Source organism: Glycomyces luteolus (assembly GCF_027622875.1).
GTDB lineage: Bacteria > Actinomycetota > Actinomycetes > Mycobacteriales > Micromonosporaceae > Glycomyces > Glycomyces luteolus.
This window is the reverse complement of record NZ_JAPZVP010000004.1, coordinates 198,778-256,448: the sequence shown is the minus strand read 5'-3', so window position 1 is coordinate 256,448 and position 57,671 is coordinate 198,778. Positions and strand designations below refer to the sequence as shown.

General features: G+C 68.7%; 48 protein-coding genes and 1 pseudogene (2 of these 49 only partly in view). 21 read left to right on the top strand and 28 right to left on the bottom strand.

Going from position 1 to position 57,671, the window contains the following annotated elements:
* Positions 1 to 205 carry the 3' portion of a 30S ribosomal protein S14 gene (rpsN, locus tag O1R50_RS06820; RefSeq protein WP_270109157.1) on the top strand. Its footprint begins 101 nt before the window's first position, so 205 of the gene's 306 nt are visible here — the last part of the coding sequence; its start codon lies beyond the left edge, outside the window; the stop codon is at positions 203 to 205.
* A 228-nt stretch (positions 206 to 433) separates the two neighbouring features.
* Entirely contained in the window at positions 434 to 625 is a 192-nt protein-coding gene (locus O1R50_RS06815; protein ID WP_270109156.1) for a hypothetical protein, read from the top strand.
* Positions 626 to 637: 12 nt separating this feature from the next.
* Here the strand turns inward: O1R50_RS06815 and O1R50_RS06810 are convergent, their stop codons facing one another.
* Positions 638 to 1,795 (bottom strand): hypothetical protein, encoded by a 1,158-nt coding sequence (locus tag O1R50_RS06810; RefSeq protein ID WP_270109154.1) that lies wholly within the window; start codon positions 1,793 to 1,795, stop codon positions 638 to 640.
* A gap of 66 nt (positions 1,796 to 1,861) precedes the next feature.
* On the opposite strand from O1R50_RS06810, the gene O1R50_RS06805 reads away from it, so the two are divergent.
* Positions 1,862 to 2,740 (top strand): hypothetical protein, encoded by an 879-nt coding sequence (locus O1R50_RS06805; RefSeq protein WP_270109152.1) that lies wholly within the window; start codon positions 1,862 to 1,864, stop codon positions 2,738 to 2,740.
* A gap of 22 nt (positions 2,741 to 2,762) precedes the next feature.
* Here O1R50_RS06805 and O1R50_RS06800 read toward each other — a convergent pair whose 3' ends face one another.
* The 3 genes from O1R50_RS06800 to O1R50_RS06790 form a co-directional block, all read right to left on the bottom strand.
* Positions 2,763 to 4,139, bottom strand: a complete 1,377-nt coding sequence (locus O1R50_RS06800) for a glycine--tRNA ligase (RefSeq protein WP_270109151.1) — start codon at positions 4,137 to 4,139, stop codon at positions 2,763 to 2,765.
* 253 nt (positions 4,140 to 4,392) lie between these two features.
* Complete coding sequence (locus tag O1R50_RS06795; protein ID WP_270109150.1) at positions 4,393 to 7,296, bottom strand: tetratricopeptide repeat protein; 2,904 nt, start codon at positions 7,294 to 7,296, stop codon at positions 4,393 to 4,395.
* A gap of 54 nt (positions 7,297 to 7,350) precedes the next feature.
* Positions 7,351 to 9,162: an HSP90 family protein gene (locus O1R50_RS06790; RefSeq protein WP_270109149.1), complete on the bottom strand. Its 1,812-nt coding sequence runs from the start codon at positions 9,160 to 9,162 to the stop codon at positions 7,351 to 7,353.
* 242 nt (positions 9,163 to 9,404) lie between these two features.
* Between O1R50_RS06790 and O1R50_RS06785 the strand changes: the two genes are divergently transcribed.
* Together O1R50_RS06785 and O1R50_RS06780 are read left to right on the top strand one after the other, a co-directional pair.
* Complete coding sequence (locus O1R50_RS06785) at positions 9,405 to 10,682, top strand: hypothetical protein (protein WP_270109148.1); 1,278 nt, start codon at positions 9,405 to 9,407, stop codon at positions 10,680 to 10,682.
* Between the two features lie 20 nt (positions 10,683 to 10,702).
* Positions 10,703 to 11,449 (top strand): G protein-coupled receptor family protein, encoded by a 747-nt coding sequence (locus tag O1R50_RS06780; protein WP_270109147.1) that lies wholly within the window; start codon positions 10,703 to 10,705, stop codon positions 11,447 to 11,449.
* Here O1R50_RS06780 and O1R50_RS06775 read toward each other — a convergent pair.
* From O1R50_RS06775 to O1R50_RS06735, 9 genes are all read right to left on the bottom strand, one after another.
* Complete coding sequence (locus O1R50_RS06775) at positions 11,446 to 12,222, bottom strand: hypothetical protein (RefSeq protein ID WP_270109146.1); 777 nt, start codon at positions 12,220 to 12,222, stop codon at positions 11,446 to 11,448. The genes O1R50_RS06780 and O1R50_RS06775 overlap by 4 nt on opposite strands.
* A gap of 161 nt (positions 12,223 to 12,383) precedes the next feature.
* Complete coding sequence (locus tag O1R50_RS06770) at positions 12,384 to 12,758, bottom strand: antibiotic biosynthesis monooxygenase (protein ID WP_270109145.1); 375 nt, start codon at positions 12,756 to 12,758, stop codon at positions 12,384 to 12,386.
* 9 nt (positions 12,759 to 12,767) lie between these two features.
* Positions 12,768 to 13,166: a Fur family transcriptional regulator gene (locus tag O1R50_RS06765; protein WP_408612627.1), complete on the bottom strand. Its 399-nt coding sequence runs from the start codon at positions 13,164 to 13,166 to the stop codon at positions 12,768 to 12,770.
* Between the two features lie 26 nt (positions 13,167 to 13,192).
* Positions 13,193 to 13,510: an ArsR/SmtB family transcription factor gene (locus O1R50_RS06760; RefSeq protein ID WP_270109143.1), complete on the bottom strand. Its 318-nt coding sequence runs from the start codon at positions 13,508 to 13,510 to the stop codon at positions 13,193 to 13,195.
* A gap of 62 nt (positions 13,511 to 13,572) precedes the next feature.
* Positions 13,573 to 14,475 carry a metal ABC transporter permease gene (locus O1R50_RS06755; protein WP_270109142.1) on the bottom strand — a complete coding sequence of 301 codons (903 nt, stop codon included), beginning with the start codon at positions 14,473 to 14,475 and terminating at the stop codon, positions 13,573 to 13,575.
* The gene (locus O1R50_RS06750) at positions 14,472 to 15,236 is read right to left on the bottom strand and encodes a metal ABC transporter ATP-binding protein (RefSeq protein WP_270109141.1); all 765 of its coding nucleotides are present in this window, start codon (positions 15,234 to 15,236) and stop codon (positions 14,472 to 14,474) included. Before O1R50_RS06750 ends, O1R50_RS06755 begins: the two co-directional genes overlap by 4 nt.
* Positions 15,237 to 15,251: 15 nt before the next feature.
* Positions 15,252 to 16,298, bottom strand: a complete 1,047-nt coding sequence (locus O1R50_RS06745; protein ID WP_270109139.1) for a metal ABC transporter solute-binding protein, Zn/Mn family — start codon at positions 16,296 to 16,298, stop codon at positions 15,252 to 15,254.
* A 131-nt stretch (positions 16,299 to 16,429) separates the two neighbouring features.
* Positions 16,430 to 17,137, bottom strand: coding sequence for a TIGR03943 family putative permease subunit (locus O1R50_RS06740; protein ID WP_270109138.1), 708 nt, complete (start codon positions 17,135 to 17,137; stop codon positions 16,430 to 16,432).
* Positions 17,134 to 18,165: a permease gene (locus O1R50_RS06735; RefSeq protein ID WP_408612620.1), complete on the bottom strand. Its 1,032-nt coding sequence runs from the start codon at positions 18,163 to 18,165 to the stop codon at positions 17,134 to 17,136. The genes O1R50_RS06740 and O1R50_RS06735 overlap by 4 nt, the downstream gene beginning before the upstream one ends.
* A gap of 74 nt (positions 18,166 to 18,239) precedes the next feature.
* Here O1R50_RS06735 and O1R50_RS06730 point away from each other — a divergent pair, with 74 nt between their 5' ends.
* Entirely contained in the window at positions 18,240 to 19,091 is an 852-nt protein-coding gene (locus O1R50_RS06730; protein ID WP_270109136.1) for an ion transporter, read from the top strand.
* A gap of 14 nt (positions 19,092 to 19,105) precedes the next feature.
* Here the strand turns inward: O1R50_RS06730 and O1R50_RS06725 are convergent, their stop codons facing one another.
* Positions 19,106 to 19,891, bottom strand: coding sequence for an isoprenyl transferase (locus O1R50_RS06725; RefSeq protein ID WP_270109135.1), 786 nt, complete (start codon positions 19,889 to 19,891; stop codon positions 19,106 to 19,108).
* A 327-nt stretch (positions 19,892 to 20,218) separates the two neighbouring features.
* Here O1R50_RS06725 and O1R50_RS06720 point away from each other — a divergent pair, with 327 nt between their 5' ends.
* A complete protein-coding gene (locus tag O1R50_RS06720; RefSeq protein ID WP_270109134.1) occupies positions 20,219 to 20,974 on the top strand; it encodes an alpha/beta hydrolase in 756 nt (251 codons plus the stop codon).
* A gap of 5 nt (positions 20,975 to 20,979) precedes the next feature.
* On the opposite strand, the gene recO is transcribed toward O1R50_RS06720, so the two are convergent.
* Positions 20,980 to 21,732, bottom strand: coding sequence for a DNA repair protein RecO (recO, locus tag O1R50_RS06715; RefSeq protein WP_270109133.1), 753 nt, complete (start codon positions 21,730 to 21,732; stop codon positions 20,980 to 20,982).
* A gap of 118 nt (positions 21,733 to 21,850) precedes the next feature.
* Between recO and O1R50_RS06710 the strand changes: the two genes are divergently transcribed.
* On the top strand, positions 21,851 to 22,492 hold the full coding sequence (locus tag O1R50_RS06710; RefSeq protein ID WP_270109132.1) for an MOSC domain-containing protein: 642 nt from the start codon (positions 21,851 to 21,853) through the stop codon (positions 22,490 to 22,492).
* Positions 22,493 to 22,528: 36 nt separating this feature from the next.
* Here the strand turns inward: O1R50_RS06710 and O1R50_RS06705 are convergent, their stop codons facing one another.
* The 3 genes from O1R50_RS06705 to O1R50_RS06695 all read right to left on the bottom strand — a co-directional run bounded on the left by O1R50_RS06705 (position 22,529) and on the right by O1R50_RS06695 (position 24,080).
* Positions 22,529 to 22,978 carry a hypothetical protein gene (locus O1R50_RS06705; protein WP_270109131.1) on the bottom strand — a complete coding sequence of 150 codons (450 nt, stop codon included), beginning with the start codon at positions 22,976 to 22,978 and terminating at the stop codon, positions 22,529 to 22,531.
* Positions 22,979 to 23,060: 82 nt separating this feature from the next.
* Positions 23,061 to 23,750 (bottom strand): endonuclease V, encoded by a 690-nt coding sequence (locus O1R50_RS06700; protein WP_270109130.1) that lies wholly within the window; start codon positions 23,748 to 23,750, stop codon positions 23,061 to 23,063.
* Positions 23,751 to 23,837: 87 nt separating this feature from the next.
* Entirely contained in the window at positions 23,838 to 24,080 is a 243-nt protein-coding gene (locus O1R50_RS06695; protein ID WP_270109129.1) for a hypothetical protein, read from the bottom strand.
* 136 nt (positions 24,081 to 24,216) lie between these two features.
* Between O1R50_RS06695 and O1R50_RS06690 the strand changes: the two genes are divergently transcribed.
* Positions 24,217 to 25,299, top strand: a complete 1,083-nt coding sequence (locus O1R50_RS06690) for an NAD-dependent epimerase/dehydratase family protein (RefSeq protein WP_270109128.1) — start codon at positions 24,217 to 24,219, stop codon at positions 25,297 to 25,299.
* Between the two features lie 49 nt (positions 25,300 to 25,348).
* Here O1R50_RS06690 and O1R50_RS06685 read toward each other — a convergent pair whose 3' ends face one another.
* The 5 genes from O1R50_RS06685 to O1R50_RS06665 form a co-directional block, all read right to left on the bottom strand.
* Positions 25,349 to 26,083: a DUF2127 domain-containing protein gene (locus tag O1R50_RS06685; RefSeq protein WP_270109126.1), complete on the bottom strand. Its 735-nt coding sequence runs from the start codon at positions 26,081 to 26,083 to the stop codon at positions 25,349 to 25,351.
* Between the two features lie 163 nt (positions 26,084 to 26,246).
* Positions 26,247 to 27,401, bottom strand: a complete 1,155-nt coding sequence (locus tag O1R50_RS06680; RefSeq protein WP_270109125.1) for a uroporphyrinogen-III synthase — start codon at positions 27,399 to 27,401, stop codon at positions 26,247 to 26,249.
* Positions 27,401 to 27,742, bottom strand: a complete 342-nt coding sequence (gene nirD, locus O1R50_RS06675; protein ID WP_270109124.1) for a nitrite reductase small subunit NirD — start codon at positions 27,740 to 27,742, stop codon at positions 27,401 to 27,403. The genes O1R50_RS06680 and nirD overlap by 1 nt, the downstream gene beginning before the upstream one ends.
* 5 nt (positions 27,743 to 27,747) lie before the next feature.
* Positions 27,748 to 30,240: a nitrite reductase large subunit NirB gene (gene nirB, locus O1R50_RS06670; protein ID WP_270109123.1), complete on the bottom strand. Its 2,493-nt coding sequence runs from the start codon at positions 30,238 to 30,240 to the stop codon at positions 27,748 to 27,750.
* The gene (locus O1R50_RS06665) at positions 30,237 to 31,658 is read right to left on the bottom strand and encodes an FAD-dependent oxidoreductase (protein WP_270109121.1); all 1,422 of its coding nucleotides are present in this window, start codon (positions 31,656 to 31,658) and stop codon (positions 30,237 to 30,239) included. The genes nirB and O1R50_RS06665 overlap by 4 nt, the downstream gene beginning before the upstream one ends.
* Before the next feature lie 384 nt (positions 31,659 to 32,042).
* Here O1R50_RS06665 and O1R50_RS06660 point away from each other — a divergent pair, with 384 nt between their 5' ends.
* The 5 genes from O1R50_RS06660 to O1R50_RS06640 are packed head-to-tail and all read left to right on the top strand — an operon-like array spanning position 32,043 to position 34,327.
* Positions 32,043 to 32,423: a YbaB/EbfC family nucleoid-associated protein gene (locus O1R50_RS06660; protein ID WP_270109120.1), complete on the top strand. Its 381-nt coding sequence runs from the start codon at positions 32,043 to 32,045 to the stop codon at positions 32,421 to 32,423.
* Positions 32,420 to 32,734, top strand: a complete 315-nt coding sequence (locus tag O1R50_RS06655; protein ID WP_270109119.1) for a type VII secretion target — start codon at positions 32,420 to 32,422, stop codon at positions 32,732 to 32,734. The genes O1R50_RS06660 and O1R50_RS06655 overlap by 4 nt, the downstream gene beginning before the upstream one ends.
* A complete protein-coding gene (locus tag O1R50_RS06650; RefSeq protein WP_270109118.1) occupies positions 32,735 to 33,445 on the top strand; it encodes a WXG100 family type VII secretion target in 711 nt (236 codons plus the stop codon).
* A 6-nt stretch (positions 33,446 to 33,451) separates the two neighbouring features.
* Positions 33,452 to 34,048, top strand: coding sequence for an EndoU domain-containing protein (locus O1R50_RS06645; protein WP_270109117.1), 597 nt, complete (start codon positions 33,452 to 33,454; stop codon positions 34,046 to 34,048).
* A 15-nt stretch (positions 34,049 to 34,063) separates the two neighbouring features.
* A complete protein-coding gene (locus tag O1R50_RS06640; RefSeq protein ID WP_270109116.1) occupies positions 34,064 to 34,327 on the top strand; it encodes a hypothetical protein in 264 nt (87 codons plus the stop codon).
* A gap of 488 nt (positions 34,328 to 34,815) precedes the next feature.
* On the opposite strand, the gene O1R50_RS06635 is transcribed toward O1R50_RS06640, so the two are convergent.
* The 3 genes from O1R50_RS06635 to O1R50_RS06625 all read right to left on the bottom strand — a co-directional run bounded on the left by O1R50_RS06635 (position 34,816) and on the right by O1R50_RS06625 (position 45,646).
* Positions 34,816 to 35,289: a hypothetical protein gene (locus O1R50_RS06635; RefSeq protein WP_270109115.1), complete on the bottom strand. Its 474-nt coding sequence runs from the start codon at positions 35,287 to 35,289 to the stop codon at positions 34,816 to 34,818.
* 86 nt (positions 35,290 to 35,375) lie between these two features.
* A complete protein-coding gene (locus O1R50_RS06630; RefSeq protein ID WP_270109114.1) occupies positions 35,376 to 40,871 on the bottom strand; it encodes an RHS repeat-associated core domain-containing protein in 5,496 nt (1,831 codons plus the stop codon).
* Between the two features lie 272 nt (positions 40,872 to 41,143).
* On the bottom strand, positions 41,144 to 45,646 hold the full coding sequence (locus O1R50_RS06625; protein WP_270109248.1) for a LamG domain-containing protein: 4,503 nt from the start codon (positions 45,644 to 45,646) through the stop codon (positions 41,144 to 41,146).
* 255 nt (positions 45,647 to 45,901) lie between these two features.
* Between O1R50_RS06625 and O1R50_RS26165 the strand changes: the two are divergent.
* From O1R50_RS26165 to O1R50_RS06590, 7 genes and pseudogenes are all read left to right on the top strand, one after another.
* Positions 45,902 to 47,848: pseudogene (locus tag O1R50_RS26165) on the top strand (terpene synthase family protein); the annotation flags it as partial.
* A 1,024-nt stretch (positions 47,849 to 48,872) separates the two neighbouring features.
* Positions 48,873 to 49,691 (top strand): bestrophin-like domain, encoded by an 819-nt coding sequence (locus tag O1R50_RS26605; RefSeq protein ID WP_270109113.1) that lies wholly within the window; start codon positions 48,873 to 48,875, stop codon positions 49,689 to 49,691.
* Positions 49,692 to 49,746: 55 nt separating this feature from the next.
* Complete coding sequence (locus tag O1R50_RS06610; RefSeq protein ID WP_270109112.1) at positions 49,747 to 51,174, top strand: family 2B encapsulin nanocompartment shell protein; 1,428 nt, start codon at positions 49,747 to 49,749, stop codon at positions 51,172 to 51,174.
* 124 nt (positions 51,175 to 51,298) lie between these two features.
* Entirely contained in the window at positions 51,299 to 52,315 is a 1,017-nt protein-coding gene (locus tag O1R50_RS06605; RefSeq protein WP_270109111.1) for a polyprenyl synthetase family protein, read from the top strand.
* A 22-nt stretch (positions 52,316 to 52,337) separates the two neighbouring features.
* The gene (ispH, locus tag O1R50_RS06600; RefSeq protein ID WP_408612619.1) at positions 52,338 to 53,372 is read left to right on the top strand and encodes a 4-hydroxy-3-methylbut-2-enyl diphosphate reductase; all 1,035 of its coding nucleotides are present in this window, start codon (positions 52,338 to 52,340) and stop codon (positions 53,370 to 53,372) included.
* A 119-nt stretch (positions 53,373 to 53,491) separates the two neighbouring features.
* The gene (locus tag O1R50_RS06595; RefSeq protein ID WP_270109109.1) at positions 53,492 to 54,103 is read left to right on the top strand and encodes a DUF1349 domain-containing protein; all 612 of its coding nucleotides are present in this window, start codon (positions 53,492 to 53,494) and stop codon (positions 54,101 to 54,103) included.
* A gap of 35 nt (positions 54,104 to 54,138) precedes the next feature.
* Complete coding sequence (locus O1R50_RS06590; RefSeq protein WP_270109247.1) at positions 54,139 to 54,549, top strand: type II toxin-antitoxin system VapC family toxin; 411 nt, start codon at positions 54,139 to 54,141, stop codon at positions 54,547 to 54,549.
* 48 nt (positions 54,550 to 54,597) lie between these two features.
* On the opposite strand, the gene O1R50_RS06585 is transcribed toward O1R50_RS06590, so the two are convergent.
* Positions 54,598 to 55,749, bottom strand: coding sequence for an alpha/beta hydrolase family protein (locus O1R50_RS06585; RefSeq protein WP_270109108.1), 1,152 nt, complete (start codon positions 55,747 to 55,749; stop codon positions 54,598 to 54,600).
* Positions 55,750 to 55,913: 164 nt separating this feature from the next.
* On the bottom strand, positions 55,914 to 57,671 hold the 3' portion of the coding sequence (locus tag O1R50_RS06580; RefSeq protein ID WP_270109107.1) for a molybdopterin oxidoreductase family protein. The gene runs 291 nt beyond the window's last position; the window shows 1,758 of its 2,049 coding nt (coding positions 292-2,049); the start codon falls outside the window, past its right edge — the gene reads right to left on this strand; it ends in the stop codon at positions 55,914 to 55,916.

Genomic DNA, 57,671 nt, shown 5'->3' with positions numbered 1-57,671 from the left:
CGACACCGATGTCGAGGCGCGGGCGGCGGCCGTGGTGAAGCTCCAGAAGCTCCCCCGCGACTCCTCGGCCACCCGGCTGCGCAACCGGGACGCCGTGGACGGGCGCCCGCGCGGGTTCAACCGCAAGTTCGGACTGTCGCGTGTCCGACTCAGGGAGATGGCACATCGGGGTGAATTGCCCGGATTGCGTAAAGCCTCCTGGTAGTAATTCACCACACATCGGTCAAATGCCGCGCCTGGTCGGCGCCCTCTTGCGACTGCATGGAATGAAAGCGTTATACGCCTGTCGCAAGGGGGCGCTATCGTGGGCGTTGCGAGTCCGTTGTGAGACTGCTCTCAAGCCCGGAACCATGTGAGCTCCTCCTGCGTTTTGACTCGAAGAACGAAGGAGCGGCTCGGCGATGCCTGCGAGCCGCACATGAGTGGAGAAGCGATGGCCCAGCAATTGGAGACCGCCCCCGCCGAGACCGGTGAGCCCAGCCCGCTCGCCGAGACCGCCGCCGACGTGCCCGCCAGCCCCGCCGCCCTGTGGGCGTCGGAGAGCCGTGCGAACTACTCCATCACGCACACCGAGAAGGTCGAGCACGACTGGATCGACTGCGGCTGCGTCATCCACAGCGATTGACCCGCTCCGCCGCTACGCGTCGACCTCGATGACGGCGCGGCAGCTGTCCTCGTAGGTCTCATCGCCGGTTTCGATCGAGAAGCCGGCGTCGAAGTCGAAGGCAGCGTAGAGCCCGTCCACCAGGACAGGGCAGCTCACCAGCGCCGTGCGCGTCTCGCCGTCCTCGGTGATCACCGCCTGCGCCCGCGCCTCCCCCGGCAGCGAGGACTCCAGGCGGAAACCCCGGCTGTGCTCGTACCAGAGCCGCTCCGCGCGCACCTCGGGATAGACCGTGACCTCCCATTGGGCGCCGGGCAGGAGCGCGAGGTCGCGGTCCGGGTCGCGAGGGAACTTGAACGGGCACGCTTCCGCCGAAGGATTGACCGCGCAGTCGTCGAGGAACGCCCGCAGGACCGCGTTCACCTCGTCCTCGCCCTCCTGGGAGACCAGCAGCCAGGGCGAGGGCATCCAGTTGTCGACGACGCCGGACGCGGGTGAGAGGAACTTGTCCCCGAGCACCAGCATCGACCCCTCGGTCTCGAACTCCATCGTGGACGGCATGCCGGGATAGAACTCGTAGTAGCCCGGCAGGAGCATGATGTACTTCGGCCCGCCCTGCAGGTCGATGGGCATCTGGACGCCGTTGAGGTCGAGGTGGTCGAAGGAGCCCCAGGCCTCGGTCTCGGCCATCGCGCCGATGATCTCCGCCTCGCCCCGGTCGACGGCCACTTGGTACCGGTGCCCGATCCGCGAGCCGTCGGGACCCTCGATCTCGGCGTACACCTCGGCCGTGGCTTTGCCGTCGCCGTTGTCGGTGTGCTCGACCTGGGCGACCTCGGTTATCTCCCAACGCGAGTCGAGCGCCTCGGGGACCAGGAACTCGCCTTCGGCGTCCTTCTGGTCGGTGAGGGCGAGCGCCGCCTCCACATCGCCGTCATGGACCGCTTCGAGGAAGTCGGCGACAGTGGACTCGGCGGGCGGCCGGTGCAGCGGGGACCACTTCACGACCGTGACCGCCGCGGCGGCCAGCGCGATGGCGACGGCGGCGTATGCCAAGGCGGCGTTGGGGATCCTCAGGAAACGGCGGGTCGGCGAGGGGGCGGGGTCGGGGGCCGGGCCCGGTTCGCCGACGGCGCCCAGGTCGATCATGTGCTCCTCGCCCCACCGCTGCGGGGAGGCGGATTCGGACACCCTCGCTCCTGTGACTCGACTGATACCGTTGCTTCGGAAAGTGTAGCGGTCTCGGCTAGGAACCCCATGCCCTCGAAACGGTGGCTCAAGCGCTTCGCTCGTGCGTTGCGGGACTTGGCGACCCATGCGCATATGCGGGCGGAGCTGCTGCCGCGTATGCCGTTCGTGATCGCGCTCGTCGTCTCGGCGGTGGCGCTGGTGGCGGCGGTCGAGCACCGCCCGGGGACTGAGGCGGAGGTCGCCTCGGTCGATGAGCTGCCTTCGGTGCAGCCCGAGGAGTACTCCGACGAGGCGGCGTTCGTCGAGGAGGAGGTCGAGCTCGAGATCGTCGAGCAGGGCTTCAGCATGGTCACCGACGATGCGGGCGAGGAGTTCGTGCTCGTCGCGGTCGTGGTCCGCAATCCGCACGACGGCGAGCTCGTCCCCGGTTCGCTGTCGATCCAGACGACGACCGAGCGCGGCTATCCGGTGAACCTCGACACGATCTACCTCGGTTGGCTGCCGCCGCATTCGACCGCGGCGTTCGGGTACGTGATGCCGGTCGGCGCGGGCGAGTACGGCGTGGAGGACCTGACGCTGGAGCAGCTGGATCCGACGATGCTGTACCCCTCGGAGTTCTGGGACGACGAGCTCCAGCTCGACTCGGCATTGCTGCCGACCTTCTCGTTCACAGGGCTCGAGCCGCTGGTGAGCCCCGACGGGTACCGCGTGCACTTCCGCGCCGAGACCCCGGAGGAGTCGGACGCGCAGATCGCGGTGCTGTTCCGCGACAGCGAGGGGAGGCTGCTGGGCGGGCTCCCGGCCGGCAGCGGCTACTACGGTTACACGGGCGGGGCCCGGACGTTCCCGGCGGGCGAGTCGGCGCAGTACGTGGACGTGACGGCCGAGTGGATACCCGAAGGGGCCGACCTCGATCGGATCGAGATCGGCCCCAGCAGGTTCTAGCGGCTTACCGGCGTTCGAGCCGTCAGAGCCTCTGCAACAGGAACTGCTCCACCTGGTCGATGGCGACACGCTCCTGCTTCATCGAGTCGCGGTCGCGGATCGTCACGGCCTGGTCTTCGAGGGTGTCGAAGTCGACGGTGATGCAGTACGGCGTGCCGATCTCGTCGGCGCGGCGGTAGCGGCGGCCGATCGCGCCCGCGTCGTCGAAGTCGACGTTCCAGCGCTTGCGCAGGGCCGCGGCCAGGTCCTTGGCCTTCGGCGAGAGGTCCTCGTTGCGGCTCAGCGGCAGGACCGCGGCCTTGACCGGGGCCAGGCGCGGGTCGAAGCGGAGCACGGTGCGCTTGTCGACGCCGCCCTTGGTGTTCGGGGCCTCGTCGACGTCGTAGGCCTCGATGAGGAACGCCAGCACCGAGCGGGTCAGGCCCGCCGCGGGCTCGATCACGTACGGAGTCCAGCGCTCGCCCTTGGCCTGGTCGAAGTACGACAGGTCCGCACCCGAGTGCTTCGAGTGGGTCGAGAGGTCGAAGTCGGTGCGGTTGGCGATGCCCTCGAGCTCGCCGAACTCGCTGCCGGCGAAGTTGAACCTGTACTCGATGTCGACGGTGCGCTTCGAGTAGTGGGAGAGCTTGTCCTTCGGGTGCTCGAAGCGACGCAGGTTCGCTTCCTTGAGGCCGAGGTCGACGTACCAGTCCCAGCGGGTCTGGAGCCAGTACTCGTGCCATTCCTCGTCCGTGCCCGGCTCGACGAAGAACTCCATCTCCATCTGCTCGAACTCGCGGGTGCGGAAGATGAAGTTGCCCGGCGTGATCTCGTTGCGGAAGGACTTGCCGGTCTGCGCGATGCCGAACGGGGGTTTGCGGCGGGACGCGGTCATGACGTTCGTGAAGTTCACGAAGATGCCCTGAGCGGTCTCGGGACGCAGGTAGTGGGTGTTCTCGGTGTCCTCGGTGGCGCCGAGGAAGGTCTTCATCATCCCGTTGAACATGCGCGGTTCGGTGAAGGAGCCGCGGGCGCCGCAGTGCGGGCAGGTGAGGTCGGCGAGGCCGTTCTCGGGCTCGCGGCCGTCGTGCTTCTCCTGGTAGGCCTCGATGAGGTGGTCCGCGCGGTAGCGCTTGTGGCAGGACTGGCACTCCGTGAGCGGATCCGTGAACTCCTCGAGGTGGCCGGAGGCGACCCAGACCTGCGGGTTGAGGACGACGGCCGAGTCGAGGCCGACCACGTCATCGCGTTCGCGCACCATCGCGTTCCACCATTCGCGGCGGATGTTCTCCTTCAGCTCCACGCCGAGCGGGCCGTAGTCCCAAGCGGAGCGGGTGCCTCCGTAGATCTCGGAACTGGGGAAGACGAAGCCGCGGCGTTTGGACAGGCTGATGAGCGCTTCGGTGCGATCTTGGGACACGATGATTCCTCTCGATCCGGCTGGCGGTCGGTGAGACTGCGGATGGTTGCTCTCGGTTGAGATCCTCTGAGCAGATTGCCCAGGCGGCGGATACTCGGTCGGCCCAGTGTGACGCTGAGTCTTTGACCGAGACGCACGTCAGGTGCGGTCCGCCAGTGAGCAAGCGTACCTCGCAGCCGTCGCGGCCCACTGACCCGGTCACATCAACACACCGCGGCGCTCAAGGCTCTGTCACATCAGCGCACCGCCGCGCTCAAGCCTCGGTCGCGCCTTCGCGCAAGTCCGCGAGGTGCTGCTCGAAGCCCTCCCTGGCCTCGGCGGCCTCCGGCGCGGTGAGCCAGGTCAGGGCGTCCTCCCCCACTGTGATCGCGCCCTGCGTGTCGCCGAGCTCCGCGAGCAGCCACATCGTCTGGTGCGCGGTCAGGCTCGCCCGTTCGAGCAGCAGCGGGCCCTCCCGGAACACGGCCAGAGCGCGGCGCTGGAGGTCGAGCACCGGCTCCGCCTCGTCCCGGTGCAGGCCCTGCTCCCCGGCCTGGCTCTCCAGGAACTGGAAGGTCAGCTGGGCGTGCTGGCGGTAGGTCTCGCCGAGTTCGAAGCGGGCGGCCTCGCGGAGCGTGTCCGGTGACGCGGCGTCGGCGCGCACGGCGTGGAGGCGCGCGGCGATCTGCGCCATCGTCTGGAGGCCCTCGCCGAAGGCGCTGTCGCCCATGATCGTGCGCAGGAGCCAGGCGCGCGCGCGGCTGACGCGGGTCCAGGAGGCGAGGTCGCCGACGGTGTCGGCGGCCTCGATCGCGCGGGAGTAGACCTCGAGGGCGTGGTCGTGCTCGCCGAGCTTCTCGAGGAGCTCGCCGGTGAGGAACAGGGTGTCGGCGTACAGGTTGACGAGGTAGTCCTCCTCGGCGGACTCCATGAGGGCGAGGGCCGCGAGGCCGTGCTCGACGCCCTGGCGGGTGTCGCCCTGCCGGTCGTAGGACTCGGCGAGGTTGAACCGCACGTTGCAAACCCGCCACAGCTCCTGGTCGGGGAGGTCTTCGAGGGCGGCTTCGAGCAGCGGCACGGCCTCGGCGCGGCGGTCGAGCTCGACGAGGGCCACGCCCATGAGGTGGCGGGCGACGGCGGCCGGGACGGTCATGCCGGCGGCGTCGCAGTGGATCGAGGCGGCCAGCGCGTGCTCGTACGTGGCGGCGTGGTCGGCGGCGCGCATGGTGAACTCGGCGGCCTGGAGGTGGAGCTTCGCGGCCACGGTGTGCGAGGGCTCGTCGCCGAGGGCGGCGAGGCCTTCGCGGCAGATGGCAAGGGCCGCTTCGAAGTCGCCGGTGAGGCCGACCTGGTCGGCGAGGTCGGCGCTGGCGCGGGCGACGGCCCATCCGGCGTCGGCTTCGCGGGCGAGGTCGATCTGGGCGGTGAGGAGCGCGGTCTTCGCGGCCGGGTCGGTTGCGAGGCGGGCGCGGAGGTCGAGGAGGTCGCAGCGGCGGATGAGCGCGTAGCGCTGCCCGGTCCAGGCCGCGAGTTCGGCCTCGAGGGCGCGGGCGCGCTCGTCGAGGTCGGCGGGGAGCGCGTTCGGTCTGGCGGTGGAGGCGAGGTATTCGGCGCGCATGGCGAGGACCTGGCTGGTGTGGAAGCTGCGGTCGTCGATGCGCTGCTCGGCTTTGAGGACGCGGGCGGTCGCGGTGATGCGTTCGGCGCCGTCGCGGACGGCCTCGGGCTCGGCCTCGGAGCGGTGGATGAGGAGGAAGGACTCGGCGACGAGGGCGCGGCCGGGCTGGCCCGCCGCCCCGAAGAGCTCGATGGCGCGGGTGAGCCCCTCGACCACGGCCGCGGGGTCGTCGGACTGGGCGGACCGGGCGTGGGCGATCTCGGCGCGGTGCTCGGCGATGAGCTCGATGCCGAGCGCGTCGGCGAGGGCGCCGACGCGCAGCCAGGCCTTCCAGGTGTCGGGCGAGCAGGCGTCGTAGGCGGCGTACGCGGCGTCGATCGCGGCGTCGAGGTCGGGGCCCTGGACCTGCCCGGGGGCGGGCGCCTCGACCGGCCGGTGGGGCTTGGGTTCTTTGAGGCCCAGGTGGACCGGCTTGTCGTAGGGCGTGGATTCGACGACGCAGGCGGACATCCGGGAGTGGTGGTCGTTGCCGTTGCGGGCGTCGAAGCGGGCGCAGATCGCGGTCCGCTCGGCCTCGGCCCAGTCGTGCAGGCGCGCCGCCGTCCATTCGGTGCCTCCGGGGCCGGGCATCGCGGTGTCGGCGAAGCCGAGCGCGGTGAGGCGGCGGCAGGTGAGGACGGTGACCTCCATGAGGCGCTGGCGGTCGCGCACGCCGAGGTCGAGGTCGTAGAAGCGGGCGTGGTCGGCGAGGATCTCGACGGCGCGGTGCTCGTTGCCGGTGAGGACGCAGAACTCGACGTGGAGGGCGATCATGGCGACCATGTCCTCCTTGCCCTTGCACATCTGGTAGCCGCGCAGGTGGTTGCCGCGGGCCTCGTCGATGCGGCCGAGTTCGACCAGGGGCAGGAGGGAGAGCGCGAGCCCGTAGTGGGGTTCGTGGGCGCAGGTCTGCTCGCCGGAGAGGACCGGTTCGAGCATCTCCATGGCGGCGTCGGCGGAGTCCTCTTCGGCGTAGAACACGATGGTGGCCAAGGAGGTGTACTGGCAGGCGGTGCAGTCGGACATCTCGTCCTCCTCGGCTTCGCCGAGGGCCTCGATCGCGGCGGCGACCCGGTCGTAGTCGCCCACGTGGTAGGCGAGCTGCATCTCGTAGGCGGCCGGGGCGTGCATGGAGTAGCCGGCCTCGCCGTAGCGGCGGCGCATCTCCTCGAGCCAGTGCTCGATGGATTCCAGCGGCACGTCGGGCTGCTCGATCATCGTGTCGACGATCCACTTGAACGTCCAGTACAGGGAGCGCGTCAGGTAGGCGTCGAAGTGCGCGGGCTGGGAGTCGAAGTTGCGCAGGAGCCGCGCGAAGGGGACCAGCAGGCGGGTGGAGTCGCGCGAGAACTCGTAGGCGTCGACCAGGCCGTTGAGGGCGTAGTTCTGGAGCTCGGGGTCGCCGACGGCATCGGCGGCCTCGACCGCTCGTTCGAGGGCCGCGACCTTCGCCTCACTGGCCTCCTCGAAGCGGGCCTCGTTGAGCAGTCGCCAGATCTCGTCGGGGTCGGGAGTGGCCATACCAGTCCTTAAATGTCCTATGTGAGGAGTGAGCCGATCGGAGACGGGGACGGCTCAGTCCCGGGTGATGTGTTCCAGCAGGTTCATGAAGGAACGGTTGAGGAGTGCGGTGTCGGCGCTGCGCAGCGGCCGGTGGCTCATCAGGAGCGCCTGACCGTACAGGGACTCGACCGCGGTGCCCGCGAGCTGGGGGTCGCCGATCCCGGCGATGCGGCGGACGGTGGGGTTGCGATGGTTGAGGACGAGCTGCGCGCGCGGGGCGTGCTGCTTGATGGAGGCGAGGATACCGCCCCACAGGTCGTCCGCTTCGGCCTCCGCCTCGGCTCGCTGGCGTTCGCGGCGGGATTCGCGGTCGTCGAGGAGCAGCGCGGGCACCGAGACGGGGTTGAACTCGCGGACGACGACATCGACGTCAACGGCGTCGAGGCGGGCCCGCGCGGCGTTGAGGAACGAGCGCAGCGCGAGCTCGGTGCCGGTGTCGACCGGGTCGAGGCTCGCCGAGATGACGCCGGGCTGCAAGGCCTCGACCTTGACCTGCGGGTCGAGGCGCGGCAGCGCCTGCACCAGCTCCGCGTCGTAGGTGTAGCCGCCGTTGACGACGCCGATGCCCTGCGCGGCGGCGATCTGCGCGACCTGCCGGTATTCGTCCACACTGGAGGCGAGGTAGACCGGCTGGTAGGCGCGGGCGAAGTCGGGGAGGTTCGTGTGCCCTGCGGTGGTCTCGAACCGCAGCCACGGCAGCATCGCCGCGAGCAGGTCCAGGTCGTGCCGGGCGAGGGCCTTCACGCCGAGCTCGTGCACGGCGAGGAAGGCTTCCAGGCGGGTCGGGTCCTCGGCGGCGAGGCGGGAGATCCATTCCCGCACCTGCGCGCCGATCGCGTCCCGGGCGACCGCGAGCGCCTCGTCGTCGTAGAGCGACTCGCGGGATGCGGTGGGGCGCAGCGCATCCGTGTCGATCACGCAGCGCACGAAGAACGCCCACTCGGGCACCAGGTTGTCGGCGGTGTCGGTCAGCAGCATCCGCTTGAGGTGCACGCGGTGGGCCGGGCGGGTCGACGGCGACGTGGCGTGCGGGAGGACGAACGCGACGCCCTTGATGCCCGCAAGCGGCACGTCGAGGTCGATCACGTCGAGCGGCGGGAAACCGAGCACCTGCTCGCAGTAGGTGTTCAGCGCGAGGCGGCGGGCCGTCGGATTCGGGTGCTCCCGTTCCCACATCGGCGGCGTGTCCGAGATGTCGATCGGCGTGCCGCCGTCGGAGACGGTGATGCGCACCGGCAGCAGCGAGCCGTACTCGCGGGCGAGGTCCGCGACCCGCTTGGGCTGCAACCAGTCCTCGCCCCGCCGCGCCACGAGTTCGACCGTGGTGCCCGGCTCGGGGTGCTCGGCGAGCGGCACCTCCGTCACGGTGTACGAGCCGTCGTCGCGGGCGGCCCAGCGGACCACCGGCGCCGCCGGGTCCTTCGCCGAACGCGAGGTCACCGTGATGACCGAGGCCACCGTGAAGCACGCGAGCAGACCGATCCCGAACTGGCCCAAGAAGTCCCGGCGGGCGCCCTCGATCTCCTCGTCCCGCTTGGAGGAACCGCCGATCGTCGCTAGGAGCTTGTGGACTTCTGCAAGTGTCAGGCCCACACCGGGATCGGTGATCCGCAGGCGCTTCCCGTCCGTGACTATCGCGACTTCCCGCGCACCAGGATCGAAACCGGGCTCGATCTGGGCGCGGGCGGTGATGGCGTCCACCGCGTTCTGCAGCAGCTCCCGCACATAGACCTTCGGCGAGGAGTACAGGTGGTGGGACAGGAGGTCCACCAGGCCGCGCAGGTCCACTTGGAAGGTATGGGAAGTGGGCGTTGTCTCAACCACAGCGCGTCCTGCTTCACTCGGAGGTCGTTCGGCGTCAGTCAGACTAGCAAACCGCCGCATCCCGGGAACGCGTGAAAAGGATCCTCAGGACGAACAGGCACGCGGACCGCCTGCGCCCCTTCGAACATGCACGAAACGGCACCAACCGGAGCGCACCACCCGATTGGGAACCGCCCGCATTGGAGCGGTCCGGTAAGGTGACCGCTACCGAAAGCCCATGAGAGCAAGAGGAATACGCCCCCATGACCATGCCGCCCCCGCCCCCGGACCGGATGCACCTCCAGTACCAGCCCGCCCCGCCGCCGCAGCCGGGGCCGCAGCAGATGGGCCCCGGCGGCGCGTACGGCCCGGCGCAGTACGCCCTCGAGCAGCCGGTCCCCGGGCAGCTGCCCGTCCCCGGGTCGACGATGAGCAAGCCCGGCACGATCACTGGCATCCAGGTCATCCTCTATATCTTCTTGGCCATCAGCGCGGTCGGGAACGTCTTCTCGATCATGAGCATGGTCGAGTTCTTCAACCCGTTCAGCCTCATCGGGCTCGCGTTCGCCGTGTACTCCGCGATCCAGTCGCTCGCCAGCGGCGTCCAGATCTCGCGAGGCAAGCGCTGGGCGTGGATCTGGTCGCTCGTCAGCGCGATCCTGGGACTCGCACTGAGCCTCACCGGGTTCATCTACGGCGTCGTCATGTTCGACGCAGGCGGCGACATCATGCTCACCGTCGCCGCCGTGCTCGTGGCCCTCTACGGCACGCTCTTCGGGCTCCTGTGCTCCAAGTCCGCGCGGCAGTGGATCCTCATGCACCGCATCCAGAGAGGCGAGGTGCAGGTGCCGGGCGCGGCCATGGGCGGCATGAACGGCGCGCCCGGGATGGCGATGGGAGGCATGGCCCAGCAGGCTCCGGCACCGCAGCGGCCGGACACCAGGCCCGCGCCCGCCACGGTCTCCGCGGCCATGATGGGGCTCCTCTCGGCCCTGCTGGCCTGGGAGACGTACCAGATCGTGAGCGACACGCTCGAATCCATTCGATGGTCCGAGGCGAACGGCTACGGCGGGGGCGAAGGCCTCTTCGGCCGCCTCTTCTATGGAGCGTTCCCCCAGTTCGGGCACTTCATGACCGCTTATGTGGCGTTCCTGCTGTGCGCCGTCCTCACGGGGCTGCTGATCCTCAAGGGCAAGTACGGCGGACGGGTCTTCGGACTCATCTGGACCCCGCTCGCCGCGGCCGCGATCGGGTACGCGGCGGTCTACATCTACGACCTCTACAGCTTCTACCCTCCGGTCGGCCCCAACCCGCTCAGAATCCCTCTGGTCCTGACCGTGGCGATGGCCGTCCTGGCAGTCGCCGTCTTCGTGTCGCTGCTGACCCCCGGAGTCAAGGCCTGGACGCCTTCCATCCCGTCGGCTCCGCTGATCATGATGGTCCCCGTGGGCCAACCGCAGGCCCCGCAGCAGCCGGGCCCGTACGGCCGGCAGCAAGGCGGGTACCCGCAGCAGCAACCCCCGTACCCGCCCCAGTACTGACCAGCAAGGAACGGTGACCGATGTACCAGCCCCAGCCGACTCCTCAGCAGCCTCCCGAACCGGCACCGCGCAAACCCGGCACGGTGCGACTGATCCAGATCCTGATGCCCCTCATCGCCCTGTGCCTGTGCGCGCTGCCGCTCTTCTTCCTGAACATGACGGCCGAGGTGATCGAACGCAACCGCGAGGTCGTCGAAACGTTCGGCGACAGCGGCATGGAGGATGTCGATCTCTCCGCGACGCCGATGGAATACGCGACCAGCGAGCTCATCGTGGAGTTCTCGGTGGCGATGGCCTTGGTCGGCGCCGCCGTGCTCATGGCCCCGCTCTCGGTCGTCGGCCTGCAGAAGCGCCGACGCTGGGCCCGCATCCTCACCGCCGTCTGGACCGGGATCGTCATGCTGCCGTTCGGGTTCTGGGCGGTCTGGGCGGTGGCATCGAAGCTCTTCAACGATGAGCTCCTGCTCGTGGAGGACTACCACGTCGGCCCGATCGACCCGGTCACCCTCGGCATCGGGGCCGCCTCCCTGGCGTTCGTGAGCACCCTGCTCGTCTTCATCCTCGTCCTCACCCGCGGTACGCGCCGCTGGGCGCCGAAGCGATCGGCAGCGCCGACCGCGTCCCAGGCCCCCGCCGCTCCGGCGCAGTTCGGCGGTGCGCCGGGATTCGCGCCGCAGCAGCCGGGCCCGTACGGCCAGCAGCAGGGATACCAACCGCCTCAGCAGCAGTTCCCGCCCCAGCAGCCGCCGTACGGCGGCGGGCGCTAGACCGTCACGGACCGCCAGCCGCAGACGCTCGTGTCGAGCGTCTCGGCGGTCTGCTCGACGGCGATGACCAGTTCGATCGCTGAACCGTCGTCGAATTCGACCGTGACGTTGCCGGTGGTGGCGTTCATGGGCTGGATCTCGGCGCCCTCGGCGTCCCAGGCGTCCCACTCGTCGGTGTACTCCTCGACGGGGCGCTGGCGGTAGTCCTCGCAGAGCATCGCGTAGGCGGTGTCCCAGTCGTCCTCGGCGACCGCGCCGATGAACTCCTCGGCGGTGCCCTCGACCTTGTCGGTGATCGAGTTCGTGAACACGATGAGCGCGACCACGACGGCGACGACGACGCCGATGACGGCCAGCGCACCGCCGCCGATGCCGAGGCCGAGCTTCAAGCCGAAGTACCGGGAGTGCCCGGTCGGCGGGGCCGCGAACGGGACCGGGACGCCGGTAGGCGGCGGAGGCGGGGCTGAAGGAACGGGCGGGGGCTCGACTTCCTTCGTGGTGGGAGGCAGTGCGAGGGTCTGGTCGGTCTCGGCCGCGAGCGCGACCGGCGCGACCGGATCGGGGGCGGAGGGCTCGGGCTCCATCGGGATCGGGGCGGCCTGCGGAGGCGCCGAGGTGAAGGGCGCGGGGGCGATCTGCGCCGGGGCGGCGGGTTCGGCCACGGCGTCGACGGAGGTGTGCGGCTCGGCCTCGACCGTCTCGCGCGACTGCGGCGATTCGGGTTCGGGTGCCGGTTCGGCGACCGAAGTCGGCAGCGGCGGGGTCGGTTCCATGGGAATGGGTTCGACCGGGACCGCCATCGGCACGGGGTCAGGGGACGGGGCTGCCGCTTCGGAGGCTGCCGGCGCTTGCGCGGGCGGCGCAGCGGCGGCCTCCGGTCCGGGGTGCTGTTCGGGCCCTTCGGAATGCACCGGTTCAGGGGTCGGCCGGTCGGTCATCGGGCGGCCTCCCGGCGGGCCTCATCGGGGTCGACCGTGCGGTCCGAGCCGGTGCGCCGCGGCTCGCCGCCCGGCGCGCATTCGGCGAGCACCTCGAAGCCGGAGGCCTCCGGGAGCGCGCGGGAGAGCAGCGGGGTGGACATCTTCACCTGGTAGTTCGAGAGCGCCCGGCGGTAGGAGCCGACGTCGCCCCATTCGGTCCAGAGGAGCCAGGCGGCGTCCTCGCCGTCGGTGAACGAGTCGAGCGCGCGGCCCAGGCCGCCGCGTTCGTAACCCTCGCAGGAGGCCAGCGCCGCGAGCGCGTCTTCGGCATCGCGGGCGAAGGTCTCCGTCTCGCCTTCGGTTACGGCGAAACGATATACAACCAGCACGGCGCCACCTTACTGTGCTTCGATAGTGCGCGAGCAGTCAGCGCAGAGGCCGTGGAGTTCGAGCGTGTGCCCGACCTCGGTGAAGCCGTGGTCGGCCGCGACCTTGTTGGCCCAGCGCTCGACCGTCGGCCCCGCGACCTCGACCGTGCTCCCGCACGAGCGGCATACGAGGTGGTGGTGGTGCTCCTCGGCCGAGCAGAGGCGGTAGAGGTGGTCGCCGCCGGGCAGACGCATGACGTCGACGATGTCGGCCTCGGCGAAGGCCTGGAGGGTCCGGTAGACGGTGGTGAGGCCGATCTTGGAGCCGGCCTCGCGCAGGATCGCGTGGAGGTCCTGGGCGGAGCGGAACGCGTCGTCGTGCTCGAGCAGTTCGAGGATCGCGGTCCGCTGCTTCGTGGAGCGGGCCATGTTCTCGGCCGGAGGCTTGGTGGCCACTAGCGTTCCTCTCGGGCGTGGTGGACGGCGTCGGTGACGATGTGCGCGATGTGGTCGTCGATGAGCGAATAGGAGATCTCGCGGCCCGACCTGGTGCCGCGCACGATACCCGCTCCCCGGAGCACCCGCAAATGCTGGGAGACGAGGGGCTGGGTGACACGCAGGGTCTCGACGATCTGGTGCACGTACTTCGGCCCGGCGGCCAGCTCCATGACGATCGCGATGCGCAGGGGCGCGGCGAGGGCTCGCAGCAGCTCCCCGGCCGCTTCGTAGTCGGCAGGGGTGGATTCTTCGGCTAGCTCGCTCTCGGTCCGCACTCCGCAAAAATATCGCGTCCCGGCTCCGTTCTGGGGCTCAGGTGGCGCGGGTCCCGCTCCGGTCATGCGTTCGAGACGGGCAGTTCGACCTCGAGCGGCTCGCCTTCGGGCGGGAGATGGGCGCGGCGCACCCGGCGGACGCGGCGCACGAGGGCGGCCAGGACGGCGGTGACGACGAAGACGGCGACGCCGATGAGCACGATCGTGGAGCCCGGCGGGACGTCCTTCGCGGCGGAGGCGAGGACGCCCGCGCCCGCGATGAGGAACCCGGCGCCCATCGCGGTGAACATGGTGGCCTTGAAGGATCGCGTGAACTGCTGGACGGTGACGACCGGGATCACGAGGAGGGCGCTCACGAGGAGGAGGCCGACCGCGCGCATCGAGACCGAGACGGTGACGGCGGTGGTGATCAGCAGCAGCAGGTTGAGCGCGGCGACGGGCAGGCCGGAGACGCGCGCGTACTGCTCGTCGGCGCAGATCGCGGCGAGCCAGGGCCGGAGCACGAGCATGAGGGCGGCGACGATCGAGCCGCCGATCGCGATGGTCCAGACCTCGTCCCATCCGGCGGTGAGCAGCGAGCCGAACAGGTACTGCTGGAGGTTCGCGACGCCCTTGTCGGAGGCGATGCCGGTGAGGTAGACGCCGCCGGCGATGCCGCCGTAGAACATCATGGCGAGGGCGACGTCGCCGGAGGTCTTGGAGTGGCTGCGGAGGATCTCCATGACGACCGACGCGGCCACGGTGACCGCGAGCGTGGTCCACATGGGGGCGGCACCGGTGAGGAAGCCGATCGCGACACCGGTGAGGGCGATGTGTCCGAGGCCGTCCCCGATGAGCGCCAGGCGCTTCTGGACGAGGAACACGCCGACGGCGGGGGCGCAGAGGCCGACGACGAGCGCGCTGATGAGGGCGCGCTGCATGAACTCGTACTGGAAGTAGTCGAGGATCGAGAGGTCGGGGTTCATTTGCCGCCCCAGATGGCTTCGTCGGCGCTGTCGCCGTTGGCGTGCGGGTGGGCGTGCTCGTGGTGGGGGTCGGCGTGCTCGCCGACGGGGCGCGGCGGGGCGCCGTCGTGCACGACCTTGCCGTCGGCGAGGACCACGGCGCGGTCGAGCCGGTCGGTGAGCGGGCCGAGCTCGTGGGTGACGAGGAGGACGGCGCATCCGGCGTCGATCCGGTCCGCCACGACCTGCGCGAGCGCGGCCTGGGTCTCGGCGTCGACGCCCACGGTGGGTTCGTCCATGATGAGCAGCTCGGGGTCGGTGGCGAGCGCTCGGGCGATGAGCACGCGCTGCTGCTGGCCGCCTGAGAGGGTGTCGACGGAGCAGTGGGCGTGGTCGGCGAGGCCGACCTCGGCGAGGCTGCGGTTCACGGATTCGCGGTCGGCGCGGCTCGGGGGCATGCCGAGGAACCGGTGGGCGAGGCGGCCCTGGGAGACGACCTCGGCAGCGGTCGAGGGGACCCCGGAGGCGGCGCCGGTGCGCTGGGGGACGTAGCCGATGCGCTTCCAGGCGCGGAAGCGCTTCTGCGGCGTGCCGAAGAGCGCGATCGAGCCGCCCGCGAGCGGGACGAGCCCGGCGACGGCCTTGATGAGCGTGGACTTCCCGGAGCCGTTGGCGCCCATGAGGGCCACGGCTTCTCCGGGTTCGACGGCGAGGTCCACGCCGCGGACGACGGCGCGACCGCCGTAGGAGACGGTCGCACCGCGGACGTTGAGAACGGGCATTCGTGTAATGCTGCCTTACGCCGCACCGAGAGCGGTCTGCAACGCGGCCAGGTTCTCGCGCATCACAGTGAAGTAGTCGGCGTCGGCGTCGATCTGCTCTTGGGTGAGGCCTTCGAGCGGGTTGAGGACGGCGGTCTGCGCGCCGGTCTCGGCCGCGAGCGTGTCGGCGATCTCGGGCGAGACGAGGGTCTCGAAGAAGATCGTGGTGATGCCGTTGGCCTCGACGTATTCGGCGACCTCGGCCATGTGCTGGGAGTCGGGCTCCTGGTCGGGGCTCAGACCGGAGATGGCGATCTGGGTGAGGCCGTAGCGGTCGGTGAGGTAGCCGAACGCGGAGTGGGAGGTGACGATCGCGTTGCCGGTGCGGGTGGCGAGGGCGTCGGTGAACTCGGCGTCGAGCTCGGTGAGCTCGGTGTTGAAGGCCTCGGCGTTCGCGGTGTAGTCGGCCTGGTTGGCGTCGTCGAGGCCGGCGAGGCCTTCGGCGATGGCGGTGCCGATCTGGCCGTAGCGGGTCGGGTCGAGCCAGACGTGCGGGTCGGTGCCTTCGGGCGCTTCCTCGTGGTCGTGGCCCTCCTCCTCGGCGTGCTCGTCCTCGGAGGCGGTGGGCTCGTCGGAGGCGGTGGGCTCTTCGGAGTGCTCGTCCGCGTGCTCCTCCTCGGCGTGCGCTTCCGCTTCCTCGATGGCCTGCTCGTAGTCGTACTGGCTGGTCTCGACGGCGGTGAGCACGTCCAGCGATTTGTCGGCGGCGTACTCCTCGACGGCGGCGTCGAGCTCGGGGATGAACCCCTTGAGGTAGACGACGTAGTCGGCCTCTTCGATCGCGGCGATGTCGGAGGGGGCGAGCTCGAGGTCGTGGGGTTCCTGGCCTGCGGGGGTGAGGTTGGTGACGGCGACGTGGTCGCCGCCGACGCGCTCGGTCGCGAAGGTGAGGGGGTAGAAGGCGGTGACGACGCTGATCTCGCCGTCGGCGGCGGGGTCGTCGGAGCCGGAGCCGCAGGCGGCGAGGGCGGCGGCCGCGGCGAGGCCGGCGATGGGCACGAGGATGAATCGGGAACGGCGCATGCTGGAAGCTTGCCCAATCATGACAATCATTGTCAACATCTAATATGTGTGCCCTGAAGGGGAGCAACCCTCGCGAGCAGCGCAAACGCTCGAGCGGCTGCCCGATCGGCGACACGCCTGGATGATCGGCGTCACTGGTACTCGTTCTCGGGAGTCGGGATCGGAGTGACCGACTCGACCTCGATGTACGGCACCAGCTCGCCGTTGATCTCGTCGCGGCCCTGGCGCGGCGAGTACTCGCCGACGACCTCGACCCACTGGTCGGGCTCGAGGCTCCCGGGGAGTTCGCCGTCGAAACCGATCTTGACGGGCCTGGCGTCGGCGGCGCAGCACGAGACGACCATGCGCGCGAGCTGCGGTTCGTCCCCTTCGTAGAGGATGAAGCCGCGCAACTGGATACGGTGGTCCTCGAGGGTCTGGCCCTCGTCGAAGATCGCCCGCGAGGCGTAGTCGAGGAGGGTGAGCGGCACCGGGTCCACGTCGTCGGGCAGCTCCGGGTAGCTCGAGCGGTTCTCCTCGGCGCCGACCACGGTGCCGGTGCGCTCGGCCTCGTAGGACCCGAGCGCGTCCGGGGCCACGAGCAGCATCCCGACCACGGGCGCGAGCAGCAGCCAGGCGACCTTCGGTTCGCCGTGGCCGTGGCCGTCGTCGGCCTCTTTCCTCGCCTGCCAAGCGTTCACGCCCGTGATCGCGGCGACCGCGATGAGGATGGCACCGGCGGGGACGATGAGCCAGAACGCGTAGGGCTTCACGTAGTTGAGGTAGTCCCCGGTCCAGGCCAGGCGCAGCATGCCGCCGCCGACCAGGAGCAGGATGACCGCCTGCGCGTCGCGTCTCACAGCAGCAGGGCTCCCATCAGGACGGCCGCGAGCACGGCCGCGACGAACGCGGTCGGCGCGAAGCGGAGGGCGAACCGGCGGCCGAACGTCCCGGCCTGCATGGCGGCGAGCTTCACGTCGATGAACGGGCCCACGACCATGAACGCCAGCTTCGCGGTGGGCGAGAACTGGGTCAGCGAGGCGGCCACGAACGCGTCCGACTCCGAGCAGATCGAGACGAGCACCGCCAGGACCGCCAGCGCGAGGACCCCGAGCACGGGGTTGTCGGCGATCGGCTGGAGCCAGGTCTCGGGCACGAGCGTGTTGAGGCTCGCGGCGATGGCCGCGCCGATGACGAGGTAGCCGCCGGCGTGGAGGAAGTCGTGGCGGATCGCGGACCAGAACGCGGCCCATTTGCCGTCGTCGTGGTGGTGGTGCTTCGGCAGGTTGAGCCATTCGGTCTTGCCGAGGCGCGCCCAGAGCCAGCCGATCGAGATCGCGGCGGCCAGGGACGCGGCGACGCGGGCGGCGACCATCTCGGGGTTGCCGGGGAAGGCAACGAAGGTGGAGACCACCACGATCGGGTTGATCGCCGGGGACGCGAGCATGAAGGTGAACGCGGCGGCGGGGGCGACGCCGCGGCGCACGAGGGCCCCGGCGACGGGCACGGAGGCGCATTCGCAGGCGGGCAGGACGGCCCCGGCGACCCCGGCGACGGGGACGGCGAGGACGGAGCGCTTGGGCACGACCTTGTGGAAGAACCCCGCGGGCACGAAGGCGCTGATCGCGGCTGAGAGGACCACGCCGAGGACGAGGAACGGGAAGGCCTGCACGCAGACTGCTACGAACCGGGCGGACCAGGCCTGAGCGACGGGGGCGGCGAAGAGCTCGGTGAGGCCGGGACGGGCCGTGAGGCCGAAGATGAGGAGGAGCGCGAGTGCCTCGATCGAGGTGAGCCCGCGGCGTTTCGGGGGCGCGGGAGTGACCGGTGTCTCGGCTGGGGGCTCGGTTCGGGCGAGTTCGGCGCTCACGGTGCCATTGTGCGGCATGGGCGCAGGTGGACGAACGGCCGCCTTGCACTACCCGTCAGTATGCGAGTGTTCCGCTTTATTACTCTTGTGCGGTGCGTGTTCCCACCCTAGGTACCGACCCCAGCCGCGTCCCGGCCGCTTGCCGGGCGCTGCTGGCGAATCCCCGGTTCCAGATGGTGTCGATGGTGGTGATCCTCGTGAACGCGGCCGCGCTGGGGGCGATGACGTTCCCGCACTCGGCCGAGGTCGCGGAGTTCCTGCACTGGGTGGATTACGTGTGCCTGGGGTTCTTCGCGTTCGAGGTGCTGGCCGGGCTCGTGTCGTTCGGGCGCCGGCCGCTGCGGTTCTTCAAGGACGGCTGGAACATCTTCGACTTCGTGATCGTGTTCGCCTCGTTCATGCCGGGCCTGCGCGAGAACGTGACGATCCTGCGGATGCTGCGGCTGGCGCGGATCGTGCGGATCTTCCGGTCGCTGCCCTCCTTGCGGATCATCCTGGTGGCGGCCGGGAAGGCGCTGCCGAAGTCGGCGGGCGTGTTCGCGCTGACGGGCGTGGTCATGTACCTGTGGGCGATGGTCGGATGGATCGCGTTCAGCTCCAGCGACTCCGAGCACTTCGGCACGGTCGGGAAGGCGCTGCTGAACCTGTTCCAACTGGTGGCGTTCGACGACATGGGGAACGTCATGCGCAACAGCATGGCCCACAACATGTGGACGCTGCCGTATTACCTGGTGTTCATCCTGTTCGGCGCGTTCGTGCTGGTGAACCTGCTGCTGGGCGTGGTACTCGCGTCGATGGAGGAGGCGCAGCGCCTCGACGACATCGACGACCAGATCTCGGCCGACACCGCGATCATCCTGGAGCGGATCGACAAGCTGCAGAACACGGTCGACAAGCTCCAGGCGGACCAGGAACGCGGCCGGAGCTTCACCCCGTTCCAGTAAGGGGCGGTCTTTCACTACGCCTGCACGGGATTCGGCTCGGCTCCACCGAAGCGCCGGTCCCGACTCGCGTAGATCTCGCAGGCGTGCCAGAGGTGGCGGCGGTCGAAGTCGGGCCAGAGCACGTCGAGGTACACCATCTCGGCGTACGCCGACTGCCACGGCAGGAAGTTCGAGGTCCGCTGCTCGCCCGAGGGGCGCAGGAACAGGTCCACGTCCGGCAGGTCCGGGTTGTACAGGTACTTCGCGAAGGTCTTCTCGGTGATGCGCTCGGGATTGAGCTTTCCGGCCTTCACGTCGCGGGCGAGCGCCGCGGCGGCGTCGGCGATCTCGGCGCGGCCGCCGTAGTTCACGCAGAACTGGAGCGTGATCTTGTCGTTGCGCTTCGACATCTCCTCGGCCACTTGGAGTTCGTCGATGACGCTCTTCCACAGCTTCGGTCGGCGCCCGGCCCAGCGGATGCGCACGCCCATGGCGTGCAGCTCGTCGCGGCGGCGGTGGATGACGTCGCGGTTGAAGCCCATGAGCCAGCGCACCTCCTCGGGGCTGCGGCGCCAGTTCTCGGTCGAGAACGCGTAGGCCGAGAGGGTCGAGATGCCCATCTCGATCGCGCCTTCGATGGTGTCGAAGAGCGAGGCCTCGCCCATGGTGTGGCCCTCGGTGCGCTTGAGGCCGCGCTCCTTGGCCCAGCGGCCGTTGCCGTCCATCACGAGCGCCACGTGCCGGGGAACGAGCTCGCGCGGCAGCTCGGGCGGGACCGCCCCCGACGGGTGCGGTTTCGGCGGCTCGTACGTGCGGCTCACAGGACCTCCAGGCGGCCAAGTCGTCAGCGGGGCCTCGATCCTAGTCCGGACGTGAGCGGGGCCCGCCGCACGCCCGCCCGGGAACGCCCGCGACGCCGCCCGCTGATCCGGTCCCGCTGCGCGTTCCGCCGGACCACCGCCGCGCCGCCTCGCTTCGCGGTTCCGCCCGCGCACCGACGAGTCCGCCCACCGGCCTCGCTTCGCCTTCGTGCTCCCACCGTCTTGTCGGACCCCTCGGGCACCATCGAAAACGGGGGCGGCTTCGAATCCGCGCTCCGCTCAACTTCTGCCATGGCTCCCGCCTATGGCCTCTGTTACGTTCGGCCCGTGGAACCTCTCAACGTCGAGCACGCCGGCCGCACCCTCCGCGGCGTCCTCCACCTCCCCCATCCGAACCCGGCCCCGGCGCCCGCCGTCGTCCTCTGCCACGGTTTCGGCGGCAACCGCATCGGCGCCGGCAACGACTTCGTGCTCCTCGCCCGGCTGCTCGCGGCCCAGGGCATCGCCTGCCATCGCTTCGACTTCGCCGCGTTCGGGGAATCCGACGGCGACCCCGCCGACTTCAGCGTCTCCGACCAGGCCTCCCAGCTCAAAGCCGTACTCGCCCAGCTCGAACGCAACCGCGCCATCGACCCCGACCGGATCTCCGTGCTGGGTTTCAGCATGGGCGCCCTGGTGGCCGTGCTCGCCGCAGGCGACAGGCCCCTGCGCTCACTCGCACTCTGGGCCCCGGCCGGCGGGCGACTCAACCTGCCGTTCTGGGAGGACGACTGGTTCCGCGACCAGATCCGCGAGCACGGCCGCGCCGACTGCAACGGCATCGCGTTCGGCCAGGCCTTCCTCGACGACCTCCCGGGCGTCGACCAGTTCGCCGCCGCAAGACGCCACCAAGGGCCCGTGCTCCTGGCGGGCGGCACCGAGGACGGGCTGATGCGAGCCGAGCTCATCGACCCTTACCGCGAGGTCTGGGGCGACCGGCTCGAAGAGCACTGGATCGAAGGCATGGGCCACGGTTTCGGGACGCTGGAGAACCGCGACCGGATGCTCGAGCTCAGCGTCGCGTTCCTGTTGCGCACCATCTAGATCCGTCAGGACTGGTGCGGCACGTACTTCAAGGTCTTCAGCGGCCGCTCTGAATGCCACTGGAAGTGGGCGGCGATGAGCCCGGCCGCCTCGGATCGCTGGCGCGGGTCGGCCGCCGTCGCGTTCGCCCAGTCCCCCGCCTCAAGCGCGCGCATGAGCTCGAGCGAGGCCGGTTTCGGCACCGTCGCGCCGCCGGGCCGGCAGTCGCTGCAGACCGCGCCGCCGGCCGCCACGGCGAAGGCGCGGTGCTCGCCGTCCTTGCCGCAAGTGGCGCATTCGTTGAGTGAAGGCGCCCAGCCGGCGGACTTCATGCCGCGCAGCAGGTAGGAGTCCATGACGAGCACGGCGGGCAGGTCGGTCTCGGCCAGCGCCCGGAACGCGCCGAGCGTGAGCTGGAAGACGTCGAGGTCGGGCTGGTGGTCCTCGGGGACCAGCCGTTCGGCGGCCTCGGCGATGACGCACGCGGCGGTGTAGGTGGGCCAGTCGGCGGCGATCGCCCCGCCGGAGAGGTGCAGGCCGACGGCCTGGGTGACGGTGTGGAGCTCGGCCCGGCCCTCGATGAGCTGGAGGTCGACGTGGCTGAAGGGGGCGAGCCGCGCTCCGAACTTGGAGGAGGTGCGGCGCAGGCCCTTGGCCATGGCGCGGTAGCGGCCCCGCTGGCGGCCGAGGAGGGACACGATCGCGTCGGCCTCGCCGAGTTTGAAGGTGCGCAGAACGACCGCGTCGTCGCGGAACAGTTTCCTGGTGCTGACCCCCACGGAGCAAGCCTAGCCCGGGGGTACGACGACCTTCCGGTTCGCGGCCGCGCCGAGACCGGGGCCGCCCGCGTCGGGAATGCGGTTGAGACTCGGGCGGCCGCTCACTAGGCTCCGGCGGGTGAAGATCATCAGTGTGAACGTGGGCCGTCCGCGCGAGAACCCGTGGAAGGGCCTCCCGGCCACGTACATCGAGAAGCTGCCGGTCGACGGGCCGGTGAAGGTGACCTCGCCCGGACCCAAGGGCGACGGATCGGTCGGGCTCGAAGGCGACCGCGTCGGCGACATGCAGAACCACGGCGGCACCGACCAGGCCGTCTATGTGTACGGCACTGAGGACTACGGGCATTTCAATCAGTTGACAGGTAGGGATTTCGGAGCGGGCGCGTTCGGGGAGAACCTGACGACGACCGGGTACGACGTGAACGCGGCGCTGATCGGCGAGCGGTGGGCCGGGCCCGGCGGGTTGGTGCTCCAGGTGACCGGGGCGCGCATCCCGTGCGGGACTTTCCGGGGTTGGATCGCCGAGCGCGGCTGGTTGAAGACGTTCACGCTCGAGGCCAGGCCGGGCCCGTACCTGCGGGTCGTCGCCCCCGGATTTGTGGAGGCGGGCGCTGAGCTGGAGGTCGTGCACCGGCCCGATCACGACGTGACCGCGGCGATGTTCTTCCGGGCAGCGATGGGCGAGCGGGAGCTGATCCCCCGCATCCTCGAGATTCCGGAGCTTCCGCAGGCTGAGAAGGATTGGTTGGAGGGGAAGTGAGCAGTGCCCCGGCCTCGGGGCCGGGGCGCTGTCGTTCTAGGCGGTCACGGGCTGGGGCTTCCGGAAGTGGGCGTTCGCGCCGGGGCTGAACATCAGGGCCGTGGCGAGCAGGACGGCGGCGATGTGGAGGAGCCGGACCACGAAGAAGGCCATGGCGAATTCGCCGTCGCCGCCGACGGCCGCGATGAGCGATTCGCCGTCGGCCAGCTGGATGGCGCTGGGGACGACCATCGCGCCGAGGCCGACGACGGACAGCAGCAGGGCGAGGCCGATGCGGGCCCAGCGGCGGCCGCGGGCGAAGAAGGCGACGAGGACGAAGGCGCCGAGGTAGACGGCGGAGCGGACGCCGATGTTCATCCAGACCCCGGCGTCCAGATCGGAGTCGCGGGCGATTTCGCTGACGGCAAGGACCGTCTCGACGATCCCGGCGGTGATCGCGGTGGCCCACAGGAGGGCGGCGTTCTTGACGGTTTCGGGTTGTTCCATGCCGTTGACGCTATTGGCGAACGGGACCCGGATCCATCCTGCGAGCGTCCCCGTGCGGGGTAAGGTCGGCCCTACCCCGTGGTCATTCCGTCGCCGCGAGTCGCCTGCGGCCCAACTGGTCCGCGGCGCGGATCGGTTCGGGGAGCCGGTAGTTCGGGGCGAGTTCGAGCACGAGGTCGCGGGCGGTGGCTAGGGTACGGCGGTGGCCGACCGAGACGTAGACGGGCTTGACGCCGTCCTGGGTGCGCAGGGCGCAGCCGACGGTCTCGCCGCTCGCGGTGATCGCGGTCCACGCGCCGCGTTCGGGCCCGGGGGCCTCGACGGGCAGGTGCGGCGGGTTCTTGGCGACGCCGATCGCGGGAGCGTCGAGGACGACGCCGAGATGGCAGGCGAGGCCGAACCGGCGCGGGTGGGTGAGCCCGTACCCGTCGCACACATACAGGTCGGGGGTGACCGAGAGCGCTTCGATCGCCTTGAGCAGCAACGGGAGTTCACGGAAGGCGAGGAGCCCGGGCACGTACGGGAAGTCGGAGGCGCCGCGCACGACGGACCGGTCGAGCACTTCGAGGCCGCCGCGCCGCAGGACGACCGCGGTCGCGATGGCGGTGTCGCTGTGCTTGCCATAGGCGATGTCAAGTCCGGCGATCGTCTCTATTGGAGTGTCATCGTCGGCGACGACCACGCATCCGGCCAGCTCGGTCTGCATGGCGACCGCTTCGGCCTCGTCGCGGGGAAGGCGGGAATAGGCGGCTCGGGGCTGATCGTCGCTCACCCGGGCAGCCTAACGAAAGGCGCGGGCCGCGTTCAGCGGCCGTCGTCCGGGCCTTCCGCTTCGCGGCCCGGCGCCGGTCACCGCCGCTCAATCGCCGTCGAAGTCGTAGAACGAGCTGTCGCCCCCGTCGATGTCGGTTTCGTCCGGGTCGGCGGCTTCGGTCTCCAGGCCGCCGTCGCCTTCGGTCTCGTAGAGGAACTCCTCCACGCCGCCGTCGCCTTCGAGGTCGAGATCGATCGTGTCGTCCGGCGTCTCGTCGCCGGGGTCGTCCGGTCGGGCCTCGGGGGACGCGGAGAAGGACTCGTCGGATTCCGTGCCGTCGCTGCTCATCGGGCCTCCACCCCCCTTCGCTTCCATCGTATGGCGCCGCTCCGACATCCGCGTCCTGTCGCCGCGGTCCGCCGCCCCGGTCTGCTCAGGGCGAACGCCCCTTGCCCGCCGCCCGGCAGGGGACCATGCTCGAGTGATGAGCACCGAGAAGCAGATCCTCGTCCTCGGCGGGACCGTGTTCCTGTCCTTGGCCATCGCCCGGCACGCCCTCGAGCGCGGCCACCGCGTCACCGTCGCCTCCCGCGGCACCACCGGCGAACCGCCGGAAGGGGCCGAGTTCGTGAAGCTCGACCGCGCCACCGGCGAAGGCCTCGACGCGCTGCGAGGCAGGGCATTCGACGCCGTGTTCGACGTCGCGCGCATCCCCGCGCACGTCGGCCCGGTCCTCGACGCCCTCGCCGGCAACGCGTCGCACTGGTCGTTCGTCTCCACGATCTCCGTCTACAAGCACTTCGACGCGGTGAGCGACGACCTCCACGAGCCGACCGCCGCCGACTCCACCGACCCGTCCCTCGAGGCTTACGGCGCCAGCAAGGTCGCGTGCGAGCAGCTCGTGCGGGAACGCTTGGGCGACAAGGCGTTCATCACCCGGCCAGGCCTCATCGTCGGTCCCGCCGACCGCAACGACCGCCTCGGCTACTGGCCGCTGCGCTTCGCCGAGGGCGGCGAGGTCCTGGCCCCTGGCCCGCGCGAGCGGCCGGTCCAGTGGATCGACGTCGACGACTACGCCTCATGGCTGCTGGACGCGGCCGACACCGGCGAGCACGGCACGGTCGACGCGATCGACGAGCCCCTCGGATTCGGCGCGTTCCTCGACCAGGTCGGCGACGCCCTGACCGAGCACGGCGTCCTCGCCGAACGCCCGGACTTGACCTGGGTCTCGCAGGAGTTCCTGCTCGAGCAGGGCGTCAACCCGTGGTCCGGGCCCGATTCGCTCGGCATGTGGGTGCCCACCCCCGACTACGACGGCTTCCAGACCCGGCCGACCGGCCCGGCCGTCGCCGCCGGGTTCCGGGCCTCCCGCCTCGGCGACACGGTGCGGCGCTGGTGGGACGCGAACGCGGCGGCGCCGCAGTTGAAAGCGGGCCTCACACGGCAGAAGGAGGGCGAGGTGCTGGCCGCCTGGCACGACGCGCCGGTCGGCGAAGGCCTGGCCGGGCTCGACGCGGAGCGCCGGTTCGCGGTGCCGCGGGCGGAGACCCCGGCGTACGACGGATAGCGAACGGCCCCACCGCGGTTCGAAACCGTGGTGGGGCCGTTCGTTCGCGCTACTGCGGCGGCGGGCCGGGCGGCTGCTGCGGCCCGGGGGGCTGCTGCCCGTACGGGGGCTGGCCGGGGCCGGGCTGCTGCGGTCCGGGCGGCTGCTGGCCGTAGGGCGGCTGGCCCATGTACGGGCCCATCGGCGGCTCTTCCTTGCGGAAGAACTCGTTCGAGGCCGGGACGGCGAGCAGGATGATGATCACCAGCGAGCCGACGATGAGCAGGATCAGCGTGATCCAGTCGATCGCGGTGACCCAGGCGGGCGTGGCGTCCTCGATGGCCTGCGTGGCCTCGTCCTGGTACTCCTGGCCGTTGACGTTCGCGGTCATCGAGCCGAGCTGGCCCACGAGCCCGCCGATGCCGCAGCACAGCAGGCCGATGCCCGAGAGGATCCAGCTGAGGATGCGCGCGGGGCGCTTGCCCTTGTTCACCAGGAGGGCCAGGACCACGTAGAAGACCGCCATGACCACGTAGACGCCCGCGATCAGCGCGAACGTGAAGGTCATGAGCGAGCTGACGTTGTCGGCGGTGAGCCCCGAGTCCGCCAGCTCCGGGTCTTCGAGCAGCTGCTTGGTGACGGTGTCCTCGACGGACGACATCACCGAGAACATGGCGATGCCGCTGGCCACGAGCATCACGGCCGTGAGGATCTGGGTCCACACCACGGCGGTGACCGACCAGGGCCTGGTCTTCGGCCCCGGCGGGGGCGACTGCGGATACTGCGGCGCCGGCGGGTATGCCATGGCGGCCTCCAATGACGGCTCGTTGAGCGGGCGTTAACGGTCTCAGGAACCTCATCGTACGGAGTCGCGCCCGGTCCCGCCACCCATCCTCAATGGCCGGTGAGCGGCGCGAACACGCTGACGCCGCCCTGACCCGGGGGTCAGGGCGGCGCGAGCAGCGATTCTAGACTTCGAGGTTCAAGCGGTAGCCGCGCTTGATGACGGTCTCCACACAGGACCGGAGGTGCACGGCGTCGCGCAGGCGGGTCACCGCCATCTCCACAGCGTGGCCGTCGGCGCCGCGCGGCAGGTGGCCGAGCAGTTCGGCGCGCGAGAGGACCTTGCCGTTCGCGGAGGCCAGCGCCCGTATGACGGCCATCGGGGCGGGCGGGAGCTGGAACGGCTGGTCGTCGAGGAGGACCATGTGGCCGCGCAGTTCGATGCTGTGCCCGGTCGCGAGCTGGAGCTTGCGGGAGCGCTTGGGCAGGGCCGAGGCGACCGTGCGCACGAGCGCGCCGAGCCGGGCGCGCTGCGGCTGCACCGATTCGACGCCGAGGCGCGTGAGCGGCGCGGCGGTGATCGGGCCGACCGAGACGGAGAGGACGCCGTTGTCCTCGGCGGAGGCGCGGAACGCTTCGAGCATGTCGGCGGCCTGGTCTCCGGCGATGCGCAGCAGCGCGTTCGCTGCGGGCGCGGACGTGAAGGTCACGGCGTCGATGCGGCGGGCGCAGATGGCGTCCACGAGGCGCTGCACGGGCGTGATGTCGGTGGGCAGGGTCCAGCGGTAGACCGGGACGGCGACGGCCGCGCCGCCGCCGTCGCGGACGGTCTGGATGAAGTCCTCGGCGGGGTCGCCGTGGAGCTGGATCGCGACCCGCTGGCCGCCCACGCCGCGTTCGCGGAGGTACTCGACGACTTCGTCGCCGGTCTCGCTCGGCGCGGTCCACTCCTCGGTGAGGCCCGCCGCGCGCACCGCGCCGAGGGCCTTGGGGCCGCGGCACAGGATGCGCGCGCGGCCCAGCACGGTGAGCAGGTCGTCGCCCATGCCCCAGCCCTCGGCGGCTTCGAGCCAGCCGCGGAAGCCGATTCCAGTGGTAGCCACCACGAGATCGGGGGCCTCGCGGATGAGCTCCACTGTGGCCGCTCGCAGCGCCTCGTCGTCCGGGAGCGGGACGATGCGCAGCGTCGGGGCGACCACCGTGCGGGCGCCGCGGCGCTCGAGCAGGGTCGCCAGCTCGTCGGCGCGGCGCTGCGCGGTGACGGCCACGGTGTAGCCGGTCAGCGGTGCGAGCGACGCGTCGGCGGCGGCTTCACGGGAAGGGGCTGGGGCTGCGACCATCAGGCGCTCGCTTTCACTTCCGAGTTGACGCCGACGCGGACCTCGCCGTCGTGGACTTCGACGGCGAAGACCTCCAGGGCCACCGTCTCGTCGTCGAGGCAGACGCCGGTCTTGAGCGAGAACGCCTGCTTGAGCAGGGGGCTGGTGACGATCGGCTCGCCGCCGCGGTCGCCGACCAGGCCCCGGCTCATGACGTTCGCGTCCATGAACGGGTCCCGGTTGGACACGGCGTAGAGGCTGTCGTCGGCGAGGCGGAACACCGCGACCTGGGTGCCGTCCTCGAGGAGGGCGGCCACCCCGCGGCCGGGGATGATGCGATCGAACTCGCAGATTGCTTGCATTTCAATCATTTCCCTTGTGAGCGCAGGCTTACGGGTGTGCCGAGGGCGACGGGCGTGCTGTGCGAGCGCTCGGTGGACCCGGCCGGGAACTTCTGACCGCGGACCTCCTCGAACTCGATCGTGGGGTCCGGCGCTTCGGGAGCGTTGACGAAGGACACGAACCGCTGGAGCTTCTCGGGGTCGTCGATGACGCCCTTCCACTCGTCCGCGTAGTTCTCGACGTGCTTCTCCATGAGCGCGTCGAGCTCATCGCAGATGCCGAGCTTGTCGTCGACGATGACCTCGCGGAGGTAGTCGATGCCGCCTTCGAGGGCTTCGACCCACTTCGAGGTGCGCTGGAGGCGGTCGGCGGTCGAGATGTAGAACATCAGGAACCGGTCGATGGTCCGCACCAGCGTCTCGGAGTCCACGTCGGACAGCAGCAGGTCGGCGTGGCGGGGCGTGAAGCCGCCGTTGCCGCCCACGTACAGGTTCCAGCCGTGCTCGGTCGCGATGATCCCGAAGTCCTTGCCGCGGGCCTCGGCGCATTCGCGCGCGCAGCCGGAGACGGCCGACTTGAGCTTGTGCGGGCTCCGCAGGCCGCGGTAGCGCAGCTCCAGGTCGATGGCCATCTTCACCGAGTCCTGGACGCCGTAGCGGCACCAGTCGGTGCCGACGCAGGACTTGACGGTGCGCAGCGCCTTGCCGTAGGCGTGGCCCGATTCGAACCCGGCGTCCACGAGCTTGCGCCAGATCTTCGGCAGGTCCTCGACGCGGGCGCCGAACATGTCGATGCGCTGGCCGCCGGTGATCTTGGTGTAGAGGTCGAACTCCTTGGCGACTTCGCCGATGACGATGAGCTTGTCCGGGGTGATCTCGCCGCCGGGGATGCGCGGGACGACCGAGTAGGTGCCGTTGCGCTGCATGTTCGCCAGGAAGTGGTCGTTGGTGTCCTGGAGGGACGCCTGCTCGCCTTCGAGGATGTGCCCGTTGGAGAGGCTCGCGAGGATGGAGGCCACGGTGGGCTTGCACAGGTCGCAGCCCGCGCCGGAGCCGTAGCGGGCGATGAGCTCCGAGAAGGTGGTGATGCCGGTGACCTTGACGATGTCGAACAGTTCCGCCCGGGACTGGGTGAAGTGCTCGCACACCGCGTTGGAGACCTCGACGCCGCCTTCCTTGAGCAGCTGCTTGAGCATCGGGATGCACGAGCCGCACGACGTGCCGGCCTTCGTGCAGGCCTTGAGCTCGCCGACGTCGGAGCAGCCCTGCTCGTGGATGGCGCCCATGATGTCGCCCTTGGTGACCGCGTTGCAGGAGCAGACCTGCGCGCCGTCGGGGAGCGACCCCTCGATCTCGCCGCCGCCGAGGAGGTCGGCGAGCTTGCCGGGGACCTTGCCGCCCACGGAGGCGCGAAGCAGCGGGTAGGGCTCGGCGTCGCCGACGAGCATGCCGCCCAGGAGCGTCTGCGCGTCGTCGGAGAGGATCAGTTTCGCGTAGGTGCCGTGCGCCGGGTCCAGGTAGGTGGTGGAGAGCGGTCCGTCCATCGCGCCGAACTGGGCGACGTCGACGCCGAGGAGCTTCAGCTTCGTCGACATGTCGGCGCCCGGGAAGGTCGCCTCGCCGCCCGCGAGCCGGTCCGCGACCACTTCGGCCATCGAGTAGCCGGGGGCTACGAGGCCGTAGCACATGCCTTCCATCGCCGCGACCTCGCCGATCGCGTACACGTCCGGGTCGGAAGTGACGCAGGACAGGTCGGTGATGATGCCGCCGCGCTCGCCGACCTCGATGCCGCATTCGCGGGCGAGCTGGTCGCGGGGGCGCACGCCCGCCGCGAAGATGATCAGGTCGGTGTCGTACGCGACGCCTTCGCGGTTGGTCTCCATCCGCAGGCGGCCGTCGACGGCCTCGATCTTCGTGCCGCCGGTCGAGCAGTCGACGCCGATGCCGAGCTTCTCGATGTGCTGCTTGAGGATGCCGCCGCCCGCTTCGTCGAGCTGGCGGGCCATGAGCCAAGGGGCGAACTCGACGATCTGCGTCTCGAGACCGAGGAGCTTCAACGCGTTCGCGGCTTCGAGGCCGAGCAGGCCGCCGCCGATGACCACGCCGTGGCGCCTGCCCTCGGAGTGGGCCTTGATCGCCTCGAGGTCGTCGATCGTGCGGTAGACGAACACGCCTTCGAGGTCGGCGCCCTCCATCGGGGGCACGAACGCGTAGGAGCCGGTGGCGAACACGAGCTTGTCGTACGGGTACTCAGCCGTGTCGGTGTACACGACCTTGCTGGTCCGGGCGATCGAGACGGCCGCCTCACCCAGCTTCACCTCGACGTTCGGCAGGTCCGAGGCGAGCGAGAGCTCCTCGGCGCTGACCCCGTCGAAGAACGCCGAGAGGCGCACCCGGTCGTAGGCCGGGCGGGGCTCCTCGCAGAGGACCGTGACCTCCCAGGACGGGTCGCGCTGGGTGACCGCCTCCAGGAACCGGCGGCCGACCATGCCGTCGCCGATGACTACCAACTTGCTCATGCTGACACCTCATTCAATTGCTCGGCAGCCTGACCGATTCCAGCGACAGTGCTGTTCAGCCACTTGCACAGACCCGCGACGTCCTCGGCACACGTGCCGCAGCCGGTCGAGGCCTGCGTAGCCTCCGACAGGGCCTCGGGTGTGCGCGCCCCGTTGAGGAACGCGGAGCCGAGCTCCCCTTTCGTGACGTTGTTGCAGCGGCAGACCACGACCTCGTCGGACATGGACGCCGGAGTATCGGGGGCCACCGACACGGACTCGCCGGGGCGGCCCATCAGGAGGGTGCGGCGGTCGTGCGGCACCGGGTCACCGGTGTCGAACAACTGGACCACCTGGCCCACCATCGGGTTGTCGCCGAGCATGACCGCGCCCGCGAGGCGGCCTTCGGCGTCGATGACCAAGCGGGCGTAGGTGCCTCGCGTCGGGTCGGCGAACGAGACGACCTCGTCGCCTTCGACCTCGCCCATCGCGGCGAGCTCGATCCCGGAGGCCTTCAGGCGCGTCACCAGGCGCGAGCCCTCGTAGGCCGCGTCCGGGTTCACGCCGGAGAGGAGGTCGACCACGACGTCGGACTGCTCCCACGCCGGGCCCACGAGTCCATAGGGAATGCCGCGGTGCTCGGCGCAGTCGCCGACCGCGAACACGTCCGGGTGGGAGGTGCGGCACTGGTCGTCGATCTTCACGGCGCGACCGCACTCGATGCCGATCGAGCGGGCCAGGTCGGCGTTGGGGCGGATGCCGCACGAGACGACCATGAGCTGGCCGGTGATGGTGCGCCCGTCCGCGAGCACGAGGGTGAGGCCGTCGTCGCCGTGGATGACGCGGGTGGTCTGCGCGTCGACGATCGACTGGACGCCCACCTCGGCGTAGGAGTCGGCGAGGACCTTGGCACCCAGGGGGTCGAGCTGCCGGTCCATCAGGTGCCCGGCCGCGTGGACCACGGTGACGTCCATGCCGCGCTTGGCGAGGCCGCGCGCGGCCTCGAGGCCGAGCAGTCCGCCGCCGAGCACGATGGCGCTGGCGCGGTTGGCGGCCTCGTCGAGGATCGAGCGGGCGTCCTCGATCGTGCGGAGCACGTAGGCGCCGGTGGGGAGCGGCAGCAGCCCGGGGATGGGAGGCACGAAGGCCTCGGCGCCGGTGGCCAGGACCAGTTTGTCGAAGGCGACGCCGTTGACGATCTTCTTCTCAAGATCTACGGACTCGACCGCTTCGCCGAGGCGCACTTCGACATTCTCGGGCGGGACCGGCAGGGCGATCTCGTCCTCGGTCTGCTTGCCCGCGATCATGCTGGAGAGCAGGATGCGGTTGTAAGCGGCCTGGGGTTCGTCACCGAACACGGTGACCTCGACCCCGCGCCGCCCGAGTTCGCGGGCGATGCGGGCCCCGGCCATGCCGTATCCGACGATCGCGACCTTCACGCGCTGGACCTCCCGGTGCTGGACTGACTGCGTAGGCGGCGGTGGGCTCGCTTCTTGCGTTTCCCGCAAGCCCGCCCGCCGCGCGCTGTCTGGGCGACGACGCTGTCAGTCCCCGACTGGGCTCTAGATTCGCCTGGACCTGTTACGCGATCGAGCGGTGAATGTTTCGCGTGTGCTAAGTAGTCCGCACGCCCCCGATTCCAGTGCTCGACAGCTCGCGCGCGGAACAGGACCCCGCATGAACGCCGAAAACGCCGATACAGGGGATGAAGCGGTCGGAAGACAGGCTTCCGCGACGTGTGTGGCCTTGGAACACCTGGGCTATTCTCGCCACCTGATGGACGTCGGCACCCGGACCGCCGACGGCATGAGGAGTGATCGAGCATGGACAGACGGGTACTCAGCGGCGACGACGCCGTCGCCCGCCTTCACGAACGCCAGGCGGCCTTCCAGAAGACCGTGGCGGCGACCCAGGAGATGGCGACGCGGATGCGGACTCTGACGGCGACCGCGAGCGACGCGAACGGGCTCGCCACCGTCACCGTCGACTCCAGCGGCGTCCTGCTCAAGGCCGAGTTCACCGCACGCATCCAGCGCACCGCCCCCGACGCCGTCTCCCGTGCGCTCATGGAGGCCCTCGCCAACGCCAAGCAGCGGGTCGCCGCGCAGACCGAGGAGGTCATTGCCGACACCGTCGGCGCCGACTCCGAGACCGGCCGCGCCGTCGCCCAAGAACTCAACACCCGCCTCGGCGGCCGCCCGTGAGCAGCGGCATTGAGGTCGACCCCGAAGAACTGCGCGCCCACGCCGGGCACATTGACAGCCTCATCCAGCGTTACGAGACCGTGAAAGCGGCCTCCGCGGAGATCACGGCCGCGCCCGACGCGTTCGGGCCGCTGTGCGAGTGGATGGCCGGGATCCTCGAGGAAAAGCACCAGATGGTCGAGCCCCTGTTCGGCAAAGGCATCAGCAACCTCGGCACCCACGTCCAAGCCCTCCGGACCTGCGCCGACCTCTACGAGGAGTCCGACGCCAGCACCGGGAGCGACTTCGACCAGATTTCCGGAGGCCTTTAAATGAGCGACAACCCCCTGGTCGCCGATGTCAAGGACTCGCACCATTTCTGGAAGGGCGCGGGTATCGGCGAGGACATCGCCGACATCGTCGACGCGATCAAATCCGAATCGTGGGTGGACGCCTCGCTCGCGGGCGTCGGCGCCGGGCTCAGCGCCGTCGGCTTCCTCGACCCGCTCGGCGCGATCGTCTCCACGGGCGTCTCGTGGCTCATCGAGCTCATCGAGCCGCTGCGCGATCTCCTCGACGACCTGACCGGCGACGCCGACATCCTCACCGCCCACGCCCAGACGTGGACCAACATGGCCGAAGAGCTCATGGCCATCAAGGATGAGCTCACCGGGTTCATCGACGCCGACATCGCCGGCTGGCAGGACGACGCCGCCAACGCCTACAAGGGCAACATGGGCCACAACGTCGAAGGCACCAGCGGACTGGCGCAGCTGTGCGCGGCCATGAGCGCCGCGACCACCGGCGCCGGGACGCTCGTGACCATCACCAGGGAGCTCGTGCGCGACCTCATCGCGCAGCTCGTCGCCACGCTGCTCATCCGCCTCCCGGTGTGGCTGGGGCTCTGCGCGACCGGCGTCGGCATCCCCGCGGTAGCGGTGCAGGCGGCGGGCATGATCGCGCAGGTCCTCGCGACGGTGATCGGGATCGTCATCGCGCTCGTCCAGAGCCTCCAGGCCCTCCAGCAGCTCCTCGACAGTTAGGCCAAGATGCGCGCCCTCGCCAAGCTCCTTCTCGTCGCCGCAATCGCCCTGGCGCTCGCGACCCCGAAACCGGGCCCGAAACCGGGCCCCCGACCGGGCCCGCCCCGGGTCAAGCCCCCGGTCAGCGGCGTCTCTTCGGCCGCGAAAGCGGCGTGGGACGAATTCGACCAGGGCCAGGCTGGCGGGAGCACGCCGACCACCCCGAACCAGCCCGGCACCAGCGGCTGGACCCCCGAGCAGCTGAAGGACATGCCGAACCTCGGCGACACCTCCAAGCGCCGGACCCACATCCTCTACGGTGAGTACGGCACCGGCGGCGACCTGATCAGCGGCGGCCACGCCCCCGGATCGGGCGGCGGCACCGAGTTCCCGGACAAGTGGTCGGAGAACCAGATGATCGAGGGCATCGAGAACGTGGCCCGCAACCCCACCTCGATGACGCCGCGCAAGAATGGCGGTTACGAGGCCGTGGGCGTCCACAACGGTGTCGAGATCAAGGTGATCCTCAATGCGGACGGCACCGTGTGGACCGGCTATCCGACCCCGACCCCCGGCAACATCAGCCAGGGCGTCGTGGTCAACGACAAGACCCTCTTGTTCTAGGAATCGAGGAGCACAGTGCAGAACGACTACAGGACCACGCTCGTGGAGCAGGTCCGCAAGTACGCGCCGTCGCTCGCCGCACGGGTGGTGGACTCGTTGCGCGAGAAGGTGATCGTAGGGGAGCTGTCCCTCGCCTCCGTCGATTTCGTCAGCGCGCTGGTCGATGCCCGCGTCCCCGTCGACCCGCAGGACGTCCCGACCCTCCGATGGCTCCTCGAAAGCGTGAACCTCCCTCCGGACACCCCGACCGATCTGGCGGACCGCCTCACCGTCGCCTGACCGAGCCCATCTCGCAAACGCAAAGGCGCGCTTCCGGTGAGAAGCCCGCCAAGGTCAGCGGAGCTCACGCGGAGGTGGGCATAGGTGTCGGCGACCGGAGTCTTGGTATCCCCGACCGCAACCTCATCGCCCAGACCTGCAACCGCAACATACCGTCCATTGAGCCCTTCTCGACCTGGGTGAGTTCGGCTGCGGAGCATAAGGGAGGTAGAACAACAGCTGTCTACTCCCGCTTCCCTCCAGGAGCTCCGATTGCTGTTGCACCGGGTAGTCGACCGCCACCGCCGCCCGCCGCCGATCTGCTCAGCGCTCAGGAACCGCGGCTGCGAGCGGGGCTGCTGTCCGTGTACGAGCTCTTCGCGTTGCCCGTTAAGGGCTATCAGGGCCTCGACCACGACCTGGTCGTCACGCCGTACAGGGGAAGGGCAAGCCGGAGTAGTAGAAGCTAACGCAAGCGGTATCGCAATGTTTGAGAACCCAGCCACGCTTCACATCCAACGGCGTCGTTCATCACTCTCGCATGGCGCGCTCTCGAATCGATAGAATGTAACAATCTGATACAGACAGAGAATCGCGAAAAGCAAGATCCTCAGCCAAAGAGGCGCAAAAGACAAGCTGACAATGAATATCCCTCCAAGAATTGCCACGAATGAAGTTCTGGTCCGAAGCTTCATGAAACGCGCAGGTAGACGAACATCCAAGAAGGCCCCAGTCCGATCCTGAGCCTGACTGGCTTCATCGGAGATAATCGACTCAACCTCGTAGGTCTTTTTCTTCTTTGCTCGATTGAATTTGATATTGATCGCCACCATAAACACAGATGCGAATGGAACGAAAATCGCCGCTCCTATCAAATCAGAGACAGGCTTATCAATAGATGAAAGTTCGGAAAAACACACGATAGCTGCAATCGCAGAGCAAATTACCACCGTATGTGCGATAAGAATTACCTTATACTTCATTACTTCAGCCTTCTTCTAAAATATCGAAAAATCGGTCATGCATTGGCGTTGAAGCGCCAATGCATGACCGAGTACTTGGATTCTACCTAATTGTCGAAGGCACCTCCGCATGCACTGCCCGCCGCACCGACACCTCCCACGACTCCTCCGCCGACGGCCCCCGCGAGCCAGCCAGGAATCGATCCCAAAGGCCCCGCTACTGATCCGGTAAAGGCCCCCCAGATTCCACCAGCTGTACCACCTGCGATCGTTCCGCCAATGATGGCGCCCTTATTGTCTGCGACATTCTGGAGGCAGTCCTCGACATAGGGCTCGGCGCGGTCCCAGAGGTCGACAAGATCTCCGCCGAGGAGGTCGTCGAGCCAGTCGTCTTCATCGCAGTTGCAGTCGTTGAAGGGCGGGATCGGCGTCCCGTCGACCTGAGCCCAGCCTCTCGGGTCCCTCGGCAAGGGCTTGGGCTTCGGCCTCGGAAGCGGCTTCGGCTTGCCGAGCTTCTTATCGTTCTTGGACTTGGGTTTGCCCTTGCCCTTCGGCTTGCCCTTGCCTTTGGGTTTACCCTTGGCTTTGCCGTTCTTCTTGCTGCTCTTGGATTTTCCGTTCTTCTTACTCTTGCCCGAGTTCTTCGTGGACTTCGAGTTGCTCTTGCTCTTCTTGTTAGAAGACTTCGAAGAAGACTTCTTCTTGTTGTTCAGCTTCTTCTTGGAACCCGAAGCCTTCGCCTTCGACTTCTTTCCGAGGAGACCGTCGGAGTCGGTCATGTTCGTCGGGTCGTTATTTGCGTAGGCGTAGCCGTTGATCTGCTGGCTGTCTTCGAAATCCGTGATCGGGTCGTCTGAGATGAACCTACCCGTGTCCGAGTCGTAGAAGCGCGCCCCCATCGACACCAGCCCGGTCGGGTCCGCGACGCCCGTGTGGAAGCCCTCCTGAGTCGCCGTCCAGTTGGTCGCCTGGCCGCGCTGGTTCCCGAACGGGTCCATGCGCCGGAAGGTCACGGCCATCGTGGCGGCACTGATGGCCCAAGCGGCGGTCCCCTGATAGGTGTTGCCGATCCAGGTCAGCCCGGTGTCCGTCGATCGAGTCGCGACCATTTCGCCGTTGTGGCTGTAGGTGCGAGTCGCGTGAACCACGCCTTGCGGGTCGACCACGATCTCCTGGCCGCCGACGAACAGGTTCTGCGTGCCGTCAGCGTCGAGGCGGGCGATGCGGTTGTTCTCCCCGTCATAGAGCATCTTGGTGGTGCCCTTGTCAGAGGTGATCGACGCGAGTTTGCCCTTGGCGTCCCAAGTCAGTGTCTCGGTCTTGCCGCCGATGGTCCGCTCGGTGAGGTTGCCGGCGGCGTCCCATGCGTAGTCGTTGACTGTCGTCCCGGTGGTGACCGCGTCGATCAGGTGGCCGTCTCCGCCGGTATAGGTGTAGTTGGAAGTCGAGCTGCCGCCGATCGCCGTGTGCTCGGTGACGCTGGTGCGGTTGCCGGTCTTGTCGTATCGGTAGCTGGTCCAGTAGGCACCGGGCCCGCCCATGTCGCCTGCGTCGAGATCGACCTCAGCGGCACAGGCTGCGGTGCCGGCCTGGGCCCAGGCTTCGGTGAGCCGCTGCAGGTAGTCGTAGACGAAGCACTGCGTCTCCGACTCCCCCGCCGAGCCCGACCCGGCGTCAGTGATTGAGAGAACGTTTCCGGCGTCGTCATAGGCGTAGGTCAAGTCCGCGACGATCGGGCTGTCGACCGCGTCGCGGGAGAGCCGGTGGCGCTCCACGAACCGCGTACCGTCCTGGTAGCTCCACGTCTGGTAGGCCTTCTGCCCCGCCGTGCTGCCCAGGACCCGCTGGGCGAGCTCGCCGAACGCCGTGTAGGTGGCTTCGGAGACGTAGTCGAAACTCGAGGTCGAACCGTTCATGGTGCCGTAGACACGGGTCACCATGCCGAGGTCGTTGTAGCTGTAGTCGACCGACTCGGCAGCGAGACCGGAGACCTGCGGCAGCTTGTTGTTCGCTACCGAGCCGTCCGCCAGGTAGAACTGCTGGAAGTTGTACGTGCCCTGCAGCGAGCCGAAGCCCGCGATGTCGGGGATCACCTGGCTCATCGAGGTCGGCCGCCCGGCCGAGTCGTACTTGTCGACCCGGTTCACGATGGACTTCCCGTCGACGATCGAGATCGACTGGGCGGGAAGGCCGAGGCCTCCTGTGACCAGGTCGTAGCGCCACGAGTTGAGCTTCGTCCCAGTGGTCGCGTCTCCTGAGAACAGGTCGTACTTGCGTCCCAACTTGTCATAGGTGGTGGTGAGCTTCTGACCGCGTGCGTCAACGGTCTGGGTCAGCTGTCCGGCGTCGTCGTAGGCGGCCGTGGTCGTGCCGGTGTCCGGATCGGTCGCCGAGATCTGGCGGCCGAGCAGGTCGTGCTCGTAGAGCCACTGGTTCCCGGCGGCGTCGGTGATGTTGGCGAGGTTGCCGCGCCGGTCGTACGAGTACGTGGTGGTGTCGAACGTCCCGGTGGCGCTGTCGCCGTGGAAGTCACGCTGTTCGATGACCTCACCGCGCGCGTTGGTGATCGTCGCGGACGGCGTCTCACCGTCCGGCGGGTTCACCGCGACCATCCAGCCCGCAGTCGAACCGCCGTAGATGGTCTCCGTAGCCCGCAAGACCTCTTGGTGCGACATGAACTCCTCGCGCACGACGCGTCCGGCGCCGTCGTACGTGTAGAACGTCCGCGCCTGGTCCTCGCCTTGAGTGACGTAGACGAGGTCACCGCCCGGCTCGTTCGCCGAGTCCCAGTTCGGGCCCGATTCCCAGCGGGGCAGGCCGCGGGTGTCGTACTCGATCGCCGAGAGCAGGCGCCCGCCTTGAGGTGTCGGCGACTGAGACTGGATCTCCCTCAACAGCGAGTCGTAGAGCATGACCGAGTCGAGTCGCTGCGAGCCCGAGGGTGTAACCGCGTAGGTGGTCACCGAGGAGGGCGCCGAGTTCGAGATGTTGTAGTCGTACGCGACGGTCGGGACGTTCGGGTGACCGGACTTGGACCAGCCTTCGCGCCAGCCCGCGGTGGTCCGGCCGAGCGGGTCGTAGGTCGTCTCCGTGATCCGGTTGTTCGCGTCAACGGTCTTGACCGTCGATCCGCGGGTGCCGTCCAGGTACTCCGTGTATTTGTGCCCCAAAGCGTTCGTGGTCAGCACCGACTTGAGCACACCGCCGGTCGACGGGGTGTACGCGGTCGTCGTGGTCTGGCCGAGCGCATCGGACGACGTCAGGACCCGCCCGAGCGTGTCGAACGTGGTGCTCTCCACCGGGATGTACGAAGCGCTGGTCCCGTTGTGGGACTTCGCTTCGAGGGTGGAAGTCGGCAGAGCCTTAGTCGGGGCGGCTGTGCCGGTCGTGTCGCCGTCGTAGTAATAGACCGTGTCGCTGACCAGGTCATCGGGATACGAGACGGCTTGGTCGCAGTCGACTGATACCAGTTCCTCGCGGCGCACCACCTCGTACAGGTTCAAACTCGGGTTGTCGGCGTAAGTGGTCCGCCAGCATTCCTGATCGTCAGCGACGCTGATATCGCCGAGGTCCGAGACTTCCGTCTCCCGGCCCCGGTCGTCGTGTTCAATCAGTGTCCGGGTCCGTTCCCAAGTCCCGGTGGCACTGTCGAGCAGGTCGCGGTTGTCGATGCGGTTCGCGCCAACGTACCAGGCTTTGAGGCTGCCGCCGTCGTACGCGCGCTCGGCCGCGAGCTTCGTCCAGTATCGGTAGACGGTGGTGCCGATGATGGTCGAACCGTCGTACGTTGCGGTCTCGAACTCGGCTCCCGCCAAGGCCTCCGAGTCGGTGACCGTGTTGCCTACGGCGTCGGTCATGGTCGCGGAGCGCGATCCCGTCCCAGTCGCCGTGTCGGGCTGACCGTCCATGCCGCGGTAGTAGCGCGACCGCGAGACCAGCTGCTGGTCCTCGGCCGAGTCACCGCTCCGGGTCACCACCTCGGCGTAGCCGCGCCACTGGTTGTATGTGCGCAGCTCATCGTCGGTGTGCTCGGAGTCGTCCCAGGCCCAAAGACGGCTCGTGGTGGTGCCGCCGTTCGAGTACTCGAAATAGGTGCGCTCCGGCAGTTGACCGCCGGTGGTGTCGAACTCGGTCACCTGGGTGACTACGTACTTGTGGAACCACTCCTCTTCGCCGTCTTCGGAGAGCACCGGGTAGCAGCGCTTGGCGTTGTTCGCCTTGTCCGGCAGGTTGCCCCAAGTGCAGTCGGGCGCCGAATACCAGACACCGGTCACACCGCCGGTCTCGGAGACGATCGTGGTCAAGCGGGTCCGCCACATCGATGGCGTGCCTTCGGAGTGCTCGACCCGGTTCGGGAAGGCGATTCCGGAGAACGTCACCGGCGGCGTCGACTCGGTGCCTCCGACATGCCCGGTGTGCTGAATCGACTTGAGCCAGAGGACCGTGTCCTCGCCGTCGCCGTAGTCGAGGAACTCCTGCACGAGCGCCCAGGAGTCGACCTTCGTGTAGCCGCCGCCGTCGGGAACGTAGGTAGCGATCTCGGAGAGGCGCTTGGAGTTGAAGAATGCAGGGGCGTAGAGGTCGGCGCAGGTCGTTGCCGCGCATTCCTTGTCCCACGGCGTCTCGGGCCAGGAGACGACCTTCGGGGTGCCGTCGGTGTTGTAGCAGTCCGAGGTGCATCGATCCGCGTAGTTGAAAACCACCCGCCCAGACTGAACCGTGGTGTCGTCCTTGCGCAGCCCGAGGTCGATCCGCGTCAGTCGCGAGGAGCGGATGAACGGCATCCGCTTGTCCTTGTCCGCCGCGACACCGTAGTGCCCAGTCTCGGTCGTCCATTCGAATCGGACCCGGTTGCCGAGCACGTCCGTGATTTCGTCGAGCATCCACCGGTAGGCCTGCGTACAACCTGAACCTTTGAAGTCGTCGGTCTTGTAGCAGGGCTCCCCAGAATGGTTGCCGAACACCGGCATCGTCAACCGTGACCCTGTATTCGCGGCGCGCGCGCCGAACGTGTACACCGTTCCGTCAGCAGTAGTCACCTGCCAGCGCTCGCTTGTCCCCGAGGTCGATGTGGCCGCTGAGCCGAGGAGTTCGACCTTCCAGTTCGGATCGGCTGCGGCAACCCACTTATCGGTTGCATCGTCGAAGACCAGGGCCGAGTTGGCGCCCTCGAGTGCCAGCGTCACCGTGGGGGAAGTCCCGTCCCAGCACTGGTCCGCGGTCGCGACTGGAGTGTTGCCGCCTGCGTCGCTCGCACAGGAGGCGTAGGTGCGTTCGACGAACCCAGGTGTGTAGGACCATCCGTCACCGATGAGGCCGGACTGTGTGTTCGACGACGACGTGTGTCCATCGACCGCTTGCGAGGAGTACGAGAGGCCGACATCCGGTACCGGTCCCTCGGCTGGGGGAAGTTCGAGCCCGTAGTAGTAGGAGAATCCACCGCTCGAGTCGCCTTGCGACCAGGAACCGGCGTTCGACAGGTCCGTTGCGGACCAGTCGCCGGTCGCACCGCTGCCGCCAGAGCTTCCTGAAGCGGGCACGCTGATCTGCCCGGAGTCGGTTGCCAACCCTTCGGACTTCAGATCCACGGTGGTAGTGGTCACTGGTGAGGTTGAGACAGGAGTGCCGACATCCGCGTTGGTCGCGCCTGACTGCGCTTCGGCAGGAGTCTGGTACGCGAACAGCGCTGAGGCGGCCGCCAAGACCAAGGCAGTGGCGTTCCGGACGGCCGTCTTGCCGGTCCGGTACCACGATTCCCGGGCTCCGAGTCTCATCGTTGGGCCTTTCTCAAGGGGGCGAGGGGCATTGGAGGATCGCGGTCGGTGGGGCGGCCTGTACGAGGCCACCCCGCCGATATGATTTCCGGTCCGTAGGGTCAGGACGGCGGGCAGTAGACGTCGTTCGGGTTCAGCGGGGAGTCGGGCCGGTCGCGCGAGAGCCGCGCGATCGAATCCTCATCAAGGACGCCCGACCAGGTCTGCACGTTGTCGATGGCACCGACCATGTGCTGGACGACTCCGTCGCGTTGGGCCGAAGAGCCGACTGTCAGCGAGCCCGTCGCACGCCAGGGCGAATCGACGATCGGGACCTCCCCTTGCATCTGACCGTCGACGAAGAGTCGGATCACGCCAGCGCCGAGGTCGACCTGGCCGACCAGGTGGTACCACTTGCCGAGTCCAGTGTCGGGGTCCATCTCAGGTGCCTCGAGTGCCAACACCCGTGCCCATGTCGTATCCGTCGAGTCGCGTTGTGCCATGGACATCTGGAAGGCCCCGAACTCGGGGTTGTAACCGATTTCGAACGCGGCTTGCGCGGTTCCGCTCTGCATGGCGACGGTGCGATAGCCGTCCAGGTCGTCCACTCGCGCCCAGGAGGCGATTGTGAAGGACTCGTCGGTGGTGAGCACCGGCCCGGTCGTCTGGGCCCAGCCTTCGCCTGCCAGTTGCAGCGTTGATTCGCAGGAGTTCCGCCTGTCGACTCCGAACTCGTATGTTCCGTTGAAAGCGAGAGTGTTCGCACCCCATTCGTCAGTCGTGCCCGCGGAAGTACCGAGTTCATCCAGGGCCCAGGCTGAGACTTTGCTGGTGTGGGCCGATGCGATCTCCTCGGCGCTCAGCACGCCGCGCCAGACTCGGACGTCCGAGATCGCGCCCTGCCACTGTCCCGATTGCGATCCGTTGGTCGGTTCACCGCATCCGACCGTGAACTGACCTGCTCGCCAAGGACTCCACGTGGTGGATATCTTCCCGTCATCGGAGAACTCGCCGTTGACGAACAGCTGCACCTGGTTGCTGGCGGGATCGACCGTTACGGTGATCTGGTTCCAGAGTTCCTCCGCAGCGATCGCGCTACTGGTGGCTCCTTCACCCCACGCACTTCCGACCGCGTCCGCGGCAGTGACAGAAAGACTCCACTTGTCGGAGGTCGCGTTGTACTTGGCCATGACCGCGAAGGCGTTGGCCCCGTCGAAGCTGAAGACGCGAGGATGACTGTTGAGGTGGTCCGAGTCGAGCTTCACCCAGGCTGAGGCGCTGAAAGCGGCATCGGTCCGGACAGGTACTTCGCCGGCAGTCGGGCAGGTCGCGCCGTCGAGCTGCAGTGCACTTGCCGAGCGTCCGTGCTGGTCCGCCACCCAGGTCGGGGACGCGGGTAGTCCAGTCAGGTCAGCGCCTCGTCCGGAGCGGTCGAGACCGTCGCCGCGCAATGGATACCAGGCCTGGAGCGCCGCAGGCAGGCCTCTGCCGGTCATCAGCCCCGCGACTTGGTCCCCGGTCAGCGGTTGCTGGAACAGGACCGCTTCATCCACCGATCCGGTGAAGGGGCTGAAGGGGCCGTTCTGGGCGCTGACACCGCAACCGACCGAGAAGACACCAGTGGCTTTCCAAGCAGTGAACGGGAGCGGCTTGGAGCTTGCGAGGACTCCATTCACGTAGAGCCGGAGTCGTCCCGCCGCGGCGTCGTAGACGCCGGCAAGGTGGGTCCATTGACCGAATTGGGTCAAGGCCGGGTCGGCCTGCACGGAGGTGGAGGTCGCCGCGTCGCCGTCCTCGGAGATCATGGCGATGCCCCACCGACCCGCCGAAGTCATGAGGAACTTCATGTTGCTCCTCGTAACGCCGGCGACATCCATGAATGCGACTTCAGTGGCGGGGGCGGCATCAGTCTTGACCCACCCGGCAATGGTGAAAGAGCTGGTGGTGTCGACGACCGGTCCGGTGGTTGCCAGACATGAATCGCTGTTGCCGTCGAAAACCGCGGCCGCATCCGGGCGCCCCTGCGCGTCAGGGCCGGTGATCGCAGTCCCAAGCGGGGTCAGCGTCTGCTCACCTGCGTCGTCGAGCGAGTCGCCGTCGAAACGCCACACACCAATCGCCTCAGCTGGTTGCGGGGCAGTCACTGTCAGGACGTAGACGGTCTTGCTGGAGGTGTTGCCCTGCACGCCGACGGCCGCGTCGCTCGCCCAGACTTCGAGGGTGAAGTTGATCGAGCTGCCGGTCGGGGTCACCGAGATCGTGGCGGTGCCTCCGGTGGCGGCGATGCTCTGCACCGCGCCGCTGTTGAAGCTGTATTTGAAGCTCTTGACTTCAGCGTCGCCGACCAGGTCGAACACGACCGGGTTGTCGATCGAGGGGGTTTCGGTCACCTGCACCACGTCCGGCGGCGCGGGCGCGGTGGTGTCAACTCGGACCCAGCAGTATCCCGACCAGGCGCTCGTGGCGAAGAGGTCGCTAGTTGCAGCGCGCCACTTGTATAGGCCATCTGCGGCCGAGGTCGTAGCGCTAGCGGTGACACCGCTCTTCCCGGCAGGCTTGTACTCCTTGAGAAGTGTGCCCGATTCGTTGTAGGCCTGGATCCACGTCGTCACGTTCCCCCCGTCAGGGTCGCTCGGCGTCGCGTAGAGGAGTGGCGCGGACGTGGTCACTAGCGTCGGGGAGGTTTGGGTGCCGCAGCCCAAATTCGCAGTTGTCAGGTTCGTGGGAGTGGTCGGCAACTGGTTCACCGTGAAATAGCAGTACGACGTGAAATCGCTGTACCGAGACGATGCGCTGTCCGAATCCCAAGCCCGAGCCTGCCATCGGTATGTCTTGCCGCGGGTGAGCTCCCCTACTGCGACCGTGGCGGATACAACCTGCTTTTCAATGACGTTGCCTACGTCGATCTGTTGGATCGCGTTGGGGTGGACGCCGTCGCGCTCGTACACGTAGAAGCTGATCTTGTTCGAGGTCTCGAGTGCGGGCGGCGCGGTGAGGTACAACGTCGGGGTGAGCGTGTTGATGACGGGACCGGGAGCGGAGGTCGAGCAGTTGTCGGTGCCGGTCTTGAGGTTGGTGGGTTTCAGGGGTCCGTGCCAGACTTTCAGGCGTCCGGTGCTCGGGTTGAGCTTGCGCCAGTAGTTCCGGTTGGCTTCCTGGTCGCCGTTGGCGCCGGATATGACCGCGAACACCGCGGTGGTGCTGCCGCCGTCTACGAGTGTCTGGATGCGGTTCGCGGTACGGGTGTCCGCCCACTGGATCTGCCGGTCGGGTTCTCCGGACGGCCCGTTCGATGTTGCGACCGAGGCTGAAGCGACTTGGCCGACGAGCTTGCCGTTGAAGGTGTTCCAACTCGTATTCGCGGCGAAGTCGAACCAGTCCATCGAGTACAGGCGCACGGTGTGGGTCGCGCCCGCGGCGCCGGTGTGGGTCTGCGTGACCCATACGGTCGCCTGCTGAATGTCGCGGTTGGCGAGGACGCCGAGCCCGTTGAACTTCATGGCCGAGCGCCAGTACCCGTAGGTGGGGTCGTTCGACCAGGTCTGGGTGCCGGTACACATTTCTGAACCGGTCCCGCAGGTGATGCCTGTCCCTTCGGAGAATGCGTTCTCGAAGTTCGGACCCTCGTACGTGAACTCGGGGTCGATGTAGATCGGGTAGACGGCCTCGGGGTCGGTGAGCAGATTCTGGTCCGGCACCACTGCAAGGGAATCCGCCTCGATTTCAAGATCCATCTCAGCGGCCAGATCAGGTGCCTCTTCAGCGATCCCGGACGAGTCCCACATCCAGGGGTTCGCGACGCTGAAGGCCGGTTCGCCTTCGGCGTCGGTGAGGACTGCGGTATTGGCCTCTGCGTCAGCGTCCACGGTGAGCCCCTCGGTTTCGAGGCCGAGCTCGATGCGGTCCAGAGCTTCGCTCTCTGCTGCTTCGGGGGTCTTCACCACAAGGGCGTAGGAGAAGTCGGAGACGTCGGAGTACACCTCCAAGTCGACTCCCGGCAGGACCTCGGGGTAAACCACGGTCGCACCGTTGAGTTCGGGCTCGGGAAGCGGCTCAGGCCAGTTCAGTGAAACCTTCTCACCGTCCACGCCCGTGGCCGACACGAACGCGAATTCACCCGCAGTACCGAACTCCAGGTCGGCGACGGTCGCCGTGGAGCGAAGCGAACCATCATCCGCCACCGCCACTGTCGGGTCGACGTCTGTCCACTCGCCGTTTCCGTCCGGCACCCACTGCGGCTCGGCATAGAACTCCGTGGCGATCGTACCGTCGGGCTGCGCGAGCGAACGTGCGTCGTAAACCCACGAGTCCCCGATCAGGACCTCGGCGTCGCACGCCACCGCAAGGTCGAGCGCCGCGGACTCGTCCGATTCCTGCAGCAGGCCTTCAGAGTCCGCGCAGGCAGCGTCGTCGGCCTCCTGTCCGAGTGCAGGGAGTGTTCGGACTGTTCCAAAGATCGTCACAGAGGCTAGACCGACAATCAAGGCCTGCCTGAGGCGGCGGCGAGGACGGGGGCTCGTCACAGGGGTTCGATCTCCAGTTAGGGGGTGGGAATGAGAGGGGAAATGGGCAACGGTCTCGACACCGATCGTGACCGGTGATGAGGCACACGTTATCAAGCTCACCGCCTCCAATGGAGACACGATCCTGATGGATTAGTCCGAATTGAACAGTATTGGGTAACCACGCATACGCATCCAGCAGGCAATGTAACGATTCGGCCTCGTGTTCGTGAACACTTTGGGGCGCAGCGTTTCGAGGAGTCTCCACTGCAGACCGACAGCTCGTGCGCGTCACCCGACTGGGTGTAGCGGGTTGACGCGGTCATGCCCTACCGTGGAACGCGCTGCAATCCACCGGTTTCGCCGCTAGGGAGCGCTATGACAGAAAATCACCCGTTCGAGCTTCCCGTGTTCTATCTTCCCTATCCGGCGCGCCTGAACCCGAACGTCGAGGGTGCCCGCACCCACGCGCGGGTGTGGGCCAAGGAGATGGGGATGCTCGACGCCCCGGCCGAGGGCGGCGGCGTCATCTGGGACGAGGCCGAGCTCGACCGGCACGATTACGGGCTGCTGTGCGCGTACACGCACCCCGACTGCGACGCGCCCGCCCTCGACCTCGTCACCGACTGGTACGTGTGGGTGTTCTTCTTCGACGACCACTTCCTCGACGCGTTCAAGCGCACCCGGGACATGAAGGGCGCCAAGGCGTACCTCGACCGCATCCCGCTGTTCATGCCGGTGGACCTCGGCGAGACGCCGGAGCCGGAGAACCCGGTCGAGCTCGGGCTCGTCGACCTGTGGCGGCGGACCGCGCCGTCCATGTCGATGGGCTGGCGGCAGCGGTTCCTCAAGAGCACGATCAACCTCCTGTTCGAGTCTCTGTGGGAGCTCACGAACATCACCACTGACCGGGTCGCAAACCCGATCGAGTACATCGAGATGCGGCGCAAAGTGGGCGGCGCGCCCTGGTCGGCGGGCATCGTCGAGTACGCCGTCGGCGCCGAAGTGCCCGACGCGGTCGCGCGCGAGCGGCCGCTGGAGGTCCTGCGCGACACCTTCAGCGACGCGGTGCATCTGCGCAACGACCTGTTCTCGTATGAACGGGAGGTCACCGACGAAGGCGAGAACGCCAACGCCGTCCTCGTCTTCGAACGGTTCCTCGGCATGGAGACCCAGCAGGCCGCGAACCTGGTGAACGACATCCTGACTTCGAGGCTCCACCAGTTCGAGAACACGGCCCTCACTGAACTGCCGGTCCTCGCCGCCGACCGGCGGCTCACCCCCGCCGAGCAGGCCGCGATCGGCCTGTACGCCAAGGGGCTCCAGGACTGGCAGGCCGGCGGCCACGAATGGCACATGCGGTCGAGCCGCTATATGAACGACGCCGCGCAGCGGGTGCTGGGCGGGCCCAACGGCATCGGGACGGGAGCGGCCCGGATCTCCATGTCAGGGCTGAAGCAGCACACGCGCGAGCCGTTCCGGAAGGTCGGCCCCGTCGACCTGCCCGCGTTCCACCAGCCCTTCACACTGCGGCTCAACCCGAACCTCGACGAGGCCCGCCGCCACGCGGTCGACTGGGCCGACGCGATGGGATTCCTCGCCCCCGACCCGGCCGTGCCCGGCTCGGGCCTGTGGAACCGCCGCCAGTTCCTCGGTTTCGACTTCGCGCTGTGCTCGGCCGGGATCGACCCCGAAGCGACGCAGGACGAGCTCAACGCCTCCGCGGACTGGCTCGCGTGGGGCACCTACGGCGACGACTACTACCCCGCGGTGTTCAGCCGCGGCCGGAACCTCGGCGCGGCCATCGCCCAGCACCGCAGGCTGCTCGAATTCATGCCGCTGGACCTGGGCCGCACGCCCGTCCCGGCGAACTCGCTCGAACTCGGGCTCGCGGACCTGTGGCGGCGCACGGCCGCCGGTTTCGAGGAGCGCGCCCGCGGCGAGTTCAAGCGCGCGGTCGAGCTGATGCTCGAGGGCTGGCTGTGGGAGGTGCACACCGAGTCGCAGAACCGCGTGCCCGATCCGGTCGACTACGTGGAGATGCGACGCGATTCGTTCGGCTCCGACCTCACGATGTCCCTGGCGCGCTTGAAGCGCGGCCGCACGATCCCGGACGCGGTGTGGAAGTCGCGCCCCCTCCAGTGGATGGAGGTGAGCGCGATGGACGCGGTGTGCCTGCTCAACGACGTGTGCTCGTACCAGAAGGAGGTCGAGTACGAGGGGCAGCTCCTCAACGGCGTCGTCGTCGTCGAGGAGTACCTCGGCGTCGGCAAGGACGAGGCGGTGCGGATCACCGCGGCCCTCGCGGACGCCCGGATCGAGCAGTTCCAGCTGGTCGAGACGAACGACCTGCCCGCTGTAATCGACGAGTACGGACTCGACGACGAGGCGCGCACCGCGCTCGCGGCCTACGTGAACGACCTGAAGAACTGGGTCGCGGCCATCCACAAATGGCACTTGGACGGCACCGACCGGTACCGGCCCTCGACGTTGGAGCGGCAGTTCGGCTTCGGTTCGGAGTCGACGGCGGCCCACGGTGTGGCGAGATTCCTCCACCGCGAACCGGAAACCGAGCCCCCTGCCGAGTGCAGACTGCCTGCGACGGCGACCGCTGGACTGCGACCGCCGTCTTGGCGGGATTACCTCGACGCGCGGCCCGAGGCCGCGGCTCCTGCACCGATCGCCAGCGCGAACGCGAACATGGTGACCAGCATGCGCTTCTTAAACGTCGAGGAGTCCTCGTCCTCGGTGGCGGCGGCGGCCGCCGCCTCGTCGACCTCGAAGGCCTCGGGCAGTGGCCCGGGGTCGGGCGGTGCGGCGATGTCGCTCGACTGTCCGGGTTCGAACGACGGCGCCGGTTCGAACGACGGCGCCGGTTCGGACGACGGCGCAGGCGACGAGGGCTCCGCCTCGGCGGCGGGCGCGGTCGCGGAGGGCTCGACGGGTGTCGGCGGTTCGGGTTCGGCGGGCGCGGGCGGCGTCGGCTCGGCGGGTGCGGTCGGTGTCGGCTCGGCGGGCGCGGGCGGGGACGGCGGCGGGCTCGACGGCGGCGGCACGGGCGGCTCCGTCGTCTCGGTCGGGGACGTGGGGCATTCCAGGAGGGGCGGCAGGTCGGGCAGATCGACGACCGGCAGCTCGATGCAGATCTGGACCGCCTGGATCGCGGAGTGCTCGGGCTCGGGTCCGTCGGAGGAGGGCCCGGAGGCGAAGGCCAAGCCGGACAGCAGCGTCAGAGTCGCCGCCGCGATGACCAAGGCCACTAGGCGCCGCACGTATCCCTCCGGGACCTTCTGCGTTGTTCATCACGATTCATACCTCATATTCTGCTTTACGGAGTCTGGTGAGTTCAATGCCCATATGGCTGCAGGGACTGTTGTTCACTCTTTCGGTGGTCGCCGTCGCGTGCGTGATCGTCGCGCTGCTGCAGCGGTTCGCGCCGCCCACGGACCGCGCCCACAACAACGAGCTGGGCACGACGATCTTCGAGCTGCTGACGGTCCTTTACGCCATCGTGCTGGCGTTCGTGCTGATCACCGCTTGGGAGAACAAGAACGAGGCCGGGCAGGTGACCTACCGGGAGGCGAACGAGCTGGTCGACGTGTACTGGTCGGCGGCCGCGCTCGATCCCGAGCAGCGCGACGAGGTGCGCGCGGCGGTGCGGGCTTACACGAACGAGGTCATCGGCGAGGAATGGTCCGCGATGCGCGACCAGGAGCCGGTCTCGTCGGAGGGCCTGATGCTGCTCGACGAGATGCGGGCGCCCGTGGCCGGGTCGCTGAGCGATGAAGAGGTCGTGCGGGCGCGGCTCGACGCCACGCAGAGCGGCATCCTGGCGATCTCCGAGTATCGGACCGAGCGGCTGTTCGCGGCGCAGAGCGGCCTGAGCGCGGCGATGTGGACGGTGCTGGTGCCGGGCGCGGTGCTGGTGTTCGCGGTGATGCTGACGCTCGGGACGCCGACCAGGAAGTACCAGTTCGTGCTGGTGGGGCTCATTTCCGGGATGGTCGCGCTCATGCTGTTCGCGACCTACCAGCTCGAGTACCCGTTCAGCCGGAGCGGGGCGACCGATCCGGTCGCGTACGAGATCGCGGTCGAGCGCTTCGACAGTATAGATGCGAATTATGCAGAAAGCACTCTTTTGAGTGAATTATGGGCATTAACGCCATAATGCGAAATATGATGTTAGGAGACCCTTAACCACCTCAACGTGAGGAAGTGCGAGCATGACCGACTCCGTCGTCGACAACACCTCGGCCGCCCCCCATCAGACCTCGAACGGACAGCAGCCCCAGACCAGCCTCAGCACCGCCGCCGCCCGAAATCTCGCCAGCACCACCAAGTCGGCACCGCAGATGCAGGAGATCACCTCCCGGTGGCTCCTGAAGATCCTCCCGTGGGTGCAGACCCAGGGCGGCGCGTTCCGCGTCAACCGGCGGCTGACCCACACCGTCGGGGACGGGCGCGTCGAGTTCACCAGCGAGGGCGACGCCGTCCGCGTCATCCCCACCGAGCTCGGCGAGATCGCGCACCTGCGCGGCATCGACGACGAGGAAGTCCTGACCGCGCTGGCCGACCGCTTCGAGCAGCGCGAGATCCAGGCCGGCGAGCACCTGGCGCAGCAGGGCCGGCCCGTCGACGGGCTGCACCTCATCGCGCACGGCCGCGTCGAGCAGTTCGGCTCCGGGCCCTTCGGGGACCAGGCCTCGCTCGGGCTCATGGTCGACGGCGACCACTTCGGCGACGAGGTCCTCACCGAAGACGATCCAGTGTGGGACCACGACGTCATCGCGGCGACCCCGGTCACCGTGCTCACCCTCCCTGCCGCCGCAGTCGCCGAGCTCGTGGAGCGCATCCCGGCGCTCGCGTCGCATCTGGAGCAGTTCCGGGAGGCCGTCCGCTCGGCGAACACGAACAAGCACGGCGAGTCGGCGATCGCCATCGCGGCCGGCCACACCGGCGAACCGGACCTGCCGCGCACGTTCGTCGACTACGAGCTCACGCCCCGCGAGTACGAGCTGTCGGTGGCACAGACGGTGCTGCGCGTCCACACCCGCGTCGCGGACCTCTACAACAAGCCGATGAACCAGATGGAGCAGCAGCTGCGGCTCACCGTGGAAGCCCTGCGCGAGCAGCAGGAGGACCAGATGGTGAACAACAAGGAGTTCGGACTCCTGCACAACGCGGCGCTGAGCCAGCGCATCCCCACCCGCTCCGGGCCGCCCACCCCGGACGACATGGACGAGCTCATCAGCCGCCGCCGCAAGCCCGAGTTCCTCCTCGCCCACCCGAAGGCGATCGCCGCGTTCGGCCGCGAATGCACCAAGCGCGGCATCTACCCGAACACGGTGGACTTCCACGGGCACCACATCCCGGCATGGCGGGGCATCCCGATCCTGCCGTGCAACAAGATCCCGATCACCTCGGCGCGCACCACCTCGATCCTCTGCATGCGCACCGGCGAAGCCGACCAGGGCGTCGTCGGCCTGCACCAGACCGGCCTGCCCGACGAGTACGAGCCCGGGCTCTCCGTGCGGTTCATGGGCATCGACGAGAAGGCCGTCATGTCCTACCTCGTGAGCGCCTACTACTCCGTCGCGGTCCTGGTCCCGGACGCGCTCGGCATCCTCGAGCACGTCGAGATCGGACGCTGAGAATCCCGGGCGGCCGCCCCCGCACTTGGGCGGCCGCCCGGGCCCCAGGGGGTGTCCGGGATGCCCGGGCACCCCCTAACGCCAACGCGTTCCCCGCAGACCCCGCCGCCCAGGGAGGCCCCGCATGACCGTCCTGACCGACCACACCGCCGCCCGCGAGGCCGTCGACGCGGGACTCCGCGCCGCCGCCGCCCGGCTCCCGGCCCCCGCCGCGCGCATCGCGGCCTACCACTTCGGCTGGACCGACGCCTCCGGCTCGCCCGTCCAGGCCAACTCCGGCAAGGCCCTGCGGCCGCTCCTGACCCTGCTGGCCGCCAAGGCGGTCGGCAGCGAAGCGGGCTGGCGGCAGGCCGTCCCGGCGGCCGTGGCCGTCGAGATGGTCCACAACTTCTCCCTCATCCACGACGACATCATCGACCGCGACAGCCTGCGGCGGCACCGCCCGACCGCCTGGAAGGTCTACGGCGTCAACGACGCGATCCTCGTCGGCGACGCCCTGCACGCGCTGGCGTTCGAGATCATCGCCGAATCCGGCGGCGACCGGGTCCCGGCGGGCACGAGCCTCCTCGCGCAGACCGTGCGGGCCCTCATCGAAGGGCAGCTCGCCGACACGCGGTTCGAGAGCCGCGACCGGGTCGAGCTCGCCGAATGCGTCGCGATGTCCGAGGCGAAGACGGCCTCGCTCATGGGCTGCGCGACCGCGCTCGGGGCGCTCTTCGGCGGCGGCACCCCGCAGCAGGTGGACGCGCTGCGGGACTTCGGCTACCGCCTCGGGCTGGCGTTCCAGCACGTGGACGACCTGCTGGGGATCTGGGGCGACCCGGCGGTGACCGGCAAGGCCGTGTACTCGGACCTGCGCAACCGCAAGAAGTCGCTCCCGGTGACCGCGGCGCTCGACTCGGGGCATCCCGACGCGTCCGAGCTCGCCGCGATCTACGGCGCCACCGGGCAGCTCACCGAGGCCGAACTCCGCCGCGCCGCCGACCTCGTCGAGGCCTGCGGCGGCAGGCAGGCGAGCCGGCGCTCCGCGGAACTGCTCACCGAAGCCGCCACCGGCAGCCTCAGCGTGGAAGGACTCCGGGCAGAGGCCGTCGAGGAACTGACGGGGCTGGCCGCGAGCACGGTCCACAGGGCCAATTGATGGCTCGCAAGCATCGCCAAGGGTGCCGACTGATGACCCGCAAGCATTGCCGGGAACGCCAACCGGAGACTTGCGAGCGCCACCGAGAGGCCAGCCGATGACTCGCCGACTCCGTCGCGTGCTCCTCCCCGCGCCGCGGTCGTTCTGCGCCGGAGTGGAGCGGGCGATCGAGATCGTCGAACGCCTCCTCGAGGATCACGGACCGCCCGTGTACGTGCGCAACCAGATCGTCCACAACGCGCACGTGGTGGCGGATCTGGAGTCGCGCGGGGCGGTCTTCGTCGGCGAGCTCGACGAGGTTCCCGACGACGCGCTCGTGGTCTTCAGCGCCCACGGCGTGGCCCCGGCGGTCGAACGCGAGGCGGCCGCCCGCGGCCTCGACGCGGTCGACGCGACCTGCCCGCTGGTGTCAAAGGTCCACGCGGAGGCCAAACGCGCGGCCGACAACGGCGACACGGTGATCCTGATCGGACACGAAGGCCACGAAGAAGTCGTCGGCACGATCGGCGTGGCCCCGGAAAGAACCCTCCTCGTCGAGAGCGCCGATGCCGTGGCGACACTGCGAGTGCCCGACCCGGCGAAGCTCACGTACCTGAGCCAGACGACGCTCGCGGTGGCCGAGGTCGAGACCATCGCAGAGGCGCTGAAGCAGCGCTTTCCCGCGATCAAAGGTCAAGGGGCCGATGACATCTGCTACGCCACGAGCAATCGCCAAGCGGCGGTCGCCGCGGTCGTGGAGGAGGCCGACCTCGTCCTGGTGCTCGGATCGGCGAACTCCTCGAACTCGAACCGCCTGGTGGAACTCGCGAGAACCGCGGGAGTCGAGGCGCACTTGATCGAAGACGCGCGGGCCATCGATCCGCGATGGCTCGAGGAGGCCTCGACCGTGGCCGTCACCGCGGGAGCCTCCGCGCCACCGCGACTGGTCGACGAAGTGGTCCGGTCCCTGGCCGAACTGGGCCCGATCGAGATCGTCGAACGAGTCCACACCCGCGAGACCCAGGAGTTCCTGCTCCCCCGGCGACTCCGACCCGCCGCCCCGAACCGCGGCGGCTGATGCCCGGGGCTCGGCCCGCCCTCGACGCTCAACGCCCCCTTGAGGATGCCGCTCCTCCCCTTTTCTCGACGGTCGAACAAAGAAGTAGCGACGCTCCCGCACGCCGCTAGGCTGACCGCATGACAGTCAACCTCCCCGCCCTTCCCTTCCCCCTCGACTGGGAAGACGCCGTCGAGCCGCCGAGCTGGCAGGTCACCGACGCGGGTCTCGAAGCCACCGCCGCGCCCGGCACCGACTGGTACGTCTACGCCCCCGCTCCCGCCCTCCACGCCCCGTCCAACGGCGCCCGCCTCCTCGGCGAACCGCCTGCGGGCGACTGGCAGTTCAGCGCCCGCATCACCGTGGACTTCAACGGCACGTACGACGCGGGGACCCTCTTCCTCCTCGCGGACGAGAGCCACTGGTCGAAGCTGTGCTTCGAGTACTCGCCCGACGAGCAGGGCATGGTGGTCTCGGTCGTCACCCGAGGCATCTCCGACGACGCCAACGCCTGGAACGTCGAGGGCGACACGGTCTGGATGCGCGTCAGCCGCGTCGGCGAAGGCTTCGTCTTCCACGCGTCCTCCGACGGCGAGCGCTGGGAGTTCGTGCGCTGCTTCGGCTTCGGAATCGACGCCCCGATCAAGGCCGGCTTCGGCGTCCAAGCCCCCGAGGGCCAGGGCTGCAAAGCCCAGTTCACCGATATCGCCTTCAAGCAGGAGACCCTGGCCGAGCTCCGCAACGGATCCTGACCAGCCAATAGCGCCCTGGACCGGCCGCCCAAAGCATCGTCGTTGACGCAGGTCCGCTGTACGCCTATCTCGATGCCGACGACAAACATCACGAAGCATGCCTCGACCTCCTCGAGAACCACCCGGGCGCCCTCGTCGTCCCCACCCTCGTCATCGCGGAAGTCGCCTACCTGGCGGCCACACGGCTCGGCACCGAGACGGAAGTGCGGTTCCTCGGCGATCTCGCATCCGGTGCCTTCGCAGTCGAGCCGGTGCATCGGTCGGATTGGCTTCGCATCGCGCAACTCACCAGCGTCTACAGCAATCTTCCACTGGGTACCGCCGATGCATCGGTCGCCGCCGCCGCCGAGCGTCTGAGTATCTCCACCGTCGCAACTGTCGACCTTCGGTACTTCAACGTCGTTCGCCCCAGACACTGCACGCATTTCGAGATCAAGCCGCCGTGAAGCCCGGCCGCGCAAAGCGCGGCCGGGCTTTCGGTTTCCTTGCGCTGGTTATGGGTTGTGGAAGACGAGCTCCGGCCAGTCGTCGTTCGGGGCGTCGATGACGGGGGCTTCTTGGTCGCCTCTGAGGTGGGTGTCGGCGAAGCTCGTGACGAGGGCGCGGGCGATCTCGTTGCTGCGGTTGCCGTCGAGGTCGTCCTGGTTGAGGCCGGCCTGTTCGCCGAGCGGTCCGAAGTCGGTCATGGAGCTGTGGGTGGTGCCGGCGACGGTGATCCAGCGCTTCCAGCCGTCGAGCTTCTTCCAGGCCTTGTCCCAGGTGTCGTCCTGGCCGGGCGAGCCGTGGTCGTCGCCGCCGCCGACCATCATGAACGGGCGGTCGAGCCGGTGCGGGTCGAGCGCGAAGAAGGTGCCGTCGAGGTTGAAGCCGGCGTCGAAGCGGTCGTCGGCGTGCATGGCGCGGTGGCTGCTCGCGCCGCCGATCGAATGGCCGCCCACGACGACGTGATCGGCGTCGATGCTGAGCCCCTCGGGCATCGCCGAGTCTTCCGCCGCCGGCTCGGTGAGTTCGTCGAGAACGAAGGACAGGTCCTCGGCGCGGTTCGTCACCAGCGTCCGGTCGTCGAGGTCTTCCTGCTGGCAGGTGAGGCACTCGGTCGTGCGGCCGTCGGGGAAGGTGATCGGGGCTTCGTAGGTGTGGCCGACGGCGGCCACCGCGTAGCCCTGGCTCGCGAGTTCTTCCGCCATGCCGGTGAGCGTGGCGCGCGGGAACGAGTGGCCCGGGGAGAGCATCACGAGCGGGAGCGGTTCGTCCGCGGCGAGCGGTTCGGCGTCGGCGATCGAGTTGGTCTCGACCGAGGCGAGGAGCTCGCCGGGCAGGTTGAGCTGCTGGCCGAACAGATCGCCCTCCGCGGCGGTCATGTAGGGCGCGGTCGCGCCTTCAGTCTCGGCGGTCGGGTACCACAAGCTGACCATGAGCTCCCGGTCCTCGTCGGAGACCCAGACGTCCGGGCGGTTCTCGTCGACGAGGTGGAGTTGCGTGGTGCCGGTGGCGAACTCGCCGCCGGGTTCGGGGATGGCCAGCGCTGCGGCGGTTTCGGGTGCGGTCGTTTCGGCTTGCGCGGTGGAGATGGCGGCTGCGGTCGCTCCGGCGGTGACCGCGAGGGCGGTCGCGCCGAGGAGGAATCGTTTCGCTTGGCGTCGCAACGTCGCGTTCCAATCGGTGTCGGTGGCGCGGGCCCGATCGGGCCCGCGCCATCAACTGTGGCGCTTGGAATCGCTGCCGCCCTGGGTATTTCGACCGGACTCGGGTAGGTCTTTAGACCGGTTTTCGGCGGCCGCACCCCTGCCGAAAGTCAGGGGTGCGGCGGTCAGGGCTTCGCGGCCGGGGCGATCTTGACGGCGCAGACCTTGAACTCGGGCATGCGGCTGATCGGGTCGAGCACGTCCGAGACGGCGGCGTTGGCGTTGGCCGCGCCGGGGAAGTGGAAGGGGCTGAAGACGGTGTCCGGCCGGATGTCGGTGGTCAGCCGCGCGGGGGCCGTGTAGGAGCCGCGCCGGGAGGTGATGCGGACCCAGTCCCCTTCGCCGATGCCGTGGCGCACCGCGGTGTCGGGGTGGATCTGCAGGAACTGCTCGCTGTCGGGTCCGTCGAGGGACTCGATGAGGCGGGTCTGCGCGCCCGACTGGTATTGGGTGAGGACCCGGCCGGTGGTGAGGTACAGGGGGTAGGAGCGGTCGCGGCGTTCGGCGGGGTGGCGGTGGTCGACGGCGATGAACTTGGCGCGGCCGTCGGGGGTGGGGAACTTGAAGTCGGCGAACATGCGCGGGGTGCCGTCGTGGTCGGGGCTGGGGACGGGCCACTGGAACGTGCGGTCCTCAAGGCGCTCATAGGAGACGCCGGAGTAGTCGGCTTTGCCGCCGGCGGAGGCGCGGCCGAGTTCCTCGAAGATCTCCTCGGGATCGGTCGAGTAGGCGCCGGGGGCGTCGAGGCGCGCGGCGAGCTCCTTCATGATCCACAGGTCGGAGTGGACGCCGTCGGGGGCGCCGCGCAGGGACTTGCGGCGGATGATGCGGCCCTCGAGGTTGGTCATGGTGCCGTCCTCTTCGGCCCACTGCGTGACCGGGAGGACCACTTCGGCGAGGCGGGCGGTCTCGGACATGACGAAGTCGAACGAGACGAGGCAGTCGAGGTCCTTGAGGCGGTCGGCGACGCGGGCGGCGCGGGGGGCCGAGACGACCGGGTTGGAGCCGAGCACGAACAGCATCTTGACTTCGTCGCCGCATTTGCGCAGCAGTTCGACGGCGGAGACGCCCGCGCCCGGAAGGGTTTCGGGGTCGACGCCCCAGACCGCGGCGACGTGCTCGCGCGCGGCTGGGTCGGTGATCATGCGGTAGCCGGGGAGCTGGTCGGCCTTCTGGCCGTGCTCGCGGCCGCCTTGGCCGTTGCCCTGGCCGGTGATGCAGCCGTAGCCGGAGCTGGGCTTGCCGGGGAGGCCGAGCGCGAGGGCGAGGTTGATCCAGGCGGTGACGGTGTCGACGCCTTTGGCGTGCTGCTCGGAGCCGCGGGCGGTGAGGATCGCGGTCTTCTTGCCGGCCATGAGGCGCGCGGCCGCGTACAGGTCGGGCACGGAGACGCCGGTGATGCGCTCGACGAACGCGGGCCAGTAGCCGGCGACGGTCTGGCGGACCTCGTCGAAGCCGTTCGTGTGGCCCTTGATGTAGTCGTGGTCGAGGTAGCCCTGCTCGATCGCGATGTGCAGGAGCCCGTTCGCCAGCGCGAGGTCGGTGCCGGGGGCGGGCTGGAGGTGCAGCTGGGCCTGCTCGGCGGTGGCGGTGCGGCGGGGGTCGATGACGATGAGCTCGGCGCCGGTGAGGAACCGCATGAGCGGCGGCATGGTCTCGGCCGGGTTGGCGCCGACGAGGACGATCACGTCGGCGTCCTGCAGGTCCTCTTTCGGGAAGGGGAGGCCGCGGTCGATGCCGAAGGAGCGGTTGAGGGCCCCGGCCGCGGAGGACATGCAGAAGCGGCCGTTGTAGTCGATGTGCTTGCTGCCCAAGGCGAGGCGGGTCCATTTGCCGAGCTGGTAGACCTTCTCGTTGGTGAGGCCGCCGCCGCCGAAGACGCC

Coding starts and splice junctions, on each gene's coding strand:
- O1R50_RS06815 (WP_270109156.1), top strand. CDS start 434: ATGGCCCAGCAATTGGAGACCGCCCCCGCCGAGACCGGTGAGCCCAGC.
- O1R50_RS06805 (WP_270109152.1), top strand. CDS start 1,862: ATGCCCTCGAAACGGTGGCTCAAGCGCTTCGCTCGTGCGTTGCGGGAC.
- O1R50_RS06795 (WP_270109150.1), bottom strand. CDS start 7,296: ATGGCCACTCCCGACCCCGACGAGATCTGGCGACTGCTCAACGAGGCC.
- O1R50_RS06785 (WP_270109148.1), top strand. CDS start 9,405: ATGACCATGCCGCCCCCGCCCCCGGACCGGATGCACCTCCAGTACCAG.
- O1R50_RS06780 (WP_270109147.1), top strand. CDS start 10,703: ATGTACCAGCCCCAGCCGACTCCTCAGCAGCCTCCCGAACCGGCACCG.
- O1R50_RS06775 (WP_270109146.1), bottom strand. CDS start 12,222: ATGGAACCGACCCCGCCGCTGCCGACTTCGGTCGCCGAACCGGCACCC.
- O1R50_RS06765 (WP_408612627.1), bottom strand. CDS start 13,166: ATGGCCCGCTCCACGAAGCAGCGGACCGCGATCCTCGAACTGCTCGAG.
- O1R50_RS06755 (WP_270109142.1), bottom strand. CDS start 14,475: ATGAACCCCGACCTCTCGATCCTCGACTACTTCCAGTACGAGTTCATG.
- O1R50_RS06750 (WP_270109141.1), bottom strand. CDS start 15,236: ATGCCCGTTCTCAACGTCCGCGGTGCGACCGTCTCCTACGGCGGTCGC.
- O1R50_RS06745 (WP_270109139.1), bottom strand. CDS start 16,298: ATGCGCCGTTCCCGATTCATCCTCGTGCCCATCGCCGGCCTCGCCGCG.
- O1R50_RS06735 (WP_408612620.1), bottom strand. CDS start 18,165: ATGCCGCACAATGGCACCGTGAGCGCCGAACTCGCCCGAACCGAGCCC.
- O1R50_RS06705 (WP_270109131.1), bottom strand. CDS start 22,978: ATGGAACAACCCGAAACCGTCAAGAACGCCGCCCTCCTGTGGGCCACC.
- O1R50_RS06695 (WP_270109129.1), bottom strand. CDS start 24,080: ATGAGCAGCGACGGCACGGAATCCGACGAGTCCTTCTCCGCGTCCCCC.
- O1R50_RS06690 (WP_270109128.1), top strand. CDS start 24,217: ATGAGCACCGAGAAGCAGATCCTCGTCCTCGGCGGGACCGTGTTCCTG.
- O1R50_RS06685 (WP_270109126.1), bottom strand. CDS start 26,083: ATGGCATACCCGCCGGCGCCGCAGTATCCGCAGTCGCCCCCGCCGGGG.
- O1R50_RS06680 (WP_270109125.1), bottom strand. CDS start 27,401: ATGGTCGCAGCCCCAGCCCCTTCCCGTGAAGCCGCCGCCGACGCGTCG.
- nirD (WP_270109124.1), bottom strand. CDS start 27,742: ATGCAAGCAATCTGCGAGTTCGATCGCATCATCCCCGGCCGCGGGGTG.
- nirB (WP_270109123.1), bottom strand. CDS start 30,240: ATGAGCAAGTTGGTAGTCATCGGCGACGGCATGGTCGGCCGCCGGTTC.
- O1R50_RS06660 (WP_270109120.1), top strand. CDS start 32,043: ATGGACAGACGGGTACTCAGCGGCGACGACGCCGTCGCCCGCCTTCAC.
- O1R50_RS06650 (WP_270109118.1), top strand. CDS start 32,735: ATGAGCGACAACCCCCTGGTCGCCGATGTCAAGGACTCGCACCATTTC.
- O1R50_RS06645 (WP_270109117.1), top strand. CDS start 33,452: ATGCGCGCCCTCGCCAAGCTCCTTCTCGTCGCCGCAATCGCCCTGGCG.
- O1R50_RS06635 (WP_270109115.1), bottom strand. CDS start 35,289: ATGAAGTATAAGGTAATTCTTATCGCACATACGGTGGTAATTTGCTCT.
- O1R50_RS26605 (WP_270109113.1), top strand. CDS start 48,873: ATGCCCATATGGCTGCAGGGACTGTTGTTCACTCTTTCGGTGGTCGCC.
- O1R50_RS06610 (WP_270109112.1), top strand. CDS start 49,747: ATGACCGACTCCGTCGTCGACAACACCTCGGCCGCCCCCCATCAGACC.
- O1R50_RS06605 (WP_270109111.1), top strand. CDS start 51,299: ATGACCGTCCTGACCGACCACACCGCCGCCCGCGAGGCCGTCGACGCG.
- O1R50_RS06595 (WP_270109109.1), top strand. CDS start 53,492: ATGACAGTCAACCTCCCCGCCCTTCCCTTCCCCCTCGACTGGGAAGAC.